The organism is Kitasatospora sp. NPDC004615 (assembly GCF_042873545.1).
Taxonomy (GTDB): domain Bacteria; phylum Actinomycetota; class Actinomycetes; order Streptomycetales; family Streptomycetaceae; genus Kitasatospora.
Map to the genome: position 1 here is coordinate 364010 of NZ_JBIALQ010000007.1, position 49423 is coordinate 413432.

Genomic DNA, 49423 nt, shown 5'->3' on the forward strand with positions numbered 1-49423 from the left:
TGGTGGTCACCACCTTCGAGGCCGACGACTACGTGTACGAGGCGCTGCGGGCCGGCGCGGACGGCTTCCTGCTCAAGCGCTCCCGCCCGGCGGAGATCGTCCAGGCGGTGCGGCTGGTCGCGGCCGGCGAGTCGCTGCTGTTCCCGGCGTCGATCCGCCGCCTCGCCGCGGCCCGGGCCGAGCGGGCGGCGGACGGCGGGGCGGTGGCCCGGGCCGGCCTGACCGAGCGGGAGGGGCAGGTGCTGCGGCTGATGGCGCGCGGCCTGTCCAACGCGGAGATCGGCGAGCGGCTGCACCTGGGCGTGCAGACCGTCAAGACGCACGTCAGCAGCCTGCTCGGCAAGCTCGGCGCGCGCGACCGCACCCAGGCGGTGATCGCCGCCTACGAGTCGGGCTTCGTCTCGCCGGCCGCCGACTCCTGTCCGGCCGCCGACGAGGCCTGAGGGCAGGTCACTCCGCCGGGCCCTCGTAGATCGTGGTCACCCAGGTGGGGACGTCGTTGCCGCAGCTGTGCACGCCCTCCTTGGTGATCGCGGAGTTCACGCAGTCCAGGTAGTCGTGGTACGCGAACTGCATGGTGAACGTCGACAGCGACATCACCAGCGCCAGACCGCCGGTGAGCAGCGCGCTGAGCGCCGCCGGGACCTGCGGGCGGACCGGGCGCGGCGCGAACGGGTCGGTGACCGGCTCGGCGGGCGCACGCAGCACGGTGACGGCGTACCAGACGGCGAGCAGGGAGAGCGGGAAGCCGATCCAGTACTGGCCGAACAGCACCGACAGCAGCGCGGCGAAGCCGGACAGCAGGGCGTTGCGGGCGGCGCGGTGTACCGGGTCGGACAGGTCGAGGCGGGGCCCCTGCGGGCCGGGTTCGGGGCGCGGGCCCCACTGCGGCGGCTGCGGGCGCTCGCCGTCCGGCTGTCCGTCCGTCCGGTCGCCGGACTCGGGCCGTTGCGGGACGCGGGGACGCCAGGGCTGGTCCGGGGCGCCGGGCGGAGGGGGCGCGAAGGGGTTGCGCTCGCCGCTGTCCTCGCCGCTGCTCATGGTGTCGGCCGTTTCTGCTCGTCGGTTTGTCCGCCCGGCGGTGGGGGAGTGGGCGGTCCGTCAATGATCCCCCAACCGGTCGGCGGCTGTACGGCACCCCGCCAGACCGCTGCCGGGCGGCCGGGAGATCCCCGTCTCAACTACGCGCGTAGCGTTGCGGGGTGGTTACGAGTGGCCTCCCACCAGCCGTTATCGTGGTGACGGTCGGCAGCTCCCGACGGTTCCCCGGGCCCCGCAGCGCCGCGGCCGCCCGCGCCCGTCGACGGCTCCCGACCTGCCGCCGCCCGTAGTGGCCCCACCGACGGTGGACGTACCAGCGGGCGACACCGACCTACGGAGAATCGCGCCGTGGCTGCCGCTGACGCCCAAGTGTTCCCGCCCCGCACCCCTGGACCGGCCCGGCTGGTGGCCCTGGTCTCCGGCTCCGGCACCAACCTCCAGGCGCTGATCGACGCCGCAGCCGACCCCGCGTACGGGGCGGAGATCGTTGCCGTGGGCGCCGACCGGTACGACATCGTCGGGATCGAGCGTGCGGAGAAGGCCGGTATCCCGGTGTTCGTCGAGCGGGTCAAGGACCACGCCGACCGGGCCGGCTGGGACGCCGCGCTGGCCGCCGCCGTCGCGTCGTACGAACCCGACCTGGTGATCAGCGCCGGGTTCATGAAGATCGTCGGCCCCGCGTTCCTCGCTGCCTTCGCCGGACGCACCGTCAACACCCACCCCGCGCTGCTGCCCGCCTTCCCCGGCGCCCACGGCGTTCGCGACGCGCTGGCGTACGGCGTGAAGGTCACCGGCTGCACCGTGCACCTGGTGGACGCCGGCGTGGACACCGGGCCGATCCTCGCCCAGGGCGCGGTGGAGGTCGAGGACGCCGACCACGCCGACGGCGGCGAGGCGCTGCACGAGCGCATCAAGACTGTCGAGCGCAAGCTGCTCGTCGAGGTCGTGGGCCGGCTGGCCCGCGAAGGACACCGCATCGAGGACCGAAAGGTATGGATCCCGGCATGAGCGCCGCTCCCTCCGCCAACGCCCCCGTCTCCGAGAACGTACGCCCGATCCGCCGCGCGCTGATCAGCGTGTACGACAAGACCGGTCTGGAGGAGCTCGCCCAGGGCCTGCACGCCGCCGGTGTCGCCATCGTCTCCACCGGGTCCACCGCCGGGCGGATCGCCGCCGCGGGCGTCCCGGTCACCGAGGTCTCCGAGCTGACCGGCTTCCCCGAGTGCCTGGACGGCCGGGTCAAGACCCTGCACCCGCGGGTGCACGCCGGCGTCCTCGCCGACCTGCGCCTGGAGTCGCACCGCGCGCAGCTCGCCGAGCTCGGCGTCGAGCCGTTCGACCTGGTCGTGGTGAACCTGTACCCGTTCACCGCCACCGTCGCCTCGGGCGCCACCCCCGACGAGTGCGTCGAGCAGATCGACATCGGCGGCCCGTCGATGGTCCGCGCCGCCGCCAAGAACCACCCCTCGGTGGCCGTCGTGGTCGACCCGGCCCGCTACGCGGACGTGCTGACGGCCGTCCAGGGCGGCGGCTTCGACCTGCTGACCCGCAAGCGCCTGGCCGGTGCCGCGTTCGCGCACACCGCCGCGTACGACGTCGCCGTGGCGAGCTGGTTCGAGGAGTCGGGCTACACCGAGTCCGAGGCCGCGTTCCCGACCTTCCTCGGTGACACCTGGGAGCTCGGCAACGTCCTGCGCTACGGCGAGAACCCGCACCAGCAGGCCGCGCTCTACACCGACGGCACCGGCGGCCTGGCGGGCGCCGAGCAGCTGCAGGGCAAGGAGATGTCCTACAACAACTACGTGGACACCGACGCCGCCCGCCGCGCCGCCTACGACCACGCGGGCCCGGCCGTCGCGATCATCAAGCACGCCAACCCGTGCGGCATCGGCACCGGCGCGGACGTCGCCGAGGCGCACCGCAAGGCGCACGCCTGCGACCCGGTCTCCGCGTACGGCGGCGTGATCGCCGTCAACCGCCCGGTCACCGTCGAGCTGGCCGAGCAGATCGCCCCGATCTTCACCGAGGTCGTCGTCGCCCCCGGCTACGAGGACGGCGCCCTCGAGGTGCTGGCCAAGAAGAAGAATCTCCGGGTGCTGCGCGCCCCCGAGGCCCCCGCCGACGCGCTGGAGTCGCGCCGCATCTCCGGCGGCCTGCTGCTCCAGCAGGTCGACCGCGTCGACGCCGAGGGCGACGACCCGTCGACCTGGACGCTCGCCACCGGCGAGGCGCTGTCCGCCGACGAGCTGGCCGAACTCGCCTTCGCCTGGCGGGCCTGCCGGGCCGTCAAGTCCAACGCGATCCTGCTCGCCAAGGACGGCGCCTCGGTCGGCGTCGGCATGGGCCAGGTCAACCGGGTCGACTCCTGCAAGCTGGCCGTCACCCGGGCCGGCGAGCGGTCGGTCGGCTCCTACGCCGCCTCCGACGCGTTCTTCCCGTTCGCCGACGGTCTGGAGATCCTGCTGGCCGCGGGCGTCAAGGCCGTGGTCCAGCCCGGCGGTTCGATCCGCGACGAAGAGGTCATCGCCGCCGCCGAGAAGGCCGGCGTGACCATGTACTTCTCCGGGACCCGGCACTTCTTCCACTGACCGGCCGGTCCCGAACACCGAGGGCCCCGCACTCCGTCTCCGGAGTGCGGGGCCCTCGGGCGTTGCCGGTGAGCGTTACTTCTTGATCACCACGGTGCCGGCGGCACGGTCGTGCCAGCCCTGCAGCTTGCCGGAGTTGTCGAAGAACGGCGACAGGAAGACCAGCACCTGGCCGATGCCGCACAGGAAGGCGCCGACCTGCGGGATGACGAAGCGGACGAAACCGCCGCCCACGCCCGGGTTCTGGCCGGTGTTCTCCTTGACCACGCGCAGGCCCAGGGCCATCTTGCCGAGGGTGGCGCCCATCAGACCGACCATCAGCCACTCGTAGAGCAGGTTGAAGACGGCGACCACGGCCATGAAGGAGAAGATCGCGGCGAGGAAGCCGGCGGACGCCTGGGCCTGCTCGTTCACGCAGTCCTGGTACGACGCGGTGCCGTAGGTGTAACCCGAGCAGTCCTTGACCTTGTCGGCCATGCCGATCGCACCGGCCAGGCCCAGGGCCATCGCGATACCGAGGACCACCGAGGTGATCAGGCCGTCCAGCAGGCGGGCCGCGAAACGCTGGCCCATGGTGGCGACGCGCACCATGCCGATGTTGGCGATGTTGATGTAGCCGTTGTTGGCCTGGATCGTGCCGGGCGCCTGCGGGTAGCCGTAGCCGTAGGCCTGTTGCGGCGGGACCTGGCCCTGCGGGTAGCCGTAGCCGGGCTGCTGCGGCGGCTGCTGCGGGTAGCCGTAACCCGGCTGCTGCTGCTGCTGGCCGTAGGGGTTGTTGGGGTCGGGCGGGTAGCTCATCGATGCCTCCGGGCAGGAAGGAGCGTGGACGGAACGAAAAAATCCTGGGGACGGGTGGGCAGGGGACACGCCGACCGCGTCGGAGAGTAGCGGACGAGTCCGACGAAGAGGGGATCAACAGTCAACCTCGGACCCTCCGTTCAGAGCGCGAGAAAGCCGAAGCGGGCCAACTCCCAGGCCCAGGCGGCCATCGCGGCCGCGCCGAGCAGCAGGTTCCGGCGGCCGTACGACAGCCGGCGCCACCAGCGGCCCGGGCCCAGCGGCGCGAACAGCAGCGCCGCCACCGCCACCACCGTCACCGGGTTCGCCGCCAGCGCGGCCCCCCAGTGCGCGTGGCCGGCCTCGATGAACACCGTGGTGCTGCCGCAGAACGGGCACGGCACGCCGGTCGTCGCCCGCAACGGGCAGAGCACGCCCGGGTCGTGGGCGTCGTGCACCGCCGCCACCGCGAGCGCCGCCCCGGCCGCCGCGGCCAGCCGCACCAGCACCCGCAGCACCACGCCCGGCACCGTCCCGGCCGACCGCCGCCAACGGGCCGTCAGCACGCCGCCGGACAGCGCCGACGGACGGGACGTCACCGGCACGGCCGGCCCGGGAGTCGCGGGGTTCATGACCTGGACTGGAGGACGATGAACCCGATCGTGAGCAGCACGGACAGCGCGCCCAGCACGATGCCGCCGATCGCGGCGGTCCGGCCCGTACCGCCCAACTGCGCCGACTGGTTCAGCCCCGAGACGCCGAGGCCCACGCCCACCAGGCCCACCACGCCGCCGTAGACGCAGGACAGCAGGATCGCGATGAAACCGAGCACCACCGAAGTCGTGGCGTGGTTGTTGCTCACCGCCATCGGAACGTTCGGCGGGTACGGGTGCGAGGGATGCGGCTGCTGCGGGTAGCCGTAACCGAGTTGCTGCGGCGGCTGCGGTGCCTGGGGATAGCCGTACGACGGCTGCTGCGGCGGCGGGCCCGGCGGTCCGCCAGCCTGGCCGTAACCGCCGTACGGATCCGGCTGGTACGGATTGCTCACTTGTCGATTCCCCCGACTGTGTTCGTCCCCCGCTGCCGGACGGTCCGTCACCAGGACCTGGGCGGCGGTACTTGCCTTGTCATCGTGAGCCTTGGCGCCGCACGCTGTCCAGCCACATGCAGGCCACCGCCACGAACGTGGCACAACCGCAACCCCCCGGCACGCTCCGTGTCCGCCAGGGACGCTCCGTGCACGCCCGCCCGGCGGCGCGGCGCGGACTCCCGATCCGGAAGAATGGAGACATGACTGCCCAGATTCTCGATGGCAAGGCCACCGCGGCCGCGATCAAGTCCGAACTCGCCGTCCGCGTGGCGGCCCTCAAGGAACGGGGCATCGTCCCCGGCCTCGGCACCGTCCTGGTCGGCGACGACCCGGGCAGCCGGTGGTACGTCAACGGCAAGCACAAGGACTGCGCGGAGATCGGCATCGCCTCCATCCAGCGCGAACTCCCCGCCACCGCCACCCAGGAGGACGTCGAGAACGTCGTCCGCGAGCTCAACGCCGACCCGGCCTGCACCGGCTACATCGTCCAGCTGCCGCTCCCCAAGGGCCTGGACCAGAACCGCGTCCTCGAACTCATGGACCCCGACAAGGACGCCGACGGCCTGCACCCGACCTCGCTCGGCCGCCTCGTCCTCGGCATCGACGGCCCGCTGCCCTGCACCCCGCTCGGCATCGTCGAACTGCTGCGCCGCCACGACGTCGCCATCGACGGCGCCGAGGTCGTGGTCGTCGGCCGCGGCATCACCGTCGGCCGCTCCATCGGCCTGCTGCTCACCCGCCGCAGCGAGAACGCCACCGTGACGCTGTGCCACACCGGCACCCGCGACCTCGCCTCCCACCTGCGCAAGGCCGACATCGTCGTCGCCGCCGCGGGCGTCCCGCACCTGGTCAAGCCCGAGGACGTCAAGCCCGGCGCGGCCGTGCTGGACGTCGGCGTCTCCCGCAGCGAGGGCAAGATCGTCGGCGACGTGCACCCCGGCGTGGCCGAGGTCGCCGCCTGGATCTCCCCCAACCCCGGCGGCGTCGGTCCGATGACCCGCGCGATGCTCCTCAACAACATCGTCGAGGCGGCCGAGCGCCGCGCCGGCGTCTGACACCGGTGCCCGGCGTCATGAAGCGCGCCCGCCGCCGACCCGTCACCACCGAGGGCACCCTGCCCCCGGAAGGCTCGGCGGCGGCCCTCGGCCGCGGCCACACCCTCCCGATGCGGCAGTGGCCGATCACCCTGGTGCTCGCCGTCGCCGCTCTCGGCCTGCTGGTCACCTGGGCCGGAAACTTCCGGCTCGGCCTGCTTGCCGTCGGCGTCGCACCCCTGCTCGGCGCCCTGCTGCGACTCGGCCTGCCGGACGTCGGCATGCTCGCCGTCCGCAGCCGGTTCACCGACATCACCCTGATGTTCGTCCTGGGCGGGGTGATCGTGCTGCTCACCCTGGTGGCGCAGCCCAACCCGTGGCTGAACGTCCCGATACTCGACAACATCGGACGGCTCATCGGGCACCCGGTGCACTAGCGCCACCAGGGGCGCGGGGAACTGCGCGAAGCGGAAGGCACCCACCCGCAAGATCGCGACGCAGGGCAATGACTTGCGCGTGATCGCGACCTTGCGGACGTGCTGTGCGCTTGTCGCGCAGTTCTCCCCCAGCCCTAGGGGGCTGGGAGGTGCCCCCACGCGCCCCTGTTTTCCCAGCCACCTGCCTTCGCGATAGCCTGTCTCGGGTCTCTCGACATCGAGAGATCATCCTCGGCTCCGGCGCCGATGTGCCTGGGGCGCCTGGCGACAGCTGGAGAAGGTAGATATGACTCGCACCCCCGTCAACGTCACCGTTACCGGAGCGGCCGGCCAGATCGGCTACGCGCTGCTCTTCCGCATCGCCTCCGGTCACCTGCTGGGTGCCGACGTGCCGGTGAACCTGCGCCTGCTGGAGATCCCGCAGGGCGTGAAGGCCGCCGAGGGTGTCGCCATGGAGCTGGACGACTGCGCGTTCCCGCTGCTGCGTGACATCACCATCACCGACCAGGCGAACGTCGCGTTCGACGGCGCCAACGTCGCGCTGCTGGTCGGCGCCCGTCCGCGCACCGCGGGCATGGAGCGTGCCGACCTGCTGTCCGCCAACGGCGGCATCTTCGGCCCGCAGGGCAAGGCGATCAACGACAACGCCGCGGACGACATCAAGGTCCTGGTGGTCGGCAACCCGGCCAACACCAACGCCCTGATCGCCCAGCGCAACGCCCCGGACGTTCCGGCCGAGCGCTTCACCGCGATGACCCGCCTGGACCACAACCGCGCCGTCGCCCAGCTGGCGAAGAAGGCCGGCGTGACGGTCGAGGACATCAAGAAGGTCACCATCTGGGGCAACCACTCCGCCTCCCAGTACCCGGACCTGTTCCACGCCGAGATCTCCGGCAAGTCCGCGTTCGACGCCGTCGGCGCCGACCAGGAGTGGGTGGAGAACTTCTTCATCCCCAAGGTCGCCAAGCGCGGCGCCGAGATCATCGAGGTCCGCGGCGCGTCCTCGGCCGCCTCGGCCGCGAACGCCGCCATCGACCACGTCCACACCTGGGTCAACGGCACCCCGGCCGGCGACTGGACCTCGATGGGCATCGTCTCCGACGGCTCGTACGGCGTGCCGGAGGGCCTGATCTCCTCGTTCCCGGTCACCACCAAGGACGGCAAGTTCGAGATCGTCCAGGGCCTGGACCTCTCCGAGTTCGACCGCGCCCGGATCGACGCCTCCGTCCAGGAGCTCGCCGAGGAGCGCGACGCGGTCAAGGAGCTCGGCCTCATCTGAGCGCCGCTCCGCCGCGTGTGAACGGCCGGGTGCCCACGGGGCGCCCGGCCGTTCTCCTACACTCGGGCCGTGAGCGAAACCCTGCAGGACGCCGCGCTCGTCCTGGTGTTCATCATGCTGGGCGGTCTGTTCAACGTCGCCGAGATCGCGCTGATCTCGCTGCGCGAGGGGCAGATCCGCACCCTGGAGTCGGCCGGCTCGCGCCGCGCCGCCCGGGCCGCGCACCTGGCGGCCGATCCGAACCGGTTCCTGGCCGCCGTGCAGGTCGGCGTGACGTGCATGGGCTTCCTGTCGGCGGCGTTCGGCGCCGACACGCTGGCCGGCAAGCTCGCCCCGGTGTTCGTGAAGGCAGGCCTCTCGGACGGCGTCGCGGACGCGGTGGCGCTGGTCGGCCTGACCCTGGTGATCTCCTACGCCTCCCTGGTGCTGGGCGAGTTGACGCCCAAGCGGATCGGTCTGCAGCGCGCCGAGTCGATCGCCCTGCTGGCCGCCCCGGTGGTGGACGTGATGTCGGTGGCGCTGCGCCCGGTGATCTGGCTGCTCGGCCACTCCACCAACCTGATGGTGCGCCTGCTGGGCGGCGACCCGTCCGCCGGCCGCGGCGTGATGAGCCCCGAGGAACTCCGCGGCCTGGTCGCCGCCAACACCGAACTCGGCTCGGACGAACGCGAGTTGATCAACGAGGTGTTCGCGGCGGGGGAGCGCCAGCTGCGCGAGGTGATGGTGCCGCGCACCGAGGTGACCTTCCTGGACGCCGACCGGCTGGTGCGCGAGGTGCGGTCCGAGACCGACTCCTCCCCGCACTCCCGCTACCCGGTGGTGGAGGGCTCCTACGACGCCGTCACCGGCTTCGTGCACGTCCGCGACCTGTACGGGGTGCGCGGCGAGCAGGCCGCCCGGGTCCGCGACCTGGCCCGCCCCGTCAAGCTGCTGCCCGCCACCAAGCGGGTGCTGGAGGCGATGAGCGAGATGCGCCGCGAGGGCCACCACCTGGCCATCGTGGTCGACGAGTACGGCGGCACCGCCGGCATCGTCACCCTGGAGGACCTGGTCGAGGAGGTGATCGGCGAGATCCGCGACGAGTACGACGCCCAGGACACCACGGCGACCCGCCGGCTGGCCGGAGGCGGCGTCGAACTCGACGGCCTGCTCAATCTCGCCGACTTCGCCGAGGAGACCGGCTTCACCCTCCCCGAGGGCCCGTACGAGACGGTCGCCGGCTTCGTGGTGCGCGAGCTCGGCCGGCTGCCGCAGAAGGGCGACCAGGTGCTCACCGAGTCCGGCGCCCGGCTCACCGTCGCCCGCCTCGACGGGCGCCGGATCGAACGGCTGCGGGTGAGTGCCGTCACACTGCCCAACCCGGGTGCTCAGGACGTTTCCTGAGCGGCCCGGGGAACTGGAACAATGGGCGCATGGTCAACGCAGCGGTCACCGGTCCGGTGAAGGACCGTCCCCGGGTGCTCTCCGGCATCCAGCCCACCTCAGGCTCATTCCACCTGGGCAACTACCTCGGCGCGGTGCGTCAGTGGGTCGACATGCAGGAGGCCAACGACGCCTTCTACATGGTCGTCGACCTGCACGCGATCACCGTCGAGCAGGATCCGGCGACGCTGCGGCAGAACACCCGGGTCTCCGTCGCGCAGCTCCTCGGCGCCGGCCTCGACCCGGAGCGCTGCACCCTGTTCGTGCAGTCCCAGGTGCCCGAGCACGCGCAGCTGGCCTGGGTGATGAACTGCCTCACCGGCTTCGGCGAGGCCTCCCGGATGACGCAGTTCAAGGACAAGTCCCTCAAGCAGGGCGCCGACCGCACCACCGTCGGCCTGTTCACCTACCCCGTGCTGATGGTCGCCGACGTCCTGCTCTACCAGACCCAGACCGTCCCGGTCGGCGAGGACCAGCGCCAGCACCTGGAGCTCACCCGCGACCTCGCGGAGCGCTTCAACACCCGCTACGGCAAGACCTTCACCGTCCCCGAGCCGTACATCCTGAAGGCCACCGCCAAGATCCAGGACCTGCAGGACCCGGCGGCGAAGATGAGCAAGTCCGCGGTCAGCGACAAGGGCCTGATCAGCCTGCTCGACCCGCCGAAGACCAGCGCCAAGAAGTTCAAGAGCGCCGTCACCGACACCGACACCGTCGTCACCTACGACGAGGCCGGTAAGCCCGGCGTCTCCAACCTGCTGCGCATCCACTCCGCGCTCAGCGGGATGAGCATCGAGCAGCTGGTCGCGCACTTCGACGGCAAGATGTACGGCGCCCTGAAGACCGAACTGGCCGACCTGTTCACCGACTGGGTCACCCCGTTCCAGACCCGCGTCCAGGGCTACCTGGACGACCCGGCCGAGCTGGACCGGGTGCTCGCGCTCGGCGCCGAGAAGGCCCGCGCGGTGGCGTCCGAGACGCTCGCCGAGGTGTACGACCGCGTCGGCTTCCTGGCGCCGAAGCGCTGATGCCGACGGCTGCCGCCCCCGATGGTGACGGTCTCCCCGAGACCGTCACCATCGGCGTGTCCATACACGTCCCGGAACCGTACGGCAGCCAGGTGCAGGACGCCCGGGCCGGCCACGGCGACCCGCAGGCCCGGTCGATACCCACCCACGTCACCCTGCTGCCCCCCACCGAGACCAGCGCCGACCGGCTCCCCGGCATCGAACACCACCTGCGCACGGTGGCCGCCGCCCACCGCCCGTTCCGGATGCTCCTCCAGGGCAGCGGAACCTTCCGCCCCGTCTCCCCCGTGGTCTTCGTCCGGGTCGAGGAGGGCGCCCAGGAGTGCCGCGCCCTGGAGGCCGAAGTCCGTTCCGGCCCCCTGGCCCGCGAACTCGCCTTCCCCTACCACCCCCACGTCACCGTCGCCCACGGCCTCCCCGACCCCGTCCTCGACCAGGCCCACGAACAGGCCCGCACCTTCCGCGCGGTCTTCGACGTCACCGAATTCGTCCTCTCGACGTTCGGCGCGGACGCCGTGTGGCGGCCGTGGCGCAGCTACGCGTTCGGTCGATCCTGAGCGTTTCGGCCGGGGATTCCTGGAGTTGTCTGGGAGTCCTTTGCCATTCCTTCACCTGGGCTTTCTCCGTTGTTACCGTCGAATCGGACCATCGCGGAGCGGGAGAAGAATGGCTGGCAGGTCGATGCGGAGACTGGCGCGGCGTTTTGCGGGCCGGGTGCTCCGCCGACTCGGCGTCCTGCCGGCGCCCGTTCCCGCAGCTGCCCCGGCCCCGCCGCCGGACCCGCAGCGGGTTCGCGAGGACGAGCTGCTGGCCGCCGACCGCCGGCTGGTGCGGCACCACGACCGGCTGGCCGAGCTCCGTGACGACCTGCTCGCCCCGCAGGCCCACCAGGCCAACCTGACCGCCGCCGCCGAGGCGCTGGACGCCGCGGACGTGCGCTACACGCTGATCCCCGACCGCGGCCCGCGCCACCGGCTGGCCGTTCCCCCCGGCGGCCGGGACCGGGTGCTGGACATCATCGCCGACACCTTCCGCGGCGCCCCCGTGTACGCCGCGCTGCTCGGCCACGGCAGTGTGCACCGCACGGTGCTCGCCGAGGAGCTGCCGCAGGCCGTCGCGGAGCACGAACTGCCGCCGCCGGCGGAGGAGACCGCGCAGGACACGGGCGAAGCACCGGACGGCGCGACCGACCCGGTGGAGCCCGGCGAGCTGCCCGAGCGGGTCAAGGGTGTGCGCCTGTTCCGGCCGGTGGTGACCGGCACCCGCACCCTTTACTACGGCGAGGACTACGGCTGCGACCTGGAGTTCTGGGACACCGACGGCTCGGCGCGCGGCGCCGTCGCCTCGATCGACGAGACCCCGTTCGGCTGGTGGCTGCCCTCGCTGGAGGTGGCCGGCACCGTCCGGGTCGGCGGCCACGACTACCCCGTCGCGGAACCGTTCCTGCACGCCCTGCCCGAGGACGTCCGCTTCCCGGTGGACGCCGTGATCACCTGGGTCGACGACCGCGACCCCGCCTGGCGCGAACGCCGCGACGCCGCCCGCGCCCGGCTGTACGGAGACGCCGCGCCGTCCGCCGACGACACCGACCACGACGACGGCGACCACCGCTACCGCAACCGCGACGAACTGCGCCACTGCCTGCGCTCGATCGCCATGTACGCCCCCTGGATCCGGCGGATCTTCCTGCTCACCGACGACCAGACGCCGTCCTGGCTGGACACCTCGGTGCCCGGGCTGACCGTGGTGTCGCACCGCGAACTGCTGGACGGCGGGCCGGTGTTCAACTCGCACGCGATCGAGACCGGACTGCACCGGATCCCCGGCCTGGCCGAGCACTTCCTGTACTTCAACGACGACATGTTCCTCGGCGGGCCGGTCCGCCCCGAGCACTTCTTCCTCGGCAACGGACTGCCCAGGGTCTTCCGCGACACCCGGATCGTCCCGCCGTCCGCCGGGGCCGGCACCGCCGATGTCTACACGGCCGCCCAGCAGAACACCCGGCGGGCGCTGGAACGCGACCACGGCCGGGCCTTCACCCGGGTGCTCGCGCACGTCCCGTACGCGCTGCGGCGCACCCTGCTGGAGGACTCCGCGCGGCGCTGGCGGACCGAACTGGAGGCCACCGGCAGCTCGGCGTTCCGCTCCGCCACCGACGTCGCCCCCGTCACCCTGGCGCTGTACCACGCGCTGCTGCGCGGCGCCGCGGTCGACGGCACCCTCGCCCACGGGTACCTGGCGGTGGACTGCGTCGAGGACCGGGACCGGATGACCCGGCTGCTCGGCGAACGCGACCTGCTGGCGTTCTGCCTGGCCGACGGGACCGGCGACGGCAGCCCCGCGGAGGAGCAGGACCGGGCGATGGCCGCGTTCCTGGCCGCGTACTTCCCGGTGCCCGGCCCCTACGAGCTGCCCGCCGACTCAGCCGGCGGCGCCGAGGGCGAGCATCCGGTCGACCAGCCGGACCGCCGCCGCGCCGTCGTCCAGCGGGCAGAACCGCTCGCGGAACGCGCGATAGCTCTCCCGGTACCGCGCCGGGTCGAGGTCGCGTAGCGCGGCCACCACCTGATCGGAGCCGGTCAGCAACGGGCCCGGGGCCTGGGCCTCGAAGTCGAAGGTGAAGCCGCGCAGCCGGTCGCGGTAGTGCTCCAGGTCGTAGGTGAAGAACAGCATCGGACGGCCGGTCACCGCGAAGTCGAACATCACCGAGGAGTAGTCGGTGACCAGCACGTCGGCGATCAGCAGCAGGTCCTGGACGTCCGGGTAGTCGGCGACGTCGCGGACGAAGTCGTCGTCCGGCAGCGCGCCGCCGCAGTGCACGTGCGGGCGCAGCAGCAGCACGTGGTCGTGGCCGAGGGCGGCCCGGGCGGCGGCCAGGTCGAGCTGGAGGTCCACCTCGAAGCGGTCGCCGGGGCCGCGCCGGTCGTCCCGCCAGGTCGGTGCGTACAGCACCACCCGGCGGCCGGGCGGCACCCGCAGCCGGCGGCGGACGGCGGCCACCTCGTCCGGGTCGGGCCGGACCAGCCGGTCGTTGCGCGGGTACCCGCCCTCCAGCACCTCGCCGCGGTGGCCGAAGGAGGCGACCAGCTCCGGGGTGGCGAACGGGCTGGGCGACAGCAGCAGGCTCCACTGCCGCACCTCGCGGTCCAGCCGTTCCAGGTAGCCGTCGGCGGTGGTGCGGTTCTCCGGCATGCGGTGGCCGATCCGTTTCAGCGGGGTGCCGTGCCACAGCTGGACCACCACCTGGCCGTCGCGGCGGTGCAGGAAGTCCGGGAAGTGCGTGTTGCCGACCAGGTAGCGGCAGGTGGCGAGCGCCTCGTACCACTCGGGGCTCCACTGGCGGACCGTACGGACCGGCCCGGGTGGCTGCTCCTGGCCGTCGTCGATCACCCACAGGTGTTCCAGCGGGAGCTTCCGGCGGGCCAGTTCGGCGTGCACGGCGCGCGGGTTGCAGGCGTAGCCGCGGCCACCGAAGACGTCGTACAGCACGGCGTCGCGCAGCGGGCGGCGGCGGGCGGCGGGGTAGCTCCCGGTGCGCAGCCGGTGCTGGCTCAGGGCGCTGCGTTCGAGGGCGGCGAGTACCGGGAGGCTGTCCACGATCAGGGTGTCGTGCCAGCGGCGCTGCAGCAGGAAGGACTTGTCGCCGGCCCGGCCCGGGGCCGGGAGCAGTGGCAGTACGGCCGGGTGCAGCCGCAGCGGGTGGCCGGGGTGCCGCCCGGGGCCGACGGGGTACAGCAGGGCCTCCCAGATGCCTTTGCCGAGCGGGCGGGGCACGCCGTCCGGCCCGTCGGGGGTGAGCGGCAGCCGTACGGTGAAGCGGTCGCCGTCGGCGGGGTGGACGGCCGTGCGCCGTTCCCGGCCGTCGCCGCAGTGCCGCAGCACCAGCTCCAGTGGGGCGTCCGGGCGGCCGGGGAACTCGCCGGCCAGGTCGAAGCCGCCGTCGGCGGGGGTGATCCGGTCGATCAGCGGTTCGCCCGGCTGGACGCAGAACTGCAGCCGGTCGTCGGCGAGTTGCTTGGCGTACAGCACCTGGCCGGCGGGCACCGGCAGCTGGCAGCTGCCGGTGGGAGGGTGGCGCAGGACGAGCGGGGCGTCGCCGTCGGGGAGCGTCAGCGAGGGCTCCCAGTGGCCCTCGGCGAGACGCGGGAGGGTGCCGGCGAAGGCGGTGAACTCGTGGCCCTGCCAGTGCACCAGGCTCTGCACGACGGCGCCGGTGTCGCGGTGCCGCAGGACCAGGGCCCCGCTGGTGCCGGTGGCGGTGCCGCGCAGTTCGAAGCCGTCGGGGCGGGAGCGGCAGGAGTCGACCCGGGCGCGGGCCGGGCGCACCGTCAGATTCAGCGCGCCGTCCTCGACGGTCGGCACCAGTTGGAGCGCCGGGCCGGTCCATCCGGCGGGCGGGTACTCGCCGCTGCCGCACCAGTGGCCGGCCAGCGGGGCGCGGGCCCGGCGCGGGCCGCTGCCGACCACCGCTTCGACCCGCCAGCCGGGGACCGGCCGCAGCGCGGGGGCGTGCAGCAGCACCGGGTCGAGGCGGGCGGTGAACCCGGTCCAGTCGAGGCTGTGCCGGGTCTGCGCGCTGTCGTCGGTCGCCTCGGGCAGGTAGTGCGGGACGGTGCGCAGCCGCAGCGGGCGCCGGCTCCGGTCGGTGGGGTGCAGTTCCAGCACGATGCGGGTCTGCCCGGGGCGTTCGCCGGGTGCGTCGAGGAGCCGGCCCTCGCCGGTCAGGACGAGTTCGCCGCCCTCCCAGACGGCGCGGCGCAGCGCGGCGGCGGCGGCCGGTTCGGTGGGGCGCGCGGGCCGGGCGGTGGTGGGGCGCCGTACGAGGTGGGACATTCCCGATATCCCAGTGCACAATGCCGGGGAAAGTCAATTCCCCCCCTTTGTCAAAAAGGGGGGGAATTGATTTATTTACATACGATATTCGTTTTTCCCGGGGCTGTTCCCGCTCACTTGCCTTCGGCGAGCAGCGCGTCCGTCACCCGTCCGGCGGCACCGCCGTCGTCCAGGTCGCAGTACGCCTCGCGGAACGCCGCGTACTTGTCGGCGTACTCGGCGGTGACCTCCGGCAGGTTGCCGAGTGCGGCGACCACCTCGGCGGAGGTGGTGAGCAGCGGGCCCGGGGCCTTGCTCTCCAGGTCGAGGCTGAAGCCGCGCAGGTTGTCGCGGTAGTGCTCCAGGTCGTAGGTGAAGAACAGCACCGGACGGCCGGTGTTCATGAAGTCGAACACCGAGGAGGAGTAGTCGGTGACGAGCACGTCGGCGACCAGCAGGAGCTCCGCCATGTCGGGGTAGGTGCTGACGTCCCAGACGTAGCCGTTGCCGGCCTCGGGGAGGCGGCCGCGGACGACCTCGTGGGCGCGGACCAGCAGGACCTGGTCGTCGCCGAGGGCGGCGCGGGCCGCTTCGAGGTCGAGCTGCAGATTGAGCTGGTAGCCGCCGTCGGGCAGGCGACGGTCCTCGCGGTAGGTGGGTGCGTAGAGCACCACCTGCTTGCCCTCGGGCAGGCCGAGCTGCTCGCGGACCCGCTCGGCGGTCTTCTCCCGGTCGGGGGCGAAGAGCAGGTCGTTGCGCGGGTAGCCGGTCTCCAGCAGCGTGCCCTGGAAGTCGAAGGCGCGGCGCAGCACGGGCGCGGCCCAGCGGCTGCCCGCCACCAGCAGGCTCCACTGCGGCACCTCCTCCTTGAGGTGCTCGAGGTAGCCGGAGTCGGTGAACCAGACCTTCTCGAAGTCGGTGCCGATCCGCTTCAGCGGGCTGCCCTGCCAGGTCTGCAGGACGACCTGGCCGGGGCGGCGGCGGAAGTACGTCGGCAGGTGGGTGGAGGTGACGATGTACTTGGCGGTGGACAGCGCCTCGAACCACTCGGGGGAGCGGTGCCGGACGCACTCGGCGGTCTGCGGCAGCTCGGCCTGCAGGTCGACGGAGGTCCACAGGTGGCGCAGCGGCAGGCCGCGGCGGACCAGTTCCTCGTGCACGGCGCGCGGCGAGTCCGCGTACAGGCCGCCGTCGGCGGCCCACCAGTCCTCGCGGACGGTGTGGTAGAGCACGGTGTCGGTGAGCGGACGGCGCTGGCCCTCGGTGTACGCGTGGCGCAGCTGCCGCTGGCGGTAGCCGCTGCGTTCGGCGGGGGACAGCGCGTCGGGGGAGTCCAGCGACAGGCTGTCGTAGACGCGGCGCTCCAGGGTGACCCGCTTGCCGCGGGCCTCCAGCTCCAGCGGCAGGGTGTCGAAGGTGGACGCGGCGAGCACCGCGGCCGGCCACTCGCTGTCGACGGGGGCGCCGACCGGGCGGAACAGCACCGTCCAGGTGCCCTTGTGCAGCGGGACCTCGCCGGCGAAGGACGCGTTCGGCACGGCGGGCAGCGCGGCCCGGAAGCGGCCGTCGGCGATCTCCACCGGGTAGGCGTGCTCCTCGCGGCGCTTGGCGTGCAGGATCACCAGTTCGTAGCGGTGGGTGCCGGGCAGCGGGAAGGAGCCGCTGAGCACGAAGCCCTCGCCGCCCTTGGCCCGGGTGATCTCCTCGACGACCGGCTGCAGCACCTGGTCGCACAGCTGCAGGTAGCCGCTGGGGGAGGGCTTGGCGTACAGCGCGCGGGCGCCGTCGCCGATCGGCAGGTGCAGGCTGACGGGGGCGCGGCGGTCGTCCAGGACGACCGGCAGGCCGGTGCCGTCGGTGAGCTTGAGTTCGAGGTCCCAGCGGTCGCGGGTGCGCTTCTCGGCGGTCGGGTCGAGGGCGTTCCAGGCCTCGCGGACGGCGGTCAGCTCGGCGACCCGGACGTGCGCGGTGAACGGCAGGTCGCGGCCGGCCGGGACGCCCAGGTCCAGCGGGACCAACACGTCGCGCTCGGACTCGACGTGCTTCAGCCGCAGTTCCGCGCCGGCCAGGTCGGCGCCGGAGCGGACCAGGCCGCGCAGTTCGAGGGTGCCGCCCTCGGCGGACACCGAGGTGGCGCGGGCGCGCACCCGCTCCACCCGCAGCAGCAGGTGGCCGTCACGCTGCCACGGCACCACCCGGACGTCGTCCTCGACCCAGTGCACGGGCGCGTACTCGGCGCGGTCGTGCCAGCCGACCGACACCCGGCCCTTGTAGACGCCGCCCTTGCCGGCGCCGGCCACCAGCACCCGCCAGGAGCCGTCCTTCCACTCGCCGCGGTGCTTGAGCCGCTGCGGGTCGATGGTGGCGGAGAAGCCCGCCCAGTCGCAGCTGTACAGGTCATGCGGCGAGCTGGCGGTGGCCTCCGGGCTGAACTCGGCCCGGGTCGGCACTGCCACCACGCGACGGCCCTTGGCCTCGCGCAGCACCAGCGCCTTGACCATGTCGTGCTTGTTCTCGGCGCCCAGGTGCTCGGGGAAGGCGTGCCCGGTCAGCTGGAGCCGGCCGCCGGACCAGCGGGCCTCGTACACCCGGGAGCGCATCACCAGGGCGTTGCTGAGCCGCAGCACGTCCGCGGGGACGCTCTTGCGGCCGCCGCGCAGGAACGGGTAGTCGGCGTACGGGCGGAGCAGGCCGCGGGCCGGGGCGGCGCCGTTGCTGTCCTTCTCGAAGCGCAGCTGCTCGATCAGCTCGGCGAGCCGGCCCTGCAGGGTCAGGTGGTACTTGAGCTTCAGCGGGGCGCGCAGCTTGCGGACCTGGTCCGGGCCGATGGCACGGAGCAGGCGGCCGGCGGACTCCAGGTAGGCGGCGTTGTACTCCGGGTCGCCCTCCAGCACCGAGCCGAAGAACATCGGGATCTCCTCGACGAGGTTGTTCTCGTCGTAGGAGTGCAGGTACTTGCGGAACTTCGGGTCGCTCTGCTTGCCCAGCCAGTCGCGGACCAGCTCCATCGACTTGACCCGGTCGATGACGCCCTTGGGGTTGGTCTTCATCTGGGTGATCGACATCTCGCCGACCTCCCGCTCGCGCCAGTGGTAGATCGGCTCGGCGAGCACGTCCACCCGGCGGGCCAGGTAGTGGTGCGGCACGCTGACCGGGGCGTCCTCGTACAGGATGCCCTCGGGGTAGAGCACGCCCGCCTGGTCGAAGAACGAGCGGCGGTACACCTTGTTCCACGCGGTGCGGTCGGTGACCAGCGCCGGGATCTCGGTGATGTGGGTGCGCAGCCGGGTGGCCGCGAACGGCTTGCGGTGGCCGCCCGACTGGTAGTGGCCGACGGCGCGGAAACGCAGCACGTTGCCGGTGCAGAAGTCCGAGCCGGTCTCGTCCAGCGTGCCGATCATCAGCTCGTAAGCGGACGGCGGCATGGTGTCGTCGCTGTCGACGAACGCGAGGAACTCGGTGCCCTCGGAGATGTGGCGGTAGCCGGTGTTGCGCGCCGCACCGAGGCCCTTGTTCACCTGCTGGACCAGCCGGAAGCGCGAGTCCTTCGCGGCGTAGGCCTTGGCGATGTCGGCGCTGGAGTCCTTGGAGCCGTCGTCGACCATGACGCATTCGAAGTCGTCGAAGGTCTGGGCGGCGATCGAGTCGAGGCACTCCTCGAGATAGCGCTCGACGTTGTAGATCGGGACGACGACGGACAGACGGGGGGCCATCGGGAGCGCAGAGCCTTTCCTCAGGGAGTGCTGCCGGGTGGGCCCGGCAGATGTGTCGAAACCCGGACCGGCACCAGCCGCGATCCTACCTCTCCGGGCTTGCTAGTCTGCGCCTGGCCAGGCCAGGTGAGGAGAGTGAAGAGATGCCGCGGTTCAGCGTGATCGTGCCCGTCCACGCCGTCGAGGAGTACCTCCCCGCCTGCCTGGAGTCCGTCCTCGGACAGACCTTCACCGATTTCGAACTGATCGCCGTCGACGACCGCTCGCCCGACGGCTGCGGCGCGATCCTCGACGAAGTCGCCTACCGGGACAAGCGGGTGACGGTCCGTCACCTGGAGCAGAACGTCGGCCTCGGCCTCGCCCGGAACGCCGGAATGGAACTCGCCACCGGCGACTACCTGTTGTTCCTGGACAGCGACGACACCCTCACCCCCGACCTGCTGGCCGCCACCGACGCCCGGCTCCGCGCCACCGGCGATCCCGACCTGCTGGTGTACGACTACGCCCGCAGCTACTGGGACGGCCGCGTGGTGCGCTCCGCCTCCGCCCCCGTGTTCGCCAAGCCCGGCGCCGACACCTTCACCCTGGACGAGCGCCGCGACCTGCTCGACCTGCTCCAGGTGGTGTGGAACAAGGCCTACCGCCGCGAATTCGTCCAGCAGCAGGGCCTGACCTTCCCGCCCGGGTACTACGAGGACACCCCCTGGACCTACCCGGCGCTGCTCGCCGCCGAGTCCATCACCCTGCTCGACCAGGTCGGCGTGCACTACCGGCAGCGCCGCGAGGGCGGCAACATCCTCGCCACCGCCTCCCGCAAGCACTTCGACGTCTTCGAGCAGTACGACCGGGTGTTCGCCTTCCTCGACGCCCGCCCCGACCTGGACCGCTGGCGGCCGGTCATCTACCGGATGATGCTCGGCCACCTCGCCACCGTGGTCACCAAGCCCGGACGTGTCCCCGCCGCCGACCGCCGCGAGTTCTTCCGCCGCGCCGCCGAGCACTGCGCCCGGCACCGCCCGGCCGGCTACCGGCCGCCCGCCGGACCGGAGGGCGTCCGCGGCGAACTGCTCAGCCGCGGCAGCTACCTGGGCTTCCAGAGCCTGCGGGTGCTGGCCAAGGCCCGCCGCGCGGTGCGCCGCTGAGCGGCCGAGCCACTGAGCCGTCCGGACGACGGCGCGTCACCCGGACGTGGGAGCGCGCGGCCGGTATACAGCGGAGGATGGACTTCCCTGCCGGCCTGCCCCTGATCGGTCCGCTGGTGGCCCGGGTCATGCGCAGCCGCCCGTACCTGGTCTACCGGCTGTTCGCCGACGTGGACGGCAATCGGCTCGCCGGGGCGGTCACCTTCTTCGGCTTCCTGGCCCTGTTCCCGCTGCTCACCGTGGCCCTGGCGATCGCCCTGGCCACGCTCTCCGACTCCCGGGTGCACCAGCTCCAGGAGAAGATCACCGAACAGCTCCCGGGCCTGGCCGACGCGCTCGACCTGAACGCGATGGTCGCCAACGCAGGCACCGTCGGCCTGCTCTCCGGCGCCCTGCTGCTGGCCTCCGGCCTAGGCTGGGTGGACACCATGCGCGGCGCCGTGCGTACGGTGTGGCGGCTGCCCGACGACGCCGGAAATCTCATTCAGGTGAAAATCCGGGACAGCGTGGTGCTGCTCGGGCTCGGTCTGGTCTGCCTCGCCTCGCTGGCCGCGTCCGCGGTCGCCACCACGCTCGCGCACCGGCTGGCCGACTGGCTGGGCCTGGACGGCGGGGCCGCCCGCTGGCTGCTGGCCGGGCTCGGCTTCCTGATCGCCGTCTGTGCCGATGTGTTGCTGTTCGTCTACCTGCTCGGCCCGTTCCCGCGGATCGTCGTCCAGCGCCGCCGGGCCCTGCTCCAGGGGGCGCTGATCGGCGCGGTCGGCTTCGAACTGCTCAAGTTGGCACTTTCTTCGTACCTGGGTTCGGTTGCCGGCCGCAGCCTCTACGGGGCGTTCGGGGTGCCCGTGGCACTGCTGCTGTGGATCAACTTCGTGTCCAGACTGCTGATGTACTGCGCGGCCTGGACGGCACTCGCGGACCCGGAGGCCGCCCGCCGGCGGGCCGTCCGACAGGCCGAGGCGGCGCTGAAACAGGCCGGTGAAACGCCTGGTTCACCCCCTGTCCGACATCCGGACAACTGACTATGATCCCGGTCACAACCACAGCGTGGCCGTCCCCCCGGCCGACCGTTCCGCCGGTGCGTCCTCGCGTTCCGGCCACTTCCCAGGAGGCCGTGTGTCACTCACCGACACCACCGCCGCTCCGCCCGTTCCCGCCACCCCCGACGACGTCCCCGGGTGGTTCTTCCGCGTCGACCGTGAGGTCTTCGCCTGGCTGCTCAGCCGCCAGAGCGAGGCCGGCGTCACCGGCGACCTGCTGGAGATGGGCGCCTACCTGGGCCGCTCCGCGATCCTGCTCGGCGACCACCTGCGCCCCGGGGAGAAGTTCACCGTCTGCGACCTGTTCGACATGGACGCGCCCGACGACGAGAACTCCGCCGAGATGTCGATGTCCTACCGCTCGACCCTCACCCGGCGCGCCTTCGAGACCAACTACCTGGCCTTCCACGCCGAACTCCCGACGATCGTGCAGGCCCCCACCTCGGTACTCGCCGACGGCCGGATCACCGCCGACAGCTGCCGCTTCGTCCACATCGACGCCTCGCACCTGTACGAGCACGTCGCCGGCGACATCCTGGTGGCCCGCGACGCCCTGGCCGGCAACGGCATCGTCTCCCTCGACGACTACCGCGCCCCGCACACCCCCGGCGTGCACGCCGCCGTCTGGGAGGCCGTGTTCACCCTCGGCCTGAAGCCGGTACTGCTCACCCCCGAGAAGTTCTACGGCACCTGGGGCGACGCGGACGCCGTCCGCGCCGATCTGCTCGCCCGCGACTGGCGCGGCGAAGGCTTCCGCCTCGACGAGGAACACCTCGCCGGGCAGATCTGCCACCGCCTCGCCTGGGACGGCGCCGACGGTCGCCCGGAGACCGCGGCCGGAGCACAGGCCGGCAGCCCGTCCGCGCCCGCCCGTCCGAGCTCCCAGCGCTCGCTCGCCCGCCGGGTCGCGCTCGACGTGATCCCCCCGGTCGCCACCCGCGCCGTCCGCCGCGCCCTGGCCGCCGGCCGCGCCCGCAAGTCGGACTAGGACCTAACGCCACTCGGACGGTCTGCCGCCGGACCGGGCCTCCCGCAGGGCGGCCCGGCGGCGCAGCGCGCGCAGCCGCAGCATCCCGGCCGCCGCCACCGCCGCGCACAGGCCGACCGCCGTCCAGGTCGCCGCGCCCGGACTGTCCGCCTCGGTGTGCGCGGCCCGCACCGGGTCGGCCTGCTTCGCGGCCGGTGCGGCGGACGGCTTCGCCGGCGGCACGGTGGACGGCGCGGCCGGTGCGGACGGGGCCTCGGTGACCGGCCGGGCCGACGCCTGGGCCGGCGCCCGGTCCTCGGCCAGCACACCCACCGGGGTGACCTTGCCGGCCGCGGCGAAGCCCCAGTCCAGCAGCGCCGCCGCCTCGTCGTACACCTTCGGGCTGCTGTCCGGGTGCATCACCGTCACCAGCATGGTGCGGCCGCCGCGCACCGCGGCGCCCGTGTAGGTCGCGCCCGCGTTGGTGGTGTAACCGTTCTTCACGCCGATCAGCCCCGGGTACTTGCCGAGCAGCCGGTCGGTGTTGGCGATGCCGAAACTGCCGCGCTGCCCGTTCTTGTCGACCGCGCCGGGAAACTGCGCCCAGCGGGTGCCGCAGTACCCGCGGAACTCCTCGTTGCGCAGGCCCGCCCGGGCGAACAGCGTCAGGTCGTACGCCGAGGTGACCTGCCCGTCCATGTCGTAGCCGTCCGGGCTGACCACGTGGGTGTCGCGGGCCTGCAACTGGTCCGCGCGGGCCTGCATGTCGGTGACGGTCTTCGCCACCCCGCCGTTCATGCTCGCCAGCACGTGCACCGCGTCGTTGCCGGAGGACAGGAACACCCCGCGCCACAGGTCCTCGACCTTGTAGTCCAGGTCCTCCTTGATGCCGACCAGGCTGCTGCCCGCGCCCATCCCCTGCAGCTCCGTCCAGCCCACCCGGTGCACCTCGTCCGCCGGGAAGCGCGGCAGCACGGTGTCCGCGAACAGCATCTTCAGGGTGGACGCCGGCGGCAGCTGCGCGTGCGCGTTGAACGCGGCCAGCACCGCGCCGCTGTCCGCGTCCGCCACCACCCAGGACTTCCCGGTCAGACCGGACGGCAGCGCCGGCGCCCCCGCGCCCGGCGCGACCTGCACGCCCGCCGCGCCCAGCCGGTCACCGCCCACCACGGGCGGCGGCGGGGCGTCGCCGGGCGTCACGGCACGCGCGGCCGGCGGGCCGACCGGGAGCAGCACCAGCGCGGCCGCGGACGAACCGTGGACGATCCGGCGGATTGTCTGCATTCACGGAAGCTAACCCGCCCCTCCGCCGCCCCGCCGTCGAAGTCGGCACCGACGCCACGAACGAGTACCGCCCGCTGCTCCGTTCGGCGGGCCACGCATACTGGACGGGCCACCCGTCTGCCGCGAAGGACCCGTCATGAAGCTCAGCCGCCCGGTCTCCTGGTTCCTCACCGCCTTCGGCGTCTGGTCGATCTTCATCTGGACCACGTTCGCCAAGAACCTCTGGAAGGACTCCGGCGGCCAGGCCTTCGTGAACGGCGACCACGGGCAGCCGACCGCCTTCTTCTGGGTCCACCTGCTGCTCGCCATCACCTCCCTGACGCTCGGCCTCGCCATCGGCTGGATCGGCGTCCGCGGCCTGCGCGCCCTGCGGAAGCCGGCCGTCGCGGAGTAGCGGCTCTGGCATACCAAAATTTTGCTTGTGCGCAGGTCACAGGGGGTGTCAGGATACGCGGCCGGGCAGGTTGACCGACCTGCCCGAGCAACGCTCCTGGGGGAAGATCCCTGATGTCCCGTGTCACCTCCCCGCGGCTGATCGCCGCCTGCGCCACCGCGGCCGTCGCGGCCGGCCTGTTCGCCGCACCCGCCGCGCAGGCGGCGCCCGGCGCTGCGGTCACCGGCCCGACCGTCATGCCGGGCACCTCCCTGGACACCGGCCGCACCGACGGCTGCAGCGCCACCGGCACGCCCGGCTGGGTCACCCTCAGCAACCCGGGCCCGGTGCTGTTCGCGAAGACCGGCGCGCCCGCCGCCCGCTTCAAGGTGTGGGACGCGACCGGCGCGAAGGTCCTCGACACCACCGCCGAGGCGGACGCCTCCGGCGGTGTGCAGACCTCCATCGCCGGCCTGGCCGAGGGCAGCGGCTACACCTGGCAGGTGTGGCCGGAGTACCGGCCCGGCTCCGGCGCGCCCACCGAGACCTGCCGGTTCGGCGTCGACACCACCCAGCCGACCGTCCTCGGCGTGCACTCCGACGACTTCCCGGAGCAGGGCGGCGGCGGCAAGTACGCCGGCCAGCCCGGTGTGTTCACCTTCTCCGGCTCCGACAGCGGCTCCGGCCTGGCCTGCTTCCGGTACGTGCTGGACGGCGACGCCGGCGTCGGCGGCTGCACCCCCGGCCCGGGCGTGGTCGCGGCCGGGGCGGACGGCACCGCGAGCGTCACCCTGAAGCCCGGCCAGTGGGGCACCCACACGCTCCGGGTCCAGGCGGTCGACCACGCGGGCAACGTCAACCCGCCGGTCGACTACAGCTTCTACGCCCCGTCGAACCCCAACCCGCCGAAGGCGCTCGGCGACGTTGACAACGACGGCGTCCCCGACATCCTGCTGCCCGACTCGCAGGGCAACCTGCTGGTGATCAGCGGCGACTCCGGCAGCACCACCCCGAGCACCGTGGTTCCCGCCGCCTGGGCGCCCGGCGGCACCGGGTGGAGCGGCCAGCAGGTGGTCCACAAGGGCTGGGGCAGCGCCTCGCTCGCGCCGGCCGACACCATCTACGTCCACGACCCCGCCGCCAACTACCTGTACCAGTACGTGAACCGCGGCACGTTCTCGATCACTTCGACCAACCCGCCGCTCGTCCGCCACGCCACCTCCTGCGTCGACCTGGCCAAGGCCCCGGTCGCCTGCCCGGCCGACTTCGGCACCAGCTACGCGGGCATCCAGCAACTGGTCGCCTTCGGCTCCCTCGACCCGGCCCAGCCGTACGGCCTCAACCTGCTGGACGTCGAGCAGGGCAACCTGTGGCTCCAGCGCGACCCGTCGCGTTTCGGCAAGTCCACCCAGCTCACCACCACCGGCGCCTGGAACGGCTACGACCTGATCGCCCCCGGCCCCGACGCCAACGGCAACCTCGCGCTGTGGTCCCGCGAGCAGGCCACCGGCACCCTGCGGGCGCACGCGGTCCCGAAGCTCGCCGACGGCAGCTACGACTTCTCCGGTCTCGCGGACCCGGCCGGCGGCACCGTCATCGGCACCTTCCCGGTGGCCGAGTACCCGACCCTGGGCAGCTCCGGCGACCTGGACGGGGACGGACAGGCCGACCTGTACGCCGTTACCGCCGAGCGGCACCTGGTGACGTTCAAGGGCGTGGGCAGCCCGAAGGACCTGGGCGTTCTGGCCTGATTGAGCGTCAGGGCCCGTTCCGGCCACGGTCGGTGCGGGCCTTTGGCGTGTCCGGACCCTGGAGGTGGCCGAATCCGGCTGCTAGCCTGCCCGGCACGACTCCCGGGCGGATGGGCGGCGAGGGGCCGGTGGCCGGGCCGGGGAGCAGGGGATGTGGGAGGCTCCGCGATGAGCACCAGCACCACCCTCGGCGACGCCCGCCCCGAGTGGGCGCAGCGCCAGGAACGGGAACGCCGGCACCGGCGCGCCAAGTCCCGGCTGCGGCTGCCGTTCGCGGTGGCGGCGGCCTGTCAGGCGGTGCTGCTGCTGTGGTGGGCGGCCGGGTACCCGGCGTTCACCGGCACCGCCACCAGTGGCGCACCGCTGTACGACGCCGTCGTGCGGCTCCTGCACCCGGCGGGGGCGACGCTGGCGCAGACCGTGGTGGTGGCGTTCGCGCTCGGGCACATGGTGGCCGCGCTGGCCCGGTTCGGGGTGCGCGGCCGCTGGTCGGGGCCGGTGGCGGTGGCGCTGGCCGCGCTGCCGCCGACCGGCAGCCTGGTGGTCTCGCTCAGCCCCGAAGTGCCGTCCACCGCAGGGGCGTTGCTGCTCACCGCGGCGGGCCTGCGGCTGCTCGCCCGGCGGGCGGAGGGGACGCTGCACCGGGGCGGACCGGCGCAGCGGCTGGATCTGGCCGTACTGTTCTCGGCCATCGCGCTGCTCGCCCTGACCGGCCCCCGGGGCGCGGGCACCGCGCTGATCGCCGCCCTGGTGCTGCTGCCGGCGCTGCCCCGGGTCCGGGGCCGGCTCGCGCTGCTCACCGCCCTCGCGCTGGCCGTGCCGATCGCCCTCGCGCTGCTCGGCCACCCGACGGTCCGCGCCGGGGACCTGCACCCGCTGCGCGCCGCAGACCTGGCGCTCGCCCAGCACCGCGACCCCGGCCGCGAGGACCGGGCGCTGACGGCGCTCGCCCCGGCCGCCGACTGGGACGCGGCCGGCGCGGACTGCTCGGCGACCGCCGCCCTCACCGACCGCTGGGACACCGCCGCCGCCCGCCGCGAGCAGGACGAACTCGCCGCCGCCTGGCGGCAGTTGCTGCGCGACCACCCGGACCGGGTGCTGGACGCCAGGCTCTGCCGCGGCCGCCTCGCCTGGGCGGTGTGGGCGGGCACCGGCGGCCCGCACGCCGCCACCGAGGTGCCGGACCCGTCCCCGTCCTCGCACGGCCTGCTGCGGCCGCTGCACTCCGCCGCCGCCTGGAGCCGCACCCTGCTGCGCGCCCCGCAGCTGGACTGGCTGCTGTGGCGCGGCGCCCTGTGGGCGTACCTGGGCCTGGCGGCGGCCCTGCTGTACGCCTGGCGGCACCGGCTGCCCGCGCTCGTCCCGGTGGCCGGAGCGGCCGTCCTGGGCACCCAGCTGGCGCTCACCGCGTCCGCCGCCGGGCAGGACTACCGGACGATGGCCGTGGCACTGTTCCTCGGCCCGCTGCTGCTCACCCTGGCCACCGTCAGGCGCGCACCCGAGTCCTGAGCGACGCCGAAGGGCCCGCCCGGAGCGAACTCCGGACGAGCCCTTCGAACAGCGTGGGACTAGAAGCGACGCGTGACGAGCGCGCGCTTCACCTCCTGGATCGCCTTGGTGACCTCGATGCCACGCGGGCAGGCCTCCGAGCAGTTGAAGGTGGTGCGGCAACGCCACACACCCTCACGGTCGTTGAGGACCTCCAGGCGCTGCTCGGCGCCCTCGTCGCGGGAGTCGAAGATGAAGCGGTGCGCGTTGACGATCGCCGCCGGGCCGAAGTACTGGCCGTCGTTCCAGAACACCGGGCACGAGGAGGTGCACGCGGCGCACAGGATGCACTTGGTGGTGTCGTCGAAGCGCTCGCGGTCGGCCTGCGACTGCAGACGCTCGCGGGTCGGCTCGTTCCCCGAGGTGATCAGGAACGGCATGACGTCCTTGTACGCCTGGAAGAACGGGTCCATGTCCACGATCAGGTCCTTGAGGACCGCGAGGCCCTTGATGGCCTCGATCGTGATCGGCTTCTCCGGGTTGACGTCCTTGATCAGGGTCTTGCACGCCAGCCGGTTGCGCCCGTTGATCCGCATGGCGTCCGAACCGCAGATGCCGTGCGCGCAGGAGCGGCGGTACGTAAGCGTGCCGTCCTGCTCCCACTTGATCTTGTTGAGCGCGTCCAGGACGCGCTCCTTCGGGTCCATCTCGAGCTGGTAGTCCACCCACACCGGCTCCGGGTGCTCCTCCGGGTTGAACCGGCGGATCCGGAAGGTGACGTTGACCAGCTTGGTGCTGCCCGCCTCGACCGCGTCCAGCGCGGCCGAGTGCTTCTCGACGGTCGGAGTGGACATCAGTACTTACGCTCCATCGGCTGGTAGCGGGTCTGCACGACCGGCTTGTAGTCGAGGCGGATGGAGGTGGTGCCGTCCTCGGCCACCTCGCGGTACGCCATGGTGTGCTGCATGAACTTCACGTCGTCGCGGGTCGGGAAGTCCTCGCGGTAGTGACCGCCGCGGGATTCCTCGCGAGCCAGCGCGGAAACCACCAGCACCTCGGCCAGGTCGAGCAGGTTGCCCAGCTCGATGGCCTCCAGCAGGTCGGTGTTGTAACGCGAGCCCTTGTCCTGGATCGAGACGTTCTTGAAGCGCTCCTTGAGCGCCGTGACGTCCTCGACGGCCTGCTGCAGCGTCTTGCCGGTGCGGTAGACGGACACGTTGGTGTCCATCGACTCCTGCAGCTCCTTGCGGATCTGCGCGACCGACTCGGTGCCGGTGGACTCGCGCAGGCCCTCGACCATGGCCTCGACCAGCGCGCCCGGGTTCGCCGGCAGCTCGACGAAGTCGGCCTTGTCGGCGTACGCGGCGGCGGCGATGCCCGCGCGGCGGCCGAACACGTTGATGTCCAGCAGCGAGTTGGTGCCCAGGCGGTTGGCGCCGTGCACCGACACGCACGCGACCTCGCCCGCGGCGTACAGGCCCGGGACGATGTCGGTGTTGTTGCTCAGGACCTCACCCTCGACGTTGGTCGGGATGCCGCCCATCGCGTAGTGCGCGGTGGGCTGGATCGGAATCGGGTCCGTGTAGGGCTCGATGCCGAGGTAGGTGCGCGCGAACTCGGTGATGTCCGGCAGCTTGGCGTCCAGCTGCTCCGGCGGGAGGTGCGTCAGGTCCAGGTAGACGTGGTCGCCGTCGGGGCCGCAGCCGCGGCCGGCCCGGATCTCCGAGTAGATCGCGCGGGAGCACACGTCACGGGACGCGAGGTCCTTCATGACGGGGGCGTAGCGCTCCATGAAGCGCTCGCCGTCCTTGTTGCGCAGGATGCCGCCCTCGCCGCGGGCGCCCTCGGTGAGCAGGATGCCCATCCGCCAGATGCCCGTCGGGTGGAACTGGAAGAACTCCATGTCCTCCAGCGGCAGGCCACGGCGCAGCGCCACGGCCTGGCCGTCACCGGTCAGGGTGTGCGCGTTCGAGGTGACCTTGAACATCTTGCCGGTGCCGCCGGAGGCGAACACCACGGCCTTGGCCTGGAAGACGTGGATCTCGCCGGTGGCGAGCTCGTAGGCCACCACACCGGCGGTCTTGCCCTCGTTGATCAGCAGGTCGAGGACGTAGAACTCGTTGAAGAACTCCACACCGTGCTTGACGCAGTTCTGGAACAGCGTCTGCAGGATCATGTGACCGGTGCGGTCCGCGGCGTAGCAGGACCGGCGGACCGGGGCCTCGCCGTGGTTGCGGGAGTGACCGCCGAAGCGGCGCTGGTCGATCCGGCCCTGGTCGGTGCGGGAGAAGGGCAGGCCCATCTTCTCGAGGTCGAGGACCGCGTCGATGGCCTCCTTGCACATGATCTCGGCGGCGTCCTGGTCGACCAGGTAGTCACCACCCTTGACCGTGTCGAAGGTGTGCCACTCCCAGTTGTCCTCCTCGACGTTGGCGAGGGCGGCACACATGCCGCCCTGCGCCGCGCCGGTGTGCGACCGGGTGGGGTAGAGCTTGGTCAGGACCGCGGTGCGGCTGCGCTGCGTCGACTCGATGGCCGCGCGCATGCCGGCGCCGCCGGCGCCGACGATGACGGTGTCGTACTGGTGAATCTGCATGGGGTCAGTCGCCTCTGGTGGCTCGTCAGATGTTCGGGTCGAAGGTGAAGATCACCAGGGTGCCGAGGACGACCGTGAAGACGGTCGCGACACCGAGGAGACCCTTCAGCCACAGACGAGTGGCGTCCTTCTCCGCGTAGTCGTTGATGACGGTGCGCATGCCGTTCGAGCCGTGCAGCATCGCCAGCCACAGCATCAGCAGGTCCCACATCTGCCAGAACGGCGAGGCCCAGCGGCCCGCCACGAAGGCGAAGCTGATCTTCGAGACGCCGCCGTCCAGCATCAGGTTGATCAGCAGGTGGCCGAGGACCAGCACCACCAGGACGACACCCGACAGGCGCATGAACAGCCAGGCGAGCATCTCGAAGTTGGTGCGGGTGCGGCGCGGGGTCTTCTTCGTGCGGGCCCGGGCGGGCTCCACCACGAAGGCGTCGGCCGGGTTGCCGGTGCCCAGGCCCTGGCCCGTGTGGGCCTGGAGCGAGGGGACCACCAGGTCCTTGGTCTCAGTGGACATGCGGATCAGCCCCCGAACCAGGAACGAAGGGTGTGCTGCAGAACGGGGTAGAAGGCGCCGCCCATCAGGACGATCCAGATGCCGACCACACTCCACAGCATCTGCTTCTGGTACTTCGGGCCCTTGGCCCAGAAGTCGACCGCCACGACCCGCAGGCCGTTCAGGGCGTGGAACAGGATGGCGGCCACCAGGCCGTACTCCATCAGGTTCACAAGCCAGAACTTGTAGGTGGCGATCACCGAGTCGTACGCCTCGGGCGACACCCGCACCAGGGCGGTGTCAAGGACATGTGCGAACAGGAAGAAGAAGATCAGGACGCCGGTGACTCGGTGAGCCACCCAGCTCCACATGCCTTCCCGGCCGCGGTACAGCGTTCCAGCCGGCACGGAAAACCCTCCGGAAGCGGTTTGGGGGCTCGGCCGGCTTTCTGTCGGTCAGCCCGGCCGGATACGGTCCACCGGCCGCGAGCATCCTATCGACGCGTCGGGCCCCGCTGCCGTCGGGGGCCCCTGCTGTGATCAATCAGGCACGCACGGGCTAATCGGAACGGGAACTCTGACGCTGTGCGACCATCCGGTCGCGCCGTGCGGCCGGTCCGGAGCGGTCAGCTCCGGACCGCCACCAGGTGCTCCAGGCGGGTCAGCGCTATCCGGCGCAACTCCTCGGCCGAGATGAGCCGTTCCTCGTCCAGATCGTTGGCCAGCCGGGTGCGGATCGAGGTCAGCACCGCGTCCAGCATCTCCTCCTGGTCCACCCCGTCCAGGCAGACCACGAAGACGTGGCCGAACCGTGCCTCGTACGCGGCGTGCGCGGCGCGCAGCGCGGTGTGGGCCGCCTGGCTGCCCGGGGCGCGCATGCCGAGCAGCGGCTGCGGCATCCAGCTCTCGTCGGCCAGCGCCTCGGCGAGGTCCGCCGGGCGCAGGTCGTAGCTGGCCTCGCTGGCCGCCGCGAGCAGCGAACCGATGTCGGGGTACGGGCGGTGGGCGGTCAGGCGCAGCGCCCAGCGGTGGCTGCCGCAGCAGGCGAGCAGCGCCTCCTCGACCGCGCCGGAGTCGGCTTCGTTGAACCTGTGCAGTCCCAGGAGGGACGGGTCCGTCCGCACGTCGAGACGCTGCGGCGGGATGTCGCTGGTCAGCGGATCCTCCTCGTGAGGGCGGGAAGGGGGGATGCTGCAGAGACAGAGGGGGTGCGGCAGTGCCTCCGCACGGGGCCTTGACGGCTCGGCGGGGCAGCGCCTCCACGGTAGTTGAGGGTTCATCAGTTGGGGAGGCGGCGGGCCGATTTCATTCGATCGAGCTATCAAGTTGTGACCCGCCGCCGCTCCCGTTCACACAGAACCGCTCAGCCGGCCCGGTGCACCTTGTGGTTGGCGGCCTGCGCCCGGGGCCGGACCACCAGCAGATCGATGTTGACGTGCGCCGGACGGGTCACCGCCCAGGAGACGGTGTCGGCGACGTCCTCCGAGGTCAGCGGCGCGTCGACGCCCGCGTACACCGCGTCCGCCTTCGCCTGGTCACCGCGGAACCGGGTCAGCGCGAAGCCCTCCGACTTCACCATGCCGGGCGCGATCTCGATCACCCGGATCGGCTCGCCCACGAGTTCGAGGCGGAGGGTCTGTGCCACCGAGTGGACGGCGTGCTTGGCCGCCACGTAGCCGCCGCCGCCCTCGTACGCGGCCAGCGCCGCCGTCGAGGACATGATCAGCACGGTGCCGTCGCCGGTGGCGCGCAGCGCGGGCAGCAGCGCCTGGGTCAGGTGCAGCACGCCCAGCACGTTCACCTCGAACATGGTGCGCCAGTCCTCCGGGTCGCCGGCCTCGACGCTGTCCGCGCCGAGCGCGCCGCCCGCGTTGTTCACCAGCACGTCCACCCGGCCGACCTCGGCGGCGAACGCGTCCACCGCGGCCCGGTCGGTGACGTCCAGCGTGAAGGCACGGCCGCCCAGCTCCTTCGCCAGCACCTCGATCCGCTCGGTGCGGCGGGCGGTCAGCACCACCTGGAAACCGTCCGCGGCCAGCCGTCGGGCGGTCGCCGCCCCGATGCCGCTGCTGGCGCCGGTGACCACGGCCACCTTCTGCTCGCTCATGTCCACTCCTCGTAGGTCCGACCAGGTGTTCGGTGTCGGGATCATCCCAAGGATCGCCCCGGGGGTGTTGTGAGCAAGCTCCCAGCCGTGGCATCTGTCTGCCCGTGAGGGGCACGGCTACATTGCGTATCCAGCCGAGACGTTAATCGGCGCTAACCCCCCCACCATCTTCCGCGGAGGACACCCATGGCAGCCGAGCCCCGCCGCACCGAGTCGGGCCTGCCGATCGAGCCGGTGTACGGCCCCGAGACCCTGGCCGGCTTCGACGCCGCGAGCCGGCTCGGCACCCCCGGCCAGTACCCGTTCACCCGCGGCGTGTACCCGACCATGTACACCGGCAAGCCGTGGACGATGCGCCAGTACGCCGGCTTCGGCACCGCCGCCGAGTCCAACGCCCGCTACAAGCAGCTCATCGCCAACGGCACCATGGGCCTGTCCGTCGCCTTCGACCTGCCCACCCAGATGGGGTACGACTCCGACGCCGCGATCTCCTCCGGCGAGGTCGGCAAGGTCGGCGTCGCCATCGACAGCGTCGAGGACATGAGCGTCCTGTTCGGCGGCATCCCGCTCGGCGAGGTCTCCACCTCGATGACCATCAACGCGCCCGGCTCGCTGCTGCTGCTGCTCTACCAGTTGGTCGGCGAGGCCCAGGGCGTGCCCAGCAACAAGCTCACCGGCACCATCCAGAACGACGTGCTCAAGGAGTACATCGCCCGCGGCACCTACATCTTCCCGCCCAAGCCCTCGCTGCGGCTGATCGCCGACGTGTTCCAGTACTGCCGGGCCGAGATCCCCAAGTGGAACACCATCTCCATCTCCGGCTACCACATGGCCGAGGCCGGGGCGAACCCCGCGCAGGAGATCGCCTTCACCCTCGCCAACGGCATCGAGTACGTGCGCACCGCCGTCGCCGCCGGCATGGACGTCGACGACTTCGCCCCCCGGCTCTCCTTCTTCTTCGTCTCCCGCACCACCCTGCTGGAGGAAGTCGCCAAGTTCCGTGCCGCGCGCCGGATCTGGGCCCGCGTCATGAAGGAGGAGTTCGGCGCGAAGAACCCCAAGTCGCAGATGCTGCGCTTCCACACCCAGACCGCGGGCGTCCAACTCACCGCCCAGCAGCCCGAGGTCAACCTGGTCCGGGTCTCCGTGCAGGCGCTCGCCGCCGTGTTCGGCGGGACGCAGTCGCTGCACACCAACTCCTTCGACGAGGCGATCGCGCTGCCGACGGAGAAGTCCGCGCGGCTCGCGCTGCGCACGCAGCAGGTGCTGGCCTTCGAGACCGACGTCACCGCGACCGTCGACCCGTTCGCGGGCTCCTACGTGGTCGAGGCGATGACGGACGAACTGGAGGCTGCGGCGCTGGAATTGATGGCCAAGGTCGAGGACATGGGCGGCGCGGTCGCGGCGATCGAGCAGGGGTACCAGAAGGGCGAGATCGAGCGCACCGCGTACCGCATCCAGCAGGAGCAGGACTCCGGCGCGCGGACCGTGGTCGGCGTCAACCGCTTCCAGCTCGCCGAGGAGGAGCCCTACGAGCCGCTGCGGGTCGACCCGGCGATCGAGGCGCAGCAGGCGCAGCGGCTTGCGCGACTGCGTTCCGAGCGGGACTCGTCGGCGGTGGACCGGTCGCTCACGTCGCTGCGCAAGGCGGCGGAGGGGACGGACAACGTGCTGTACCCGATGAAGGAGGCCCTCGCGGCCCGCGCCACCGTCGGCGAGGTCTGTGACGCGCTGCGCGGGGTGTGGGGGACGTATACGCCGGTGGACCGCTTCTGAGGGTCGCGCCCAGGTGCGAGTCGCTGTTCGTGGCGCGATCTCGCCGGCGTGAACCTTCCGCCCCGCGCAGCGCCCGCGCCCCTGACGGGACGCGGGCGCCGGGGGAGACGGGAAAGCGAAGAGGGGCGCTGGGGGAGACCCCAGCGCCCCTCAACTGCTTTGCGGTGATTACTTCTTGATGGCGAAGGACTTGAAGAAGCCCTTGCCCGGGGATCCCAGGCCGGTGGCCGTGTCGTAGCCGCTGGAGGCCGAGAGGCCGTAGTCGGCGCCGATCTTGTAGAGGCGGACGCGGAGGGTGTTGTTGATGACGCCGAGGTCGACGACGTTGCCGCGCTTGGTGTTGACGGCGTTGTCGTTCACGTCGTGGAAGGCGTTGGTGTCGGCGCGGTCGTAGAGGGCCGGGTTGGCGAAGCCGAGGGCGCGGCCGCCGCGGGTCTCGAAGGCGTTGGCGAACATGGCGGCGGTCTCGGGGGCGGAGACCGAGGTGCCGCCGAAGCCGCCCTCGCTGTAGGCGCCGCCGGAGGTGAAGCCGACCAGGGTGGCGGCGACCAGGTCACCGCTCATGGCGATGTCGGGGGTGGCGCGCAGCGGGGTCTTGGACTTGGTGCCGTCGGCCGCGGTCTTGCTGATGCTGTCCGGGACGACGCCCTGCTGGTACCACGGCTGGGCGAAGTCCTTGGAGACACCGCCGCCGCCGCCGAAGTAGAACTTGCCCGGCATCGGGCTCCAGGACTTCTGGTCGGCGGAGAGCACCGAGCGCTGGTCGCCCATGGAGACCTCGTGGCCGTACTTGCCTTCCTTGTCGGCCAGTTCGAGGGCGGTGCCGCCGACCGAGGTGACCCACGGGGAGGAGGACGGCCACTGGGCCTGGGCCTGGTTGGTGTCGGCCTCGCAGTTGACGCCGGTGGCGGCGGCACCCGGGGAGTCGTCGCCGCAGTCGCCGGAGGAGAAGGTGAAGCCGATGCCGGTGAGGGCGCCGAGCTGGAAGATCTGGTTGTCGGCGGCGACCACGGCGGGGTCGATGTCGCCGGACTTGCCGTGCATGATCTCGCCCCACGAGTTGGAGACGATGTCGGCGAGGTGCCCGTCCACGACCTTGGCCATGGCGTCGTAGAGGTCCTCGTCGAAGCAGGAGTTGCCGCCGACGTAGACGACGTTGGCGTCCGGCGCGAGGCCGTGCACCATCTCGACGTCGAGGGCTTCCTCGCCGGCCCAGCCGTCGGGGCCGCCGCACTCGGCCTGGTGGGTCCACTGCGCGGGCGTGACGTACTCGGTGTACTGGCCCGGCTTGAACGGCTGGTCGCCGTGCAGGGTGGAGAAGTGGTTGGCGTCCTGCTCCATGGTGGACAGGCCGTAGGCGTCGATGACGGCGACGCGGGCGCCCTTGCCGGTGACCTTGGCGTCGGTGACGCCGTAGGCCTTGCGGAGCTGGGACGGCATGTACGAGCAGGGGGCGAACGGCTCGTTCTTCTCGTAGCCCTCGGGGGCGCCCTTGGCGGTCTTCGAGCCGTAGCCGTCCTCGGAGCAGGTCGGGACGGTCGGCAGGGTCGCCGGGTCCTTCTTGTCCGGGCCGGCCTGCTTGGCGGAGGCGTTCAGACGCTGCTCGGCCTCGCGGACCGAGGTGGCGGAGGAGCTGTTCTTGTGGATCGCGTCGGCCAGGCCGGAGACCGCGAGGACGGCGTCGGAGACGGAGGCCGGCACCTTGGCGTCGGCGGTCGGGGCCCGGTGGGTGCCGTCCGCGGTGCGGTAGTTGTGGAAACCGGTGCCGAACGCCTTGGACAGCGCGGCGGTGGAGCCGGCGACCTGCACGTAGTGGGCGGTGCTGGCGGAGACGGTGAGGCCCGCGGCGGACACCCAGTCGGTGACGGCCTTGACCTGCTCCGGGGTGGCGCCGAACTTCGCCTGGGCCTGGGCGGACGTCAGGTACTTGCCGTAGTCGGGCGAGTGGGGGTCGGAGACGGCCTGGGCGAGGGCGGCGAGGCCGCTGGCGTCGCGTCCGGCCAGGTAGATGCGGGCGGTCGCCGGGGCGGCGGCGTCGGCCGCGCCCGCGTCGGCCTGCGGGGTGGCCCACTCCGGGTGGGTGCCGGGCAGGGTGCGGGCGGTGTCGCCCACGGGGGTGGCGGCGGTGGCCGGGACGGCCGCGCCGAGGGTGGTGATGATCAGTGCGGCCGCGACGGTGGCCGGAGCGATGCTCTTGGCGAGCCGATTGCGCGTGATGGGCACGTCGGTCCCCCCTTCTCGGTTCGATGGAGCGTCAACTGCCCTTGTGAGGGCGTGACGAGGCGCGCCGCAGGCGGACTGTCCCACCCCACTGCGGCACCGGAGTTGACTGTGCGAAAGCTGTCTATTCGGACTGATGTGCCCTGCTCAAGAGCGGGTCCGAAAGCTTTACCGCGCCATGACCCGATCGGGGGGAAGGGTTGGCTCCGAGGTGCGGGAGTGGCCGCCGGTGCAGGTCGTTGCACATGGCAGGCGACGGAGGAGCCGAACACAGGATCGGGCCGAATCGAAGAGTCATACCCATCATGGGGGGCGGTATGCATCCAAACGGTGAGAACTTTGGTGGAAGTCGGGCCAAAAGCCCGCCACCGGCCTACTCTTGTCAAGGTGAACGATCCTCAGCCAGCAGCCGCTGCCACCGTCACCGCCGTCCGCCCGCTCGCCGACCTCCGGGCCCGAGTAGCGGCCCACCAGGCCGAGTTGATCGACCTCCGCCGTGATCTCCACCGGCACCCGGAGCTCGGCCGCCAGGAGTTCCGCACCACCAAGCTGCTGCGTGAGCGCCTGATCGCCGCCGGGCTGGAGCCGCGGGTGCTCCCGGGCGGCACCGGTCTGCTGGTGGACCTGGTCCCGCCGGGCACCGCGCCCGGCACCTCGCTGCTGGCGTTCCGCGCCGACATCGACGCGCTGCCGATCGACGACGCCAAGAAGGACGTCCCGTACCGCTCCACGGTGGCCGGCCGGGCGCACGCCTGCGGGCACGATGTGCACACCGCGGTGGTGCTCGGCACCGGGCTGGTGCTGGCCGAGGCGTTGGCCGCGGGGGAGCTGACCCGTCCGGTGCGGCTGATCTTCCAGCCGGCCGAGGAGATGATGCCGGGCGGCGCGCTGGACGTGATCGCGGCCGGCGGGATGGAAGGGGTCGGGCGGATCTTCGCGGTGCACTGCGACCCCAAGGTGCAGGTCGGCCGGATCGCCCTGAAGACCGGGGCGATCACCTCGGCCTGCGACAAGGTGGTGATCAGCGTGGACGGCCCCGGCGGGCACACCGCCCGTCCGCACCTGACCACCGACCTGGTCACCGCGGTCGCCAAGCTGGCCGCCGAGACGCCGTCCGCGCTGGCCCGCCGGATGGACCCGCGCTGGGGCGTCTCGCTGGTGTGGGGGCGGATCGCGGCCGGCTCGGCGCCGAACGTGATCCCGCAGCACGCCGAGCTGGAGGGCACCGTCCGCTGCCTGGAGCTGGCGGGCTGGCGGCAGGCCCCGGAGGTGCTGGAGGACCTGGTCGCGCACCTGGCCGAGACGCACCGCGCCAAGTGGACGCTGGACTACCACCGGGGCGTCCCGCCGGTGGTCAACGAGGTCGATTCGATCGACCAGTTGGAGCGCGCGATGAACGCCCGGTTCGCCGAGGGCCGCGGCCCGGTGGTGGAGCCGACCGAACAGAGCCTGGGCGGCGAGGACTTCTCCTGGTACCTGGAGCACGCCCCGGGCGCACTGGCCCGCCTCGGGGTGCGTGGCCCGGACGAGAAGGGCGCCCGCGATCTGCACCAGGGCGACTTCGACGCGGACGAGCGGGCGATCGCCGTCGGCGTCGAACTGTTCGCCTCGCTCGCGCTGGAGTACGCCCGGATCTGACCGCTCCGGCACCACGAGGCCGCGTCGCCAGGTGCGACGCGGCCTCTTCTCGGGTATGGGCCGGAGGCGTACCGTGGTGGCGCGCTACCAGCCAGTAGCGGAACGGGAGTTGAACAAGTGTGCGGCTATGTCCGGATTTGCCCGGGCGTACGACCACATTTTGATAACAACCGCGAGGCCCGTGCAGGCCGTAACACAACTGTGTTCTACGCGCGTTACGGTGGCGCTCGACCACGCCATTCGGGTGTGTGAGAAGGAGAAACTCCCTTGCGCCGTTCACTCAAGCTCGCCGCGGCAGTGCTCTCGGGTTCCCTGGGCATCGCCTCGCTCGCCGCCTGCGGCGCAAAGAGCACCGACACCACCAACGCCAACGCCGGTGCCGGCGGCTCGGGTCTCAAGGTCGGCATGGCCTACGACATCGGCGGCCGCGGCGACCAGTCCTTCAACGACTCCGCCGCGCGTGGTCTGGACCAGGCCAAGTCCGAGCTGGGCGCCACCATCAACGAGGCCGAGGCCAAGTCCGGTGAGTCCGAGGGCGACAAGGAGCAGCGCCTCAAGTCCCTGGTGACCGGTGGCTTCAACCCGGTCATCGCGGTCGGCTTCGTCTACCAGGACGCGGTCAACAAGGTCGCCAAGGAGAACCCGAACGTCAAGTTCGCGATCGTCGACTCCTTCTCGCCCGAGCAGCCGAACAACGTCACCTCGCTGACCTTCTCGGAGGAGCAGGGCTCCTACCTGGCGGGCGTGGCCGCGGCCCTCAAGTCGAAGACCAAGCACGTCGGCTTCATCGGCGGTGTGCAGTCCGAGCTGATCAAGAAGTTCGAGGCCGGCTACGTGGCGGGCGCCAAGTCCGTCGACCCGAACATCGCGATCGAGGTCACCTACCTGAGCACCCCGCCGGACAACACCGGCTTCGCCGACCCGGGCAAGGGCAAGCAGGCCGCGCAGGGCCAGATGGACAAGGGCGCGGACGTCATCTACTCCGCCGCCGGCTCCTCCGGCAGCGGCGCCATCGAGGCCGTCTACAGCGCCTCGGGCAGCAAGTGGGCCATCGGCGTCGACTCGGACCAGGCCAGCCAGCCGGCCCTGTCGAAGTACAAGGACCACATCCTCACCTCGATGGTGAAGAACGTGAACACCGGCGTGTTCACCTTCATCAAGTCGGCCAAGGACGGCAGCGCCCAGTCCGGCAAGAAGAACTTCGACCTGAAGGACGGCGGCGTGTCGCTGGCCACCACCGGTGGCTTCATCGACGACATCAAGGCCAAGCTCGACGCCGCCACCCAGCAGATCGTCAGCGGCGCCACCAAGGTTCCGACCGCTCCGCAGGGCTGATCCCCTGCCACCGCGCCGCCCGCCCACCGGGCGGCGCAGTGGTCTGACGCATCACAAGGAGGGGCTCGGAAGGGGTGCGCCACGCGCATCCCCCGGGCCCCTGCCCGTGCCCCCACCGCCGCTCCGGTGTCCGTCCAGCGGCTGCCCCACCCCGGCCCCCCTGAGCCTCCAGCGCGACGAAGCGCCCGACGACCAGCAGGAGATCGCCATCACTCCCTCCGACTCCGCCCCTCCCGGCGGCACCCCCAGCGCGGGGACGGCGACACCGGCCGTCGAACTGCGTGGCATCACCAAGCGCTTCCCCGGTGTGGTGGCCAACCACGACATCGACATCACCGTGCAGCGCGGCACCGTGCACGCCCTGATGGGCGAGAACGGCGCCGGCAAGTCCACCCTGATGAAGATCCTCTACGGGATGCAGAAGCCGGACGAGGGCACCATCGCCATCAACGGCGAGCAGGTGGCCTTCGCCACCCCCGGTGACGCGATCGCCCGCGGCATCGGCATGGTGCACCAGCACTTCATGCTGGCCGACAACCTCACCGTCTGGGAGAACATCGTCCTGGGCAGCGAGAAGCTGTACGGCATCGGCGCCAAGGCGAAGGCGAAGATCCGCGAGATCTCCGACCAGTACGGCCTGGGCGTGAAGCCGGACGTGCTGGTCGAGGACCTCGGCGTCGCCGACCGCCAGCGGGTGGAGATCCTCAAGGTGCTGTACCGCGGCGCCCGGATCCTGATCCTGGACGAGCCGACCGCGGTGCTGGTCCCGCAGGAGGTCGACGCGCTGTTCGACAACCTGCGCGACCTCAAGTCCGAAGGCGTCACCGTCATCTTCATCTCGCACAAGCTGCACGAGGTGCTGTCGGTCGCCGACGCGATCAGCGTGATCCGCCGCGGCACCACGGTCGGCGACGCCGACCCGAAGGTCGTGACGGCCCGCGAGCTCGCCGAGTTGATGGTCGGCGCCGAACTGCCGTCCCCGGAGAGCCGCGAGTCCACCGTCACCGACGTGGAGATGCTCCGGGTCGAGGGCCTGCGGATCGCCAAGCCGGACGCCGAGGGCGTCGAGCGGGTGGTGCTGGACGACATCTCGCTGCGCATCCGCAAGGGCGAGATCCTCGGCATCGCCGGCGTCGAGGGCAACGGCCAGGCCGAACTGGTCGAGGCGATCATGGGCATGCTGCCGCTGGACGCCGGCACCGTCACGCTGGACGGCACCGACCTGAGCAGCTCCCGGACCCGGGCCCGCCGGGAGGCCGGCATCGGCTACATCCCGGAGGACCGGCACCGGCACGGCCTGCTGCTGGAGGCCCCGCTCTGGGAGAACCGGATCCTCGGCCACGTCACCGAGCGGCCCAACTCCAAGGGCGCGCTGCTCGACCCGGCCGGCGCCCGCGCCGACACCCAGCGGATCGTCGAGCAGTACGACGTCCGCACCCCCGGCATCGAGGTCACCGCGGCGTCGCTGTCCGGCGGCAACCAGCAGAAGCTGATCATCGGCCGCGAGATGAGCCACCACCCGAAGCTGCTGATCGCCGCCCACCCGACCCGCGGCGTGGACGTGGGCGCGCAGGCGCAGATCTGGGACCAGATCCGCTCCGCCCAGCGCGAGGGCCTGGCGGTGCTGCTGATCTCCGCCGACCTGGACGAGCTGATCGGCCTGTCCGACACCATCCGGGTGATCTACCGCGGCGCGCTGGTCGCCGACGCCGACCCGGCCACCGTCACCGCCGAGGACCTGGGCACCGCGATGACCGGTGCCGCGACCGGCCACATAGTCTCCGACCGGGTTCCGCCCACCGACACCGCCGAGCACGTGCAGGCGGGGGAGTAGCCACATGACCAGTCCCAACCCCCCGGCTGCGGGAACGGCCGACCGGCCGCGTCCGCAGCGGTTCGACCTGGAACGGATCGGCCTCGGCCTGGCCGCCCCCGTGCTGGCCGTGCTGCTGTCGGTGATCATCGCCGGCTCGCTGCTGGCGGTCTCCGGCCGCGACCCGTTCAGCGCCTTCAAGATCATGTGGGACTACGGCACCGCGTCGGACGGCCAGGTCGCCGTCCTGAACAAGGCGACCGTGTACTACCTGGCCGCGGCCGCCGCCGCGTTCGGGTTCCGGATGAACCTCTTCAACATCGGCATCGAGGGCCAGTACAAGCTGGCCATGATGATGGCCGCGTTCGTCGGCTCCCAGATGAACCTGCCGGCCTTCCTGCAGATCCCGCTGATGCTGATCGTCGCGATGTTCGTCGGTGGCCTGTGGGCGTCGATCGCCGGTCTGCTGAAGGTCTACCGGGGCGTCAGCGAGGTCATCTCGACCATCATGCTGAACGCCATCGCCACCGCCGTGATCGGCGTCATGCTGGTGCCGGGCATCCTGGCCCCGAAGACCAGCGGCGTCACCAACTCGATCCAGACCGCGAAGATCTCCGAGTCCAGCCACTTCTTCGCGATCGAGACCCAGGGCGGCACCCTGTGGGGCTTCATCGTGATCGCGGTGCTGGTCGGCGTGGTCTTCCACTTCACCCTGAACCGCACCCGGTTCGGCTTCGACCTGCGCGCCACCGGCCGCTCGGAGACCGCCGCCAAGGCGTCCGGCGTCAATGTCAAGCGCATGGTGATCACCTCGATCGTGGTCTCCGGCGCGCTGGCCGGCCTGGTCGGCCTGCCCGAACTGATGCAGAACACCTACTACTTCGGCCAGAACGTGCAGGTCGGCCTGGGCTTCATCGGCATCTCGGTGGCCCTGCTCGGCCGCAACACCCCGATCGGCATCGCGTTCTCCGCGCTGCTGTTCGCCTTCCTGGACGCCTCCGGCGCCCAGCTGCCCACCCGGGGCGACTACCCGTCCGAGATCATCCCGGTGATCCAGGGCACCATCGTCATCTGCGTCGTCGTGGCCTACGAACTGGTGCGCCGCTTCGGCCTGAAGCGCCAGCAGCACAAGGTCGGCGCCGAGCTCGCCGCGCAGGCCGTCGCCGCGGCCGCCCAGAAGGAGGTGGCGGCATGAGCACCGCTGTCGCCAAGCCGAAGGCGCCCGTCGCGCCCGTGAAGAAGAAGTCCAAGCTGACCTGGCCGGTGGTGCTGCTGCTGATCGCGGCCGCCCTGCTGCTGCTCGCGGCGGTCGGTGCGATCACCGGCAACCACGGGCTGACCTCCTCGGGCCAGATCGGCGCCGCGCTGTCCTCCGCCGTGCCGATCGCCATGGCCGGCCTCGGCGGCCTGTGGTCCGAGCGCGCGGGCGTGGTCAACATCGGCCTCGAAGGCATGATGGTGGCCGGCACGTTCTGCGGCGCCTGGGGCGGATTCCTGGTCAACCCGTGGGTCGGCCTGCTGGCCGGCATGGCGGGCGGCGCGCTCGGCGGTCTGCTGCACGCGCTGGTCACCGTCACCTTCGGCGTCGACCACATCGTGTCCGGCGTCGGCGTCAACCTGCTGATCCCCGGCATCTGCGCGTACGTCAACCGGATCTACTACCAGGACTACAAGGCCCAGGGCGCCGGTGCGAGCCAGTCGCCGCCCTCGGAGTCGCTGCCCACCATCACCGTCCCCGGCCTGTCGAACTGGCTGGACGGCATCGAGCAGCACCACTGGTTCCTGGTCTCCGACGTGGCCGGCATCCTCCGCGGCCTGACCACCCACCTGTCGGTGGTCACCCTGATCGCCGCCGCGTTCCTGATCGTCAGCTACTTCGTGCTCTGGCGCTCGGTGTTCGGTCTGCGGCTGCGCTCCTGCGGCGAGAACCCGACCGCCGCCGAGTCGCTGGGCGTCAACGTCTACAAGTACAAGTACCTCGCGGTGATCGCCTCCGGCGCCTTCGCGGGCCTCGGCGGCGCGTACCTCTCGCTGGTCGCCGCGCACTTCTACCGGGACGGCCAGACCCAGGGCCGCGGCTTCATCGGCCTGGCCGCGATGATCTTCGGCAACTGGATGCCGGGCGGCCTGGCCGCCGGCGCGGGCCTGTTCGGCTTCACCGACAGCCTCCAGCTGCGCGACGCCGACTCGGTGCACGTGCTGCTGCTGGTGGTCGCCATCGCGATGGCGGCGCTCGCGCTGTGGCACTTCTACCGCCGCAAGTTCCTGGCCGGCGCGATCACCATCGTGGTGGCCGGCGGCGTCGCCCTCTGGTACGTCACCACCGACGCCGTCCAGCGTCCGCTGATCGTCGCCACCCCGTACGTGATTACCCTGGTGGTGCTCGCGTTGGCCTCCCAGCGGCTGCGGATGCCCAAGGCCGACGGCCAGATCTACCGCAAGGGACAGGCCAAGTGACCACCGTCGACTGGGAGGCGCTGCGCGCCGCCGCCCGCGAGGCGATGCGCAACGCGTACGCCCCCTACAGCAAGTACCCGGTCGGAGCGGCGGCGCTGGTCGACGACGGCCGCACGGTCACCGGCTGCAACGTGGAGAACGCCTCCTACGGCCTCAGCCTGTGCGCCGAGTGCGGCCTGGTCTCCGCGCTGCACGCCAGTGGCGGCGGCCGGCTGACCGCCTTCACCTGCGTGGACGGCGCCGGCGAGCTGCTGATGCCGTGCGGGCGCTGCCGCCAGCTGCTGTACGAACACGGCGGACCGGACCTGCTGGTCGAACTGCCCTCCGGGGTACGGCCGATGAGCGAGGTCCTGCCGGACGCGTTCGGGCCGGACAAGCTGTAGTTTCTGCTGGCTGATCACATTGTTACGCGCGTAGAGTGTCGCGGGAGGACATCCCGCGGCACTCTTCGCATTTCACACCTCTCTGGAGCACCTGCATGGACGCCATCTCCGTCATCCGGGCCAAGCGCGACCGGGGCGAACTGACCGACCCCCAGATCGACTGGGTGATCGACGCCTACACCCGCGGCGAGGTCGCCGACGAGCAGATGTCCGCCCTCGCCATGGCGATCCTGCTCAACGGCATGACGGGCCGTGAGATCAGCCGCTGGACCGACGCCATGATCCGCTCCGGCGAACGCATGGACTTCTCCTCGCTCGCAGTCCCCACCGCCGACAAGCACTCCACCGGCGGCGTCGGCGACAAGATCACCCTCCCGCTCGCCCCGCTGGTCGCCGCCTGCGGCGCCGCCGTCCCGCAGCTCTCCGGCCGCGGCCTCGGCCACACCGGCGGCACCCTCGACAAGCTCGAATCCATCCCCGGCTGGCGCGCCCTGCTCTCCAACGAGGAAATGCTCGCAGTCCTGCGCGACTGCGGCGCCGTGATCTGCGCCGCCGGCGACGGTCTCGCCCCCGCCGACAAGAAGCTCTACGCTCTGCGCGACGTCACCGGCACCGTCGAGGCCATCCCGCTGATCGCCTCCTCGATCATGTCCAAGAAGATCGCCGAAGGCACCGGCGCACTCGTCCTGGACGTCAAGGTCGGCTCCGGCGCGTTCATGAAGAACCTCGACGACGCCCGCGAACTCGCCCGCACCATGGTCGGACTCGGCCGCTCGGCCGGCGTCGCCACCGTCGCCCTGCTCACCGACATGTCCACCCCGCTCGGCCTCACCGCCGGCAACGCGCTCGAAGTCCGCGAGTCGCTGGAGGTCCTGGCCGGCGGCGGCCCCGCCGACGTCGTCGAACTCACCCTCGCCCTCGCCCGCGAAATGCTCGCCGCCGCGGGCATCCAGGGCAAGGACCCCGCCGACGCCCTCCGTGACGGCTCCGCGATGGACCACTGGCGCCGCATGATCACCGCCCAGGGCGGCGACGTCGACGCCCCCCTCCCCGTCGCCCGCGAGACCCACGTCCTCCGCGCCCCCGCCACCGGCGTCCTCACCACCCTCGACGCCTACGCCGTCGGCGTCGCCGCCTGGCGCCTCGGCGCCGGCCGCGCCCGCAAGGAGGACCCGGTCCAGGCCGGCGCCGGCGTCGAACTCCACGCCAAGCCCGGCGACACCGTCACCGCCGGCCAGCCCCTCCTCACCCTGCACACCGACACCCCCGAACGCTTCCCCTACGCGATCGAGGCCCTCGCCGACGCCATCACCGTCGCCCCCACCGGCACCCTCTTCACCCCGGCCCCGATCGTCCTCGACCGGATCGCCTAGTCATATAACTTCGTGCGCGCGGGGCGGTCACGCTACGCTGCGCCGCGTGTACGGAGTGCGCTATTTCATCGAGATCGAGCCGGAGATCCGCGACTGGCTCTCCGCTCTGCCGACACGGCTCTACGCCAGGGCCGAAGAGGCCGTCGATGTGCTGGCCGAACGGCCGACGACGCTCGGCGAACCCTACTCGCGCCACCTCGGCGGCCCGGTGCGGGAACTGCGGTTCGGCCTGGCCGGGGAGGCGACGAGAGTCACGTACTGGCTCGCTCCCGAGCGGAGGATCGTCTTGCTGACGGTGTTCTCCAAGACCAGGATGCGAGAGACTGCAGAAGTCACCCGGGCGCTGTGGGCGCAGAAGATCTGCCAGTCGGAGCACCTGCCCGCACACCAGGAGTTCAGCCGCGCGGTCACGAAAGGCGACATTCGATGAACCACTCGCAGTGGAAGACCGCCCGCACCCGCGCTCTGCTCGGGGAGCCGCAGGCGGAGGACCCGGAGGTTGCCGCGCTGCGGCTGGAGATCCGCTATGCGATGGCTCTCGGGCAGGCGGTGTACGACCGCCGGACCGCGCTCGGGCTGTCGCCCGCCGAGCTGGCCCGCCGGGCCGGGCTGACGGAGGCGCAGGTCGAGGTGATCGAGGGCGGGGAGACTGTGCCCACCCTGCCGCTGCTGCACCAGCTGGCCAGCGCGCTGGAGTCCGAGCTCGACATCCACGTGGCCTCCGGCCCGGCCGCCGACGTCCGCTTCGAGCCCCCGGCGGCGTAGTCGCAGACTTTGGCGTGGTAGCCGCCGATGTCACCTGATCGGGGACGGGCGACTGTACAGCGAGTTGACGTTGGATCAGGTTCTCCGTCGCGCACTGCGGGGAGCAGATCGAGTGCCGCCCGCAGTGTGGCGTAGTCGTCGGTCATGCCCGGACGGTAGCGGCTGCCGTCCTGCGGGAGGTGACGGCGCGGTGGGTGGCGTACAGGGTGACGCCGGCCGCGCAGGCCATGGCGGTGAGGGCGACGGCGGCGGTGCCGGACCAGCCGGTGGAGTGGTAGGCGTCGGCGCCGATCGTGCCGCCGAGGCTGTTGCCGAGGTAGTAGGCGATCAGGTAGAGCGCGGAGGCCTGGGCGCGGCCGGCGGTGGCGGTGCGGCCGACCGAGGAGGACGCGGTGGCGTGGCCGGCGAAGAAGCCGGCGGTGATCAGGACCAGGCCGAGGATCGCGAGGAGCAGCGAGTTCGCGAGGGAGAGCAGCAGCCCGGCCGTGGTGGTGGAGATCGCCAGGTAGAGGGTGCCGCGGCGGCCCCAGCGGGCGGTGAGACGGCCCGCGGAGGCGGAGGACGCCGTGCCGACCAGGTACACCACGAAGATCGACGCGGCGATCGACTCCGGCAGGTGGAACGGCGCCGAGGTGAGCCGGTACCCGACGGTGTTGTAGACCGCGCCGAAGACCGCCATGAACAGCATTCCGAGCGCGTACAGCCGCAGCAGCAGCGGGTTGCGCAGGTGCCCGGCGACGGTCGTCGCGAGCGCCCGGGCGTCCACCGGCGTCCGCCGGAAGTGCCGGGCGCGGGGGATCAGCAGCCGGAAGGCGAGCACCGCGAGCAGCGCGAGGACGGCCGAGACCGCCAGCCCCCAGCGCCAGCCCCAGGCGGCCGCGACCCAGCCGGAGACCAGGCGTCCGCCCATCCCGCCGATCGAGTTGCCGGCCACGTACAGGCCCATCGCGGAGGCGAGCGCCGACGGGTGCACCTCCTCGGCGAGGTAGGCCATCGCGGTGGCGGGGAGCCCGGCCAGCGCCGCGCCCTGGACGGCACGCAGCACCACCAGCGTGGTGAGGTCCGGGGCGAACGGCAGCGCGAGGGCGAGCAGCGCGGCGGCGAGGGTGGAGGCCGTCATCACGGCGGTGCGCCCGTACCGGTCGGAGAGGGCGCTGGCGGGCAGCAGGGCGAGTGCGAGTCCGAGGGTGGACGCGGAGGCCGTCCAACTGGCCTGGCCGGGCGTCAGGTCGAGGTCGGCGGAGAGGATCGGCAGCAGGCCCTGCGTGGAGTACAGCAGGACGAAAGTGGCGACACCCGCCGCGAACAGGGCGAGGTTGGCGCGGCGGAAGTCCCGGCTGCCGGGGCGCATGCGCAGGTCGGTGGCGGATTCGGGGGCGGGCGCGAACGCCTCGGTACTGGCAGGCTGCATGGCTTTGACGTTATGGCCGCGCGGCCTGATGCGTCCAATGCATGAATGCGGGAAGATCCATGCTGTGACGCATGAGAGCAGCTCCGCACCCGTCCGCCTCGCCGAGCTCGGCCCGGACACCGATGTGACGCGCCTCGCACCGCAGTTGGCGGAATTCGCGGCGGTCGCCCGACTGGAACACGTCACCCAGGCCGCCCAACTCCTCGGCATGCCGCAACCCACCCTCTCCCGCGCCGTCGCCCGCCTGGAGGCCGAACTCGGCGTCGACCTGCTCGCCCGGCAGGGCCGCACCGTCCGCCTCACCCGGGCCGGACGGCTGCTGCTGGACGCCGTCGAACGGGCACTGGTCGAGGTCCAGCGCGGCGCGGAGGCAGCGCGGGCGGAGGCCGACCCGGCGGCCGGACGGGTCGCGTTCGGCTTCCTGCACACCATGGGGACGGACGCGGTGCCCGCCCTGCTGCGAGGGTTCCGGGCCGGGCACCCGCAGGTGCGGTTCCAGCTGGTGCAGGACTACGTCGCCGCGATGCTGGAACGCCTGCGCGCGGGGGAGTTGGACCTCTGCCTGGTCTCCCCGCTCCCCGACGCGCCCGACCTGACAGCGCGCCGGCTGGACGAGCAGCGGCTCTACCTGACCGTCCCGGCGGACCACCGGCTGGCCGTCCGCCGCCGGATCCGGCTCGCCGAGGTCGCCGGGGAGTCGTGGGTGACGGTCGAGGAGGGCTACGGGCTGCGCCACATCATGGAGGGCTTCTGCGCCGAGGCCGGCTTCACCCCGCGGATCGCCTTCGAGGGCGAGGAAGTCGAAACCCTCCGAGGCCTGGTCGCCGCCGGCCTCGGCGTCGCCCTCCTCCCACCCGCGCTCGTCCCCCGCCCCGGCGTCGTCGAACTCGAAGTCACCGCCCCCCGCACCCGCCGAGCCATCGGCCTCGCCTGGCACGCGACCCGCCCACTCACGCCGCCGGCGGCGGCGTTTCGGGACTTCGTGCTGTCGCGGCGGGGGAGCATTCTGGCGCACGACTGAGCGAGAGCTCCGCTTCGCGGGGAGGTGGGGGGAGTGCCCTGGCCGGGCCCGGCGTGCAGCGCGCCCGTTCACGCCTCCGGTGGTGGCGTTCCGGGACTTCGTGGTGCCGTGTCGGGGAGCGTCCTCGTGGTGGGTCCGCTTCGCGGGGAAGGGGCGGCGGGGGAAGGGCCGGGCGCCGTCGAACTCGAAGTCACTGCCCTGCGCACCCGCCGATCCCTCGGCGTGGCCCGGCGCGGGAACCGCCCGCTCACGCCGCCGGCGGCGGCGTTCCGGGACTTCGTGTTGTCGCGGCGGGGGAGCATTCTGGCGCACGACTGAGCGAGAGCTCCGCTTCGCGGGGAGGTGGGGGGAGTGCCCCTGGCCGGGCCCGGCGCGCAGCGCGCCCGTTCACGCCTCCGGCGGTGGCGTTCCGGGGCTTCGTGATGCCGTGTCGGGGAGGGCATCCTCGTGGTGGGTTCGCTTCGCGGGGAAGGGGCGGCGGGGGAAGGGCCGGGTGCCGTCGAGCTCGAAGTCACTGCCCTGCGCACCCGCCGATTCCTCGGCCTGGCCTGGCACGCGACCCGCCCACTCACGCCGCCGGCGGCGGCGTTCCGGGACTTCGTGCTGTCGCGGCGGGGGAGCATTCTGGCGCACGACTGAGCGAGAGCTCCGCTTCGCGGGGAGGTGGGGGAGAGCCCCTGGCCGGGCCCGGCGCGCAGCGCGCCCGTTCACGCCTCCGGCGGTGGCGTTCCGGGGCTTCGTGATGCCGTGTCGGGGAGGGCATCCTCGTG

At 72.0% G+C, this 49423-nt stretch carries 42 protein-coding genes and 1 pseudogene (1 of these 43 only partly in view); 28 read left to right on the plus strand and 15 right to left on the minus strand.

The genetic code is table 11. The features are described from left to right. Positions 1-443, plus strand: the 3' portion of a protein-coding gene (locus ACFYS8_RS25450) for a response regulator (RefSeq protein WP_387644652.1). Its footprint begins 244 nt before the window's first position; 443 of the gene's 687 nt are visible here — the last part of the coding sequence; its start codon lies off the left edge, out of view; it ends in the stop codon at positions 441-443. Between the two features lie 7 nt (positions 444-450). On the opposite strand, the gene ACFYS8_RS25455 is transcribed toward ACFYS8_RS25450, so the two are convergent. Next, the gene (locus ACFYS8_RS25455) at positions 451-1041 is read right to left on the minus strand and encodes a hypothetical protein (RefSeq protein ID WP_387644655.1); all 591 of its coding nucleotides are present in this window, start codon (positions 1039-1041) and stop codon (positions 451-453) included. Between the two features lie 348 nt (positions 1042-1389). On the opposite strand from ACFYS8_RS25455, the gene purN reads away from it, so the two are divergent. Beyond that, positions 1390-2049: a phosphoribosylglycinamide formyltransferase gene (gene purN, locus ACFYS8_RS25460; RefSeq protein ID WP_387644657.1), complete on the plus strand. Its 660-nt coding sequence runs from the start codon at positions 1390-1392 to the stop codon at positions 2047-2049. Further along, positions 2046-3629, plus strand: coding sequence for a bifunctional phosphoribosylaminoimidazolecarboxamide formyltransferase/IMP cyclohydrolase (gene purH, locus ACFYS8_RS25465; RefSeq protein WP_387644660.1), 1584 nt, complete (start codon positions 2046-2048; stop codon positions 3627-3629). The genes purN and purH overlap by 4 nt, the downstream gene beginning before the upstream one ends. A gap of 75 nt (positions 3630-3704) precedes the next feature. On the opposite strand, the gene ACFYS8_RS25470 is transcribed toward purH, so the two are convergent. The 3 genes from ACFYS8_RS25470 to ACFYS8_RS25480 all read right to left on the minus strand — a co-directional run bounded on the left by ACFYS8_RS25470 (position 3705) and on the right by ACFYS8_RS25480 (position 5454). Next, on the minus strand, positions 3705-4427 hold the full coding sequence (locus ACFYS8_RS25470; protein WP_387644663.1) for an RDD family protein: 723 nt from the start codon (positions 4425-4427) through the stop codon (positions 3705-3707). A 140-nt stretch (positions 4428-4567) separates the two neighbouring features. Next, complete coding sequence (locus ACFYS8_RS25475; RefSeq protein WP_387644665.1) at positions 4568-5038, minus strand: DUF2752 domain-containing protein; 471 nt, start codon at positions 5036-5038, stop codon at positions 4568-4570. Further along, positions 5035-5454, minus strand: coding sequence for a hypothetical protein (locus ACFYS8_RS25480; protein WP_387644668.1), 420 nt, complete (start codon positions 5452-5454; stop codon positions 5035-5037). The genes ACFYS8_RS25475 and ACFYS8_RS25480 overlap by 4 nt, the downstream gene beginning before the upstream one ends. Positions 5455-5696: 242 nt before the next feature. Here ACFYS8_RS25480 and ACFYS8_RS25485 point away from each other — a divergent pair, with 242 nt between their 5' ends. The 7 genes and pseudogenes from ACFYS8_RS25485 to ACFYS8_RS25515 all read left to right on the plus strand — a co-directional run. Then, positions 5697-6551 (plus strand): bifunctional methylenetetrahydrofolate dehydrogenase/methenyltetrahydrofolate cyclohydrolase, encoded by an 855-nt coding sequence (locus ACFYS8_RS25485; RefSeq protein WP_387644670.1) that lies wholly within the window; start codon positions 5697-5699, stop codon positions 6549-6551. Between the two features lie 17 nt (positions 6552-6568). Then, complete coding sequence (locus tag ACFYS8_RS25490; RefSeq protein WP_387644672.1) at positions 6569-6967, plus strand: DUF3017 domain-containing protein; 399 nt, start codon at positions 6569-6571, stop codon at positions 6965-6967. Between the two features lie 286 nt (positions 6968-7253). Further along, positions 7254-8246: a malate dehydrogenase gene (locus tag ACFYS8_RS25495; RefSeq protein WP_387644674.1), complete on the plus strand. Its 993-nt coding sequence runs from the start codon at positions 7254-7256 to the stop codon at positions 8244-8246. 69 nt (positions 8247-8315) lie between these two features. Then, positions 8316-9629 carry a hemolysin family protein gene (locus ACFYS8_RS25500; protein ID WP_387644676.1) on the plus strand — a complete coding sequence of 438 codons (1314 nt, stop codon included), beginning with the start codon at positions 8316-8318 and terminating at the stop codon, positions 9627-9629. Positions 9630-9658: 29 nt separating this feature from the next. Then, a complete protein-coding gene (trpS, locus tag ACFYS8_RS25505) occupies positions 9659-10696 on the plus strand; it encodes a tryptophan--tRNA ligase (RefSeq protein WP_387644679.1) in 1038 nt (345 codons plus the stop codon). Beyond that, the gene (locus ACFYS8_RS25510; RefSeq protein ID WP_387644681.1) at positions 10696-11253 is read left to right on the plus strand and encodes a 2'-5' RNA ligase family protein; all 558 of its coding nucleotides are present in this window, start codon (positions 10696-10698) and stop codon (positions 11251-11253) included. The genes trpS and ACFYS8_RS25510 overlap by 1 nt, the downstream gene beginning before the upstream one ends. Positions 11254-11377: 124 nt before the next feature. Next, a pseudogene (locus ACFYS8_RS25515) lies at positions 11378-13108 on the plus strand (stealth conserved region 3 domain-containing protein); the annotation flags it as partial. A gap of 9 nt (positions 13109-13117) precedes the next feature. On the opposite strand, the gene ACFYS8_RS25520 reads toward ACFYS8_RS25515, so the two are convergent. Both ACFYS8_RS25520 and ACFYS8_RS25525 read right to left on the minus strand, forming a co-directional pair. Beyond that, complete coding sequence (locus ACFYS8_RS25520; protein ID WP_387644684.1) at positions 13118-15529, minus strand: CDP-glycerol glycerophosphotransferase family protein; 2412 nt, start codon at positions 15527-15529, stop codon at positions 13118-13120. Positions 15530-15642: 113 nt separating this feature from the next. Continuing rightward, a complete protein-coding gene (locus ACFYS8_RS25525; protein ID WP_387644687.1) occupies positions 15643-19221 on the minus strand; it encodes a CDP-glycerol glycerophosphotransferase family protein in 3579 nt (1192 codons plus the stop codon). A gap of 143 nt (positions 19222-19364) precedes the next feature. Between ACFYS8_RS25525 and ACFYS8_RS25530 the strand changes: the two genes are divergently transcribed. From ACFYS8_RS25530 to ACFYS8_RS25540, 3 genes are all read left to right on the plus strand, one after another. After that, complete coding sequence (locus tag ACFYS8_RS25530; protein ID WP_387644690.1) at positions 19365-20363, plus strand: glycosyltransferase family 2 protein; 999 nt, start codon at positions 19365-19367, stop codon at positions 20361-20363. Positions 20364-20440: 77 nt separating this feature from the next. Continuing rightward, entirely contained in the window at positions 20441-21385 is a 945-nt protein-coding gene (locus ACFYS8_RS25535; protein ID WP_387644692.1) for a YihY/virulence factor BrkB family protein, read from the plus strand. Positions 21386-21479: 94 nt separating this feature from the next. After that, entirely contained in the window at positions 21480-22391 is a 912-nt protein-coding gene (locus ACFYS8_RS25540) for a class I SAM-dependent methyltransferase (RefSeq protein WP_387644694.1), read from the plus strand. A 3-nt stretch (positions 22392-22394) separates the two neighbouring features. Here ACFYS8_RS25540 and ACFYS8_RS25545 read toward each other — a convergent pair whose 3' ends face one another. Beyond that, on the minus strand, positions 22395-23654 hold the full coding sequence (locus ACFYS8_RS25545; protein WP_387644697.1) for a D-alanyl-D-alanine carboxypeptidase family protein: 1260 nt from the start codon (positions 23652-23654) through the stop codon (positions 22395-22397). A gap of 136 nt (positions 23655-23790) precedes the next feature. Here ACFYS8_RS25545 and ACFYS8_RS25550 point away from each other — a divergent pair, with 136 nt between their 5' ends. The 3 genes from ACFYS8_RS25550 (at position 23791) to ACFYS8_RS25560 (ending at position 27287) form a co-directional block, all read left to right on the plus strand. Further along, positions 23791-24048: an SCO4848 family membrane protein gene (locus ACFYS8_RS25550; protein ID WP_387644699.1), complete on the plus strand. Its 258-nt coding sequence runs from the start codon at positions 23791-23793 to the stop codon at positions 24046-24048. A gap of 113 nt (positions 24049-24161) precedes the next feature. Continuing rightward, entirely contained in the window at positions 24162-25778 is a 1617-nt protein-coding gene (locus tag ACFYS8_RS25555) for a hypothetical protein (protein ID WP_387644702.1), read from the plus strand. A 168-nt stretch (positions 25779-25946) separates the two neighbouring features. Beyond that, positions 25947-27287, plus strand: coding sequence for a hypothetical protein (locus tag ACFYS8_RS25560; protein ID WP_387644705.1), 1341 nt, complete (start codon positions 25947-25949; stop codon positions 27285-27287). Between the two features lie 59 nt (positions 27288-27346). Here ACFYS8_RS25560 and ACFYS8_RS25565 read toward each other — a convergent pair whose 3' ends face one another. The 6 genes from ACFYS8_RS25565 to ACFYS8_RS25590 all read right to left on the minus strand — a co-directional run bounded on the left by ACFYS8_RS25565 (position 27347) and on the right by ACFYS8_RS25590 (position 32461). Beyond that, entirely contained in the window at positions 27347-28120 is a 774-nt protein-coding gene (locus ACFYS8_RS25565) for a succinate dehydrogenase iron-sulfur subunit (protein WP_387644708.1), read from the minus strand. Continuing rightward, a complete protein-coding gene (sdhA, locus tag ACFYS8_RS25570) occupies positions 28120-29862 on the minus strand; it encodes a succinate dehydrogenase flavoprotein subunit (RefSeq protein WP_387644711.1) in 1743 nt (580 codons plus the stop codon). Before sdhA ends, ACFYS8_RS25565 begins: the two co-directional genes overlap by 1 nt. 25 nt (positions 29863-29887) lie before the next feature. Then, the gene (gene sdhD, locus ACFYS8_RS25575) at positions 29888-30376 is read right to left on the minus strand and encodes a succinate dehydrogenase, hydrophobic membrane anchor protein (RefSeq protein ID WP_043914353.1); all 489 of its coding nucleotides are present in this window, start codon (positions 30374-30376) and stop codon (positions 29888-29890) included. Between the two features lie 5 nt (positions 30377-30381). Then, on the minus strand, positions 30382-30762 hold the full coding sequence (sdhC, locus tag ACFYS8_RS25580; RefSeq protein ID WP_387644714.1) for a succinate dehydrogenase, cytochrome b556 subunit: 381 nt from the start codon (positions 30760-30762) through the stop codon (positions 30382-30384). A 218-nt stretch (positions 30763-30980) separates the two neighbouring features. Then, a complete protein-coding gene (locus ACFYS8_RS25585; RefSeq protein WP_380487130.1) occupies positions 30981-31478 on the minus strand; it encodes a 2-oxo-4-hydroxy-4-carboxy-5-ureidoimidazoline decarboxylase in 498 nt (165 codons plus the stop codon). A 239-nt stretch (positions 31479-31717) separates the two neighbouring features. Then, on the minus strand, positions 31718-32461 hold the full coding sequence (locus ACFYS8_RS25590; RefSeq protein ID WP_387644717.1) for an SDR family NAD(P)-dependent oxidoreductase: 744 nt from the start codon (positions 32459-32461) through the stop codon (positions 31718-31720). Positions 32462-32647: 186 nt separating this feature from the next. Between ACFYS8_RS25590 and ACFYS8_RS25595 the strand changes: the two genes are divergently transcribed. Continuing rightward, positions 32648-34237 (plus strand): methylmalonyl-CoA mutase, encoded by a 1590-nt coding sequence (locus ACFYS8_RS25595; protein ID WP_387644720.1) that lies wholly within the window; start codon positions 32648-32650, stop codon positions 34235-34237. Between the two features lie 168 nt (positions 34238-34405). On the opposite strand, the gene ACFYS8_RS25600 is transcribed toward ACFYS8_RS25595, so the two are convergent. Further along, the gene (locus ACFYS8_RS25600) at positions 34406-36460 is read right to left on the minus strand and encodes a protease pro-enzyme activation domain-containing protein (RefSeq protein ID WP_387644722.1); all 2055 of its coding nucleotides are present in this window, start codon (positions 36458-36460) and stop codon (positions 34406-34408) included. 384 nt (positions 36461-36844) lie between these two features. Here ACFYS8_RS25600 and ACFYS8_RS25605 point away from each other — a divergent pair, with 384 nt between their 5' ends. The 9 genes from ACFYS8_RS25605 (at position 36845) to ACFYS8_RS25645 (ending at position 46221) form a co-directional block, all read left to right on the plus strand. Then, complete coding sequence (locus ACFYS8_RS25605; protein ID WP_387644725.1) at positions 36845-38095, plus strand: amidohydrolase; 1251 nt, start codon at positions 36845-36847, stop codon at positions 38093-38095. 267 nt (positions 38096-38362) lie between these two features. Then, positions 38363-39430: a BMP family protein gene (locus tag ACFYS8_RS25610; protein ID WP_387644728.1), complete on the plus strand. Its 1068-nt coding sequence runs from the start codon at positions 38363-38365 to the stop codon at positions 39428-39430. Between the two features lie 364 nt (positions 39431-39794). Continuing rightward, a complete protein-coding gene (locus ACFYS8_RS25615) occupies positions 39795-41264 on the plus strand; it encodes an ABC transporter ATP-binding protein (protein ID WP_387645006.1) in 1470 nt (489 codons plus the stop codon). 4 nt (positions 41265-41268) lie between these two features. Beyond that, positions 41269-42438 carry an ABC transporter permease gene (locus ACFYS8_RS25620; RefSeq protein WP_387644731.1) on the plus strand — a complete coding sequence of 390 codons (1170 nt, stop codon included), beginning with the start codon at positions 41269-41271 and terminating at the stop codon, positions 42436-42438. Next, complete coding sequence (locus tag ACFYS8_RS25625; RefSeq protein WP_387644732.1) at positions 42435-43700, plus strand: ABC transporter permease; 1266 nt, start codon at positions 42435-42437, stop codon at positions 43698-43700. Before ACFYS8_RS25620 ends, ACFYS8_RS25625 begins: the two co-directional genes overlap by 4 nt. After that, positions 43697-44083, plus strand: coding sequence for a cytidine deaminase (locus ACFYS8_RS25630; protein ID WP_387644735.1), 387 nt, complete (start codon positions 43697-43699; stop codon positions 44081-44083). Before ACFYS8_RS25625 ends, ACFYS8_RS25630 begins: the two co-directional genes overlap by 4 nt. Positions 44084-44178: 95 nt before the next feature. Next, the gene (locus ACFYS8_RS25635; RefSeq protein WP_387644738.1) at positions 44179-45456 is read left to right on the plus strand and encodes a thymidine phosphorylase; all 1278 of its coding nucleotides are present in this window, start codon (positions 44179-44181) and stop codon (positions 45454-45456) included. Between the two features lie 46 nt (positions 45457-45502). Continuing rightward, positions 45503-45886 carry a type II toxin-antitoxin system RelE/ParE family toxin gene (locus ACFYS8_RS25640; protein WP_387644740.1) on the plus strand — a complete coding sequence of 128 codons (384 nt, stop codon included), beginning with the start codon at positions 45503-45505 and terminating at the stop codon, positions 45884-45886. Then, positions 45883-46221 carry a helix-turn-helix domain-containing protein gene (locus ACFYS8_RS25645; RefSeq protein ID WP_387644742.1) on the plus strand — a complete coding sequence of 113 codons (339 nt, stop codon included), beginning with the start codon at positions 45883-45885 and terminating at the stop codon, positions 46219-46221. The genes ACFYS8_RS25640 and ACFYS8_RS25645 overlap by 4 nt, the downstream gene beginning before the upstream one ends. Before the next feature lie 142 nt (positions 46222-46363). Here ACFYS8_RS25645 and ACFYS8_RS25650 read toward each other — a convergent pair whose 3' ends face one another. Then, positions 46364-47632 carry an MFS transporter gene (locus ACFYS8_RS25650; RefSeq protein ID WP_387644744.1) on the minus strand — a complete coding sequence of 423 codons (1269 nt, stop codon included), beginning with the start codon at positions 47630-47632 and terminating at the stop codon, positions 46364-46366. A gap of 64 nt (positions 47633-47696) precedes the next feature. Here ACFYS8_RS25650 and ACFYS8_RS25655 point away from each other — a divergent pair, with 64 nt between their 5' ends. Further along, positions 47697-48653, plus strand: coding sequence for a LysR family transcriptional regulator (locus ACFYS8_RS25655; RefSeq protein WP_387644746.1), 957 nt, complete (start codon positions 47697-47699; stop codon positions 48651-48653). 447 nt (positions 48654-49100) lie between these two features. Continuing rightward, complete coding sequence (locus ACFYS8_RS25660; RefSeq protein WP_387644748.1) at positions 49101-49292, plus strand: hypothetical protein; 192 nt, start codon at positions 49101-49103, stop codon at positions 49290-49292. Positions 49293-49423: the final 131 nt, after the last annotated feature.

Excerpts from the sequence above, each read along its gene's own strand:
- ACFYS8_RS25565 (WP_387644708.1), bottom strand. The coding sequence starts at position 28,120 with ATGTCCACTCCGACCGTCGAGAAGCACTCGGCCGCGCTGGACGCGGTC.
- ACFYS8_RS25495 (WP_387644674.1), top strand. The coding sequence starts at position 7,254 with ATGACTCGCACCCCCGTCAACGTCACCGTTACCGGAGCGGCCGGCCAG.
- ACFYS8_RS25615 (WP_387645006.1), top strand. The coding sequence starts at position 39,795 with ATGGGCGAGAACGGCGCCGGCAAGTCCACCCTGATGAAGATCCTCTAC.
- ACFYS8_RS25650 (WP_387644744.1), bottom strand. The coding sequence starts at position 47,632 with ATGCAGCCTGCCAGTACCGAGGCGTTCGCGCCCGCCCCCGAATCCGCC.
- ACFYS8_RS25550 (WP_387644699.1), top strand. The coding sequence starts at position 23,791 with ATGAAGCTCAGCCGCCCGGTCTCCTGGTTCCTCACCGCCTTCGGCGTC.
- ACFYS8_RS25595 (WP_387644720.1), top strand. The coding sequence starts at position 32,648 with ATGGCAGCCGAGCCCCGCCGCACCGAGTCGGGCCTGCCGATCGAGCCG.
- sdhA (WP_387644711.1), bottom strand. The coding sequence starts at position 29,862 with ATGCAGATTCACCAGTACGACACCGTCATCGTCGGCGCCGGCGGCGCC.
- sdhD (WP_043914353.1), bottom strand. The coding sequence starts at position 30,376 with ATGTCCACTGAGACCAAGGACCTGGTGGTCCCCTCGCTCCAGGCCCAC.
- trpS (WP_387644679.1), top strand. The coding sequence starts at position 9,659 with ATGGTCAACGCAGCGGTCACCGGTCCGGTGAAGGACCGTCCCCGGGTG.
- ACFYS8_RS25635 (WP_387644738.1), top strand. The coding sequence starts at position 44,179 with ATGGACGCCATCTCCGTCATCCGGGCCAAGCGCGACCGGGGCGAACTG.
- ACFYS8_RS25535 (WP_387644692.1), top strand. The coding sequence starts at position 20,441 with ATGGACTTCCCTGCCGGCCTGCCCCTGATCGGTCCGCTGGTGGCCCGG.
- ACFYS8_RS25555 (WP_387644702.1), top strand. The coding sequence starts at position 24,162 with ATGTCCCGTGTCACCTCCCCGCGGCTGATCGCCGCCTGCGCCACCGCG.
- ACFYS8_RS25645 (WP_387644742.1), top strand. The coding sequence starts at position 45,883 with ATGAACCACTCGCAGTGGAAGACCGCCCGCACCCGCGCTCTGCTCGGG.
- purH (WP_387644660.1), top strand. The coding sequence starts at position 2,046 with ATGAGCGCCGCTCCCTCCGCCAACGCCCCCGTCTCCGAGAACGTACGC.
- ACFYS8_RS25530 (WP_387644690.1), top strand. The coding sequence starts at position 19,365 with ATGCCGCGGTTCAGCGTGATCGTGCCCGTCCACGCCGTCGAGGAGTAC.
- ACFYS8_RS25455 (WP_387644655.1), bottom strand. The coding sequence starts at position 1,041 with ATGAGCAGCGGCGAGGACAGCGGCGAGCGCAACCCCTTCGCGCCCCCT.
- ACFYS8_RS25625 (WP_387644732.1), top strand. The coding sequence starts at position 42,435 with ATGAGCACCGCTGTCGCCAAGCCGAAGGCGCCCGTCGCGCCCGTGAAG.
- ACFYS8_RS25520 (WP_387644684.1), bottom strand. The coding sequence starts at position 15,529 with ATGTCCCACCTCGTACGGCGCCCCACCACCGCCCGGCCCGCGCGCCCC.
- ACFYS8_RS25470 (WP_387644663.1), bottom strand. The coding sequence starts at position 4,427 with ATGAGCTACCCGCCCGACCCCAACAACCCCTACGGCCAGCAGCAGCAG.
- ACFYS8_RS25560 (WP_387644705.1), top strand. The coding sequence starts at position 25,947 with ATGAGCACCAGCACCACCCTCGGCGACGCCCGCCCCGAGTGGGCGCAG.
- ACFYS8_RS25490 (WP_387644672.1), top strand. The coding sequence starts at position 6,569 with ATGAAGCGCGCCCGCCGCCGACCCGTCACCACCGAGGGCACCCTGCCC.
- ACFYS8_RS25590 (WP_387644717.1), bottom strand. The coding sequence starts at position 32,461 with ATGAGCGAGCAGAAGGTGGCCGTGGTCACCGGCGCCAGCAGCGGCATC.
- ACFYS8_RS25545 (WP_387644697.1), bottom strand. The coding sequence starts at position 23,654 with ATGCAGACAATCCGCCGGATCGTCCACGGTTCGTCCGCGGCCGCGCTG.
- ACFYS8_RS25510 (WP_387644681.1), top strand. The coding sequence starts at position 10,696 with ATGCCGACGGCTGCCGCCCCCGATGGTGACGGTCTCCCCGAGACCGTC.
- ACFYS8_RS25475 (WP_387644665.1), bottom strand. The coding sequence starts at position 5,038 with ATGAACCCCGCGACTCCCGGGCCGGCCGTGCCGGTGACGTCCCGTCCG.
- ACFYS8_RS25525 (WP_387644687.1), bottom strand. The coding sequence starts at position 19,221 with ATGGCCCCCCGTCTGTCCGTCGTCGTCCCGATCTACAACGTCGAGCGC.
- ACFYS8_RS25620 (WP_387644731.1), top strand. The coding sequence starts at position 41,269 with ATGACCAGTCCCAACCCCCCGGCTGCGGGAACGGCCGACCGGCCGCGT.
- ACFYS8_RS25485 (WP_387644670.1), top strand. The coding sequence starts at position 5,697 with ATGACTGCCCAGATTCTCGATGGCAAGGCCACCGCGGCCGCGATCAAG.